This is a genomic window from Streptomyces sp. NPDC025793 (assembly GCF_055558375.1).
Genome location: NZ_JBVHMR010000006.1, coordinates 125,975 through 181,636 on the forward strand (window position 1 = coordinate 125,975; position 55,662 = coordinate 181,636).

The following is a 55,662-nucleotide window of genomic DNA, read 5'->3' on the forward strand; positions in this document are numbered from 1 at the left end:
TCGGCAACCATCCGCTGGTCGGGCTCGACGACCATCTGCTCGCCCCGGGGGACGCGGCAGGCAAGGTGCTGCTCGCCTGGCTGAGCGTGCTGGCCCCGACCCTGGCGCTGGCCGGCATCGGACTGCTCGGGTCGGTCGTGCTGGGCCGCTCCCCGATGGGACTGCTGCTGCCCGCGGTCGTCGCCCTCGTGATGCAGCTCGCCCAGATGCTGCCGCTGCCCGTCGCCGTCCGGCTCGCCCTGCCCAGCTGGGCGTTCATCTCCTGGAACGGCCTGTTCGCCGACCCGGGCCAGCTCGGCCCGCTGGTCATCGGCATCGCCGTCAGCCTGGTGTGGGCGGTGACGGCGACGGCTATCGCCTATCTGCTGTTCCTGCGGCGCGACTTCACCAACTCCGCCGACGACCGGTCGGCGCGCCGCGCGGTCACCGCCGGACTCCTGCCGATCGCCGGGCTCATCGCCGTCACCGTCGCGGTCGTCGCCGCGGCGACCGGCGCGACCACCGGCTCCGGGATCCGGCAGGACAAGGTGCAGCGCTCACTGGCCACGGCCTTCGCGCACCTCTACCGGATGCAGACCGCGCAGCTCAACCGGCCCGCCGTCACCGAGGCACAACTGAAGTCCTCGGCCGCCTGCACCAAGGGCGACGTCGCGGACGACGCACAAGGGGCCGGCAACGACTGGCGCTGCGTCGTCTCCTGGCACCTGCCCGGCACCCGGACCGTGGGGCAGGCCGTCTACCAGCTCGACATCACCGCCGACGGGCGGTTCGTGGCCGACGGCGACGGACCGAAGGAAGTGAACGGCTACTTCCTGGTGCGCACCTCGACCGGAGACGCGCCCAACCCGCTCTGGCAGTTCGACGGCACTGTCGACCTGCTCTCCACCTCCCCGAAGGGATGACGTCATGCAGATAACGCGCCGACGCCGGCAAGCCGAGAAGGAGTACTTCGTCCTGCTCGGCAGACAAGTCGGCCGCCGGGCGACGCTGCTCACGGCATGCATCACCACGGCGGCCCTGGCCACCGGCACCGCCGTGGCCTCGACACAGCAGTTCGGCAAAGAGCAGGTCGGCCAGGTCACCGACAAGGGCCAGGTCATCTCCAGCGACCAGTACCTCAACCCGTACGGCAGCCGCCTCGTCATCAACGACGGCAAGATCATGTCGTCGACGGTCAGCCCGGACGGCAGCCACCTCGCCGCCGCGGTCACCGACGGGGACGCGGCACTGGTCCTCGTGGACCTCAAGACCGGACAGGTGAAGCAGAAGGTCGGCACCAACGCGGCCGACGACCTGCGCATCAAGAGCGCCGCCGTCGGCCAGGAGGGCCCGACGTACTCGCCCGACGGCAAGCAGCTGTGGCTGGGCCAGACCGACGGCTACACCAAGTTCACCGTGAACGCCGACGGCACCCTCGCCAACCCGGTGACCGTCTCGATCCCGGCCGACGGCGACAAGCACGCCCTGGCGAGCGCGGCGGTGTTCTCCGCCGACGGCTCCACCGTGTACTCCGCGGTCAACGGCCAGAACCGGGTGGTCGCCATCGACGCGGCGACCGGCGCCGTCAAGCAGACCTGGTCCGTGGGCAACGCCCCGCGCGGCCTGGTCCAGGTCGGCGACAAGCTCTACGTCGGCAACGAGGGCGGCCGCCCGGCGAAGGCCGGCGACACCACGATCAACTCCTACGGCACCCAGGTGCCCGCCAACCCCAGGACCGGTGCCACCACCACCGGCACGGTCAGCGTCATCGACCTGAAGAACGCCTCCGCCGCCGTCGGCACCATCGACGTCGGCCTGCACCCGACGGCCGTGTACGCCAAGAACGGCGCGGTGTTCGTCACCAACACCGCCGACAACAACGTGTCGGTCATCAGCACCAAGAACGACAAGGTCGTCCAGACCATCTCCACCCAGCCCTGGCCGGAGGCCTCGGTCGGCTACGAGCCCGACGCGGTCACCCTCACCGACGACGGGCACCTGCTCGTGACGCTCGGCCGCGCCAACGCGGTCGCCGTCTACCGCTACACCTCCGCGCAGGAGCCGGTCTCCTACGTCGGCCTGCTCCCGACGGACTACTTCCCCTCCGAGATCACCACCGTGGGCAAGACGGTGGTCGTCTCCAACACCCGTGGCATCGACGCCCGCCGCCCCGACAGCGCCGGCCACGCCACCCACGACACGACGTCCAGCCTGACGCGGTTCGCGCTGCCCAGCGACCGGACCATCCGCTCCGAGACCCGCAAGGTCTTCCAGCAGAACGGCTGGACCGCGGGCGCGGTGCGGACGGCGAACAAGCACAGCAAGGCCAGGGCGGTGCCGGTCCCGGCGCGCCTCGGCGACCCCTCGACGATCAAGCACGTCTTCCTCATCGTCAAGGAGAACCGGACCTACGACCAGGTCTACGGCGACATCGCGAAGGGCAACGGCGACCCGTCGCTGACCCAGTTCGGCGAGAATGTGACGCCCAACCAGCACGCGCTGGCCGAGCAGTTCGGGCTCTACGACAACACGTACGACATCGGCACGAACTCGGCCGAGGGCCACAACTGGCTGATGCAGGCCGACAACCCCGAGTACACCGAGTCCTCGGCCGGTGAGTACCAGCGCAGCTACGACACCGAGGACGACGCGCTCGGCCACCAGAAGTCGGGCTTCCTGTGGTCCGGTGCGCAGGCGGCCGGCAAGTCCGTGCGGGACTTCGGCGAGTTCCAGCAGTTCCTGACCAAGCCGTCGGGCGCGAGCTGGCAGAACCTGTACTGCGACGCCAAGAACATGGCCGCGACCGGGCAGGGCACCGCCTACCCGCTGAACTCGTCCTCGCCGATCCCCTCGCTCAACAGCGTGTCGGTGCCCGGCTTCCCGAAGTTCGACACCAGCGTCCCGGACGTCTACCGGGAGCAGATCTGGAAGCAGGACTTCGCGAAGAACGGTCCGGCGAACCTGAACATGTTCTGGCTCTCCAGCGACCACACCGGCGGTCCGGCGAGCCCCGCGGCCCAGGTCGCGGACAACGACCTCGCGACCGGCAAGATCGTCGACGAGATCTCGCACAGCAAGTACTGGAAGGACTCGGCGATCTTCGTCGTCGAGGACGACTCCCAGGCCGGCCTCGACCACGTCGACGGCCACCGTGCGCCCATCCAGATCATCAGCCCCTGGGCCCAGCACGACACGGTCGACAGCCACTACTACTCGCAGATCACCATGATCCGCACCATCGAGCAGATCCTCGGGATCCACCCGATGAACCAGAAGGACAGCGCGGCCACCCCGATGCGCGGCGCCTTCACCAGCCACCCGGACGACACGCCGTTCACGGCGCTGCCCAACCGGACCTCGCTGACCGACGGTCTGAGCACCCCGCCGTCCTGCGGCGTGGACACCCCGGCGAAGCAGAACACCAAGGCGGCGCTCGTCCCGGCGACGAAGGTCCCGGCGGACGAGAAGTCGCTCGTGTCCGAGTGGAACGACTGGAGGTCGACGCAGCGGCTGACCGGCCCGAACGCCGTGCCCGACTACGCCAACCCCGAGCAGATGAACCACCTCACCTGGTACGAGACCCACAACTGGAGCACGCCGTACCCCGGCGAGAAGAAGATCTTCGCTCCGAACGACGTACCGGGCGCGTACATCCCGTCCGCGGAGAACGACGGCTGACCCAGCCCCGGACCACGAAAACGTGCGGCGCATCTCTTGTGGGGGGAGAGGTGCGCCGCACGCGTGCAGGGGTGGCGGTGGTCAGCTCAGGGTGAAGTCGTCGGCGTAGACGTCGGACTGGCCGTACCAGCCGTGGACGTAGACGGTGACGGTCGCGCTGCTGCCGGTGGTGAAGGTGACCGACTGCTGGTTCCACGTCGAGCTGTTCGACCACGTGCTGGCGGTGGCGCCGCCGCTGACCCCGATGTAGGCGTACGGGCCCTGGGTCCAACCGCTCAGCGTGTAGCTGTGGTTGGGGGACAGGGTGACGGTCTGGTCGCACTCGCCCGTGCTGCTCGCGCCCGGTGTGACCTGGAGGCCGTGGCTGCCGGAGTGGACCGGGGTCGAGACCACCGCGCTGCCGCCCGTGCAGGTCCAGGGGCCGAGACCGCCGGTCTCGAAGCCGGCGTTGGTCAGCGAGCCGCCACCGCCCCCGCCCCCGCTGGAGGTGACGGTGAGCGTGTACGTCGCGCTGTGGCTGCCACTGGCGGCCGTACCGGTGACGGTGATGGGGTAACTGCCCGCCGCCACCGATGAGTTGACCGCCGCCGTCAGGGTCGACGCGCTGCCGGAGCTGACCGACGCCGGGCTGAAGGAGACGCTGACACCGGAGGGCGCGCCGGTGGCGGAGAGGCTGACCGACTCGGCGCTGCCGGAGGTGACGGCCGTGTTCACGGTCGCGCCGGCCGAGCCGCCCGGGGCGGCCGAGGCGGAGCCGGGTGACAGGGAGAGCGAGAAGTCGCTGCCCGTGGTGCCGCCTCCACCGCCCGAGCTGCCCTCGTACGGTACGAACGCGTCCGTGAAGGCGAGGCTGTTCTGGCTGATCTCGCTGCACGTGGGCAGGGAGTTGGCGCTTCCGCCGCACGGCTGGTCGCGGGTGACCGCCCAGAACGCGAGGCGTCCGACGCCGTTCTGCGCGGCGAAGTTCTCCACCGTCTGCGCGTCCGCCGGGGTGAACGTGGAGCCGTCGTCGTTCTTGCCGATCATCGGGGTGATGCCGAGGTTGGCGTACGTGTAGCCGGAGTCGACGGACTGCATCTGCGCCAGCGTGGCCTTGGCGGCGTCGACGGCGCCCTGGCCCATCTCGGTGCCGGTGCCCGCGTAGTAGTCCATGGCCATGATGTTGACCACGTCGATCTTGATGCCGGCGTTCTTGGCGGCCTTGAGGATGTTGACGCCGTCACCCGTGAGCCCGCTGGTCAGCACCGGCAGGGTCATGGAGAACCGGAGGTTCGGGTTGGCCGCCTTGAGGTCCTTCATCGCCTGCATCTGCCGGGCCGCCGCCGCGGTGTCCGCGACCGCGGCACCCTCGACGTCGAAGTCCAGCTGGGTGACGCCGTAGTCGTCGATGAGGGCCTGGTATCCGGCGTCGATGCTGCTCTGTGTGGAGCAGGTCCAGGCGAGCGGCTCACCGCTCGCCCCGCCGGAGGAGATGATGACCGACGCGCCCTCGGACTTGGCCTTGGCGATCTCGGGGTCGGTGTAGGAGTCGTTGCCGATGGGGAGCGTGTCGCCCCAGATCTGGTTGCAGCCCGTGCCGAGCACGAAGGCCGCGGTGTAGGCCTTGAGGCCGTGTCCGGTGACGGCCGTGTCGAGCAGGCCCTCCTGACCGTTCGACATGTCGACATAGGGAGCCACGGAATAGACGCTGCCCGCCGCGGACGCGGCACTGCCGGCGGGCGCCAGGGCCGTGGCCGCGCCGGTAGCTGCCAGTGCGAGCGCGCAGGCGGAAGCCGCGAATCTTGCCAGGTGCATGACATTGCCCCTTTCGGGGATGCCCCTCGGGCGTTCGAGTGATGGGGAGTTGGTACATACCAAACCGCCCGAGAGTGCACCCGTCAAGAGGACTAGACCAAATCAAAACCATCCAGGGTTCTGATACCCGTTCAGGCGGTGACCCCCGATCGGCCTACGCGCCGGCCGGCAGCACGTGGTCGCCCGCCTTGTCCGTGCTCAGGCACAGCGAGCACACGACCGCGCCGTGCGCGGTGCACGCCGTCAGGTCCGGGCGCTCGTACGGCTGGTGGCACACGTGGCAGTCGAGGGTGACCGCACTCGGGTTGCCGTCCGCGTCGAGCAGCGGCTCGGTGATGCCGTCGTCGGTGCGGCGCAGGTAGTACCTCCCCTTGGTGACGACGGCCATCACAGGGGTGAGGACGAAGGCGAGCACGGCCGCGGCGACCGGGGAGTACGGCTGGAGGGTGTCGCCCAGCAGATGGAAGTACATCGCGATCGACAGGCCGGAGGCCGCGACGAAGGCCACGACGCCCACCGGGTTGACGGCGTACAGCATGCCGCGCCGGAACTCGGGGGTCAGCGGGGACAGCTTCAGCACGTACTTGTTGACGCCGATGTCGGTCGCGACCGTGACCACCCAGGCGATCGCGCAGTTCGAGTAGAAGCCCAGGATGCTGTTGAGGAAGCTGAACATGTCCGCCTCCATCAGCGCCAGGGCGAAGCCCAGGTTGACCAGCACGAAGATCATCCGGCCGGGGTAGTGCCGGGTGACCCGGGTGAAGGAGTTCGTCCACGCCAGCGAACCGGAGTACGCGTTCGTCACGTTGATCTTGATCTGGCTGATCACCACCAGCGCCACGGCCAGCGGGACGACCATCCAGGACGGCATCATCGCGTCGAAGGCGCCGCGGAACTGCTGGATCGGCTCGGTCGCGGCGGCCGGGCCGACCTTCGCGAGGATGTAGACGGCGAGGAAGACGCCGATGGCCTGCTTCAGCGCACCCAGCACCACCCAGCCCGGGCCCGCCATGACGACGGCGGTCCACCACGTGCGCTTGTTCGCCTCGGTCCTCGGCGGCATGAAGCGCAGGTAGTCGATCTGCTCGCCGATCTGCGCGATCAGGGACAGACACACACCGGCGCCGAGCAGCACGGACGCGGTGTCGACCCCGCCGCCGCCGTCGGTGCCGGCGTAGGAGAGGAAGCGGTCGACCGTGCCGGGGTCGGTGGCGATCAGGTAGGCCAGCGGGCCGACCATCAGCAGCAGCCAGATCGGGGTCGTCCACACCTGGAGCTTGCTGAGCGCCTTCATGCCGTAGATCACCAGCGGGATGACCATCAGCGTGGCGGCCAAGTAGCCCAGCCACAACGGCAGTCCGAGGCCCAGCTTCAGGCCCTGGGCCATGATCGAGCCTTCGAGGGCGAAGAAGATGAAGGTGAAGCTGGCGAAGATGACGCTGGTGAGGACCGAGCCGTAGTAGCCGAAGCCGGAGCCGCGGGTGATCAGGTCGAGGTCGATGTTGTAGCGGGCGCCGTAGTAGGCGAGCGGGAGCCCGGTGACGAAGATGACGACTGCGGCCACCGCGATGGCCACGAGCGCGTTGCCGGTGCCGTGGGCCAGGCCGATGCCGGCGCCGATGGAGAAGTCGGCCATGTAGGCGATGCCGCCGAGCGCGGTCGTCGCCACGACCATGGGGGTCCAGCGCCGGTAACTGCGCGGAGCGAAACGGAGGGTGTAGTCCTCCAATGTCTCCTGGGCGGCCTGCCCGGCGGCATCCTGCGGCGTGGCCGCTGCCGGCGGCCGTGACTCCGTGGTGCTCATGTCGCGCCTCCCGGTGCTGCGTGCGTACGGTCGTGTATACGACCCTGGTCCCACGGCCGGTCACGCTAGAAAGCCGTTGTTACCCCCGCTCCCCGCCCTCGTGAACGCGGCGTTTCCGAGAACTCACCCGCCGCCCGGGGGACTTGTCGCCTGCCGCGCCGCCAGCAGCGGGTTCCGGTACGGGTGCGTCGCGTCGAGCCGGGACGTCAGGTACTCGCCGGCCACCTGGGGGGCGTAGCGGGGTTCGGCACCGGGGGCGAGGCAGCTGGGAAGACACGCGATGCGGGCCCGGTAGGGCGGGGTGACGAACAGCGGGATCGAGTACCGGTCGGTGTCCGGCGGGTTGACCACCCGGTGCGGATTCGAGACCCAGCGGTCGTTGGTCCAGATCGCCATCAGATCACCGAGGTTCACCACCAACAGGCCTTCCGGCACCGCCACGTGGATCCAGGTGCCGTCGCGCCGCATGACCTCCAGTCCGCCCACCCCGTCGTCGGCCAGCAGGGTCACCGTGCCGTAGTCGGTGTGCTCCCCGCAGCCGAGCCGGCCGGGGGCGGGCCGCGCGTGCCGCCGCGGCGGATAGTGCAGCAGCCTGAGGTGGTACATCACCTCGCCGCCCTCCATCGTGAGCAGGTGGTCCGCCGGCAGCCCCAGGGCACGGGCGAGGGTGCGCTGGACCCGTTCGGCGGCCTCGACCGCCTCGGCCCAGTAGGCGCTCCAGGCCTGTCGGAAGCCGGGCAGATCCGGCAGCTGGTTCGGGCCGAAGGTCGGGGTGCCCGCCAGCACTTCGGGGTGGTCGGGGCCGTGCTCGCCACCGGTGTCCAACCCCTCCTTCAGATCGCCGGTGGTCCCTTCGTCCAGGGCCTCGGCACCGATGCCGAAGTACCCGCGATGGCAGGTCGACCGGCTGATCGCGAGCGCGTGCTTCGCGGCGTCGGGCAGCGCGAAGAACTCCCGGGCGGCCGCGAACATCGCCGCGCGGGTCTCGGGCCGCACCCCGTGACCGGCGGCGAGGAAGAATCCGGTCTCCCGGCAGATGCGGTCCACCCCGGCCGCCACCGCGTCCCGCTCGGGACCCGGCGCCGCCCCGGTGGCGAAACCGCTGATGTCGACAACTGGCAGGCCGGCCATGGGATCTCCAGGAAGTTGAGGGTGGGACGGTCTCACGGTCCTCATGTCACTCGGGCAGGTGCGGGCGCCGCAGTACCCGGCGCAGGACCTTGCCCGTCGGGCCGCGTGGAAGGCTGCTGACGATCCACGCCTCATGGATCCGTTTGGGCGCGGACACCCGGGCCGCCACGAACGAGACGAGCTCCTGCGGGCTCACCGGCGCGCGCAGGGTGACGAAGGCGACCGGCACCTCACCGGCGCGGGCGTCCGGCCGTGCGACGACGGCGGCCTCGGCCACGGCGGGATGCCTGCCGAGCACCGCCTCCACCTCCGCCGGCGACACCTGGTGCCCCTTGCACTTGATGAGGTCCTTGAGCCGGTCGGTGATCCAGAGATAGCCCTCGTCGTCCACATGGCCGACGTCGCCGGTGCGCAGCCAGCCGTCCGCGCCGAGGACCCGCCGCGTGGCCTCCGGATCGCCGAGGTAGCCGGCCATCAGCCCCGGCCCGGCGATGTGCACCTCGCCCGACGCGCCGGCGGCCGCCTCCCGGCCGTCCCGCACGATCCGGATCCGCACACCGGGCAGGGGCAGTCCGGCCGAGCCGGGCCGGGCACGGCCGTCCACCGGGTTCACCGTGATCATCGGCCCGCCCTCCGTCATGCCGTACCCCTGCGCGACCACGCAGCCGAGCCGCTGCGCACAGGCGCGTTCGAGCTCGGCACCGGCGCCGGCACCGCCCACGTACACGACGCGCAGCGCGCTCAGGTCGTACCGGTCCACCAGCGCGCTGGTGGCGAGCAGGTCGACGAGCGGCGGCGGGACGATCGTCTGCGTCACCCGGTGGCGGCTGAGCGCGCCGAGGAACGCGGCCGGGGTGAAACGGTCCATCGTGACCACGGTGGCCCCGGCCGCGAGCCCTCGCAGCAGCACTCCGCAGACTCCCATCACATGCGCGAACGGGGCCAGCGCCAGCACGACGTCGTCGGTGCCGAGCGGCAGTGGACCCGCCGCCTGACGCAGGTTGGCGACCAGGCCGCCATGGGTAAGCACGGCGCACTTCGGCAGGCCCGTCGTGCCGCTGGACAGGACGAGCAGCGCCGGATCACCGGCGCGGACCGTGACGGGTGCCGCGGCGGATTCCGCGGCCCGGCGGTCCGGCAGGCGGTCGAGCACCGGTCCGGCGCCCGCCCGTGCGGCCGCGGCGCGGGCCGACGCCCGCAGCGCGGGCGTCGTGACGACCACGGCGGCACGGCTGAGCGCGAGCTGGTCGGCGAGTTCGTCCTCGGTCGCCCGCGTGCCGCACAGCACCGCGGCGGCGCCCGCCCGCAGCACGGCGAACAGCGCGGGCGCGAAGTCCGGGACATTGGGCAGGTGCAGTGCGACCACGTCACCGCGCCCGACCCCCAGGGCGGAGAGCCCGGCCGCCCCGCGCCGAGCGCGGTCCGCGAGCGCGCGGCAGGTGAGCGATCCGGTTCCGTCGTCGGCGACGATCGCGGTCCGCCCGTGCGGCGCGGCGCCGAGCACGTGCTGCGCCAGCCCGCCGTCGCCGCTCACGAGGGATCGGTGAAGTGCTTGGCGAGGAAGCCCCGCACCGCCGCCAGGAACGGCTCCCTCTCCTCGACGAAGGCGAAGTGACCGCTGTGTTCGCACACGACCAGTTCCGCCTGCGGCACACCGGCGGCGATCGCCTCCGCCGCCGCGACCGAGCAGACCCGGTCGTCCCGGCCGGCGAACAGCAGCATCGGGCCTTTGACCTGGTCGAGACGGTCCCGCACGTCGATGCCGCCGTAGCCGTTCGCCGCGAAGTGCCGCAGCACGGCAGGTGCGTACCGGGTGTCCTTCGTGCGCTCCAGGTACTCCGCGATGCGCGGGTCGGCGGGGTCGGCGAACAGGAAGGGCAGTTGTGCGTCCAGGGCGTCCCGCGCCTGCGCGGGGGTGCGCACCCGGGTGGAGCGTTCCATCGCCGCGCCCACCTTGTCGCGCAGTTCGGCCGGCCGGAACGTCTCCAGCGCCGCGTCGGCGTGCGCGAAGTACGTGACGGACGGCACGGCGGCGCACAGGATGCTCGCGACGTCCGAGGTCGGCTCGTCGACGGCGTGCTGGAGCGCGACGAACGCCCCCAACGAGTGGCCGAGCACGGCGTACTCACCCAGGTCCAGGGCGCGCGCGACCGCGCCCACGTCCGCCGCCAGGCGTTCGAGCGTCCAGCTGTCCTCGGCGGACGAGACCGAACGGCCGTGGCCGCGCTGGTCGATGAACAGCAGGCGGTGGCTGTCGGCGAGCGGGTCCAGGTAGTCACCGAAGGACCCGTGGTCGAGGCCCGCGCCGTGCAGCACGAGCACCGCCGGTCCGCTGCCCCGTGCCACGACATGCAGTGCGGTGTCCCCGATGTCGACCATCGCACCGTCAACGGTCATGGTGTGCCTCCTGGTTCAGACGCGCTCGACGGTGAGCCACATGTGCTCCTTGGTACGGAAGGTGCTGTCCCAGGCGGACCGGCCGACCTTCCGCAGCGCGTCGATGTCGGCGGCGACGACCCGGCCGAGCACCGGAGCGCGCAGCGTCTCGGTGGTGGACCCGTACTGGACGACGAGCTTGTTGCCGGTGGCCTGGGAGAAGCGCAGCCTGCCCACGGGGGCGTCGCGGATGCGTTCCGTCACCGGTGTCGGGGCCACACTCACCAGCGGTGTCCAGGCGTACATGGACGCACCGGTCACGACCGCGTGGTCCTGCAGCACCGTGAACGGCAGAGCGCCGAGGAAGTCGTCGCACAGGCGGTCGTTGAGGTCGCGGCAGACCTCCGCGACGACCTCGACGCCCAGGGGCTCCCAGCGGAGCCGGACCGGCGCGCGCACCGAGGAGCCCTCGTCGCACGCGGCCGGCGCCGCCTGCGGCACGGCGGCGGACGGGGCCCCGTCGTAGCGGTACGCCTCGCCGACGTGCCACGGGAAGTAGTGATGGGACCAGGCCGTGAGGCGGTTGACGTACGCGACGAACGCGGACAGCGCCGCGACGAGCCGACGGTGGTCGCGGACACCGGACTCGACCATGAGCCGGGCGTGATCGGCCAGCCGCTCGAAACCGTTGTACCGCAGGAATTCGCCGTACATGGGAACCCAGCTGCGCAGTACCGCCAGCGCGCTGTCCACGCCGATCTCCCGGTGGGTCACCATGCGCAGCGCCTGGTAGAGGTTCATGGAGTAGTCGCGCAGGATCCCGTTCGCCAGATCCCAGGTGGTGAAGTACTGGCCGTACGAACCTGGTCGGTGGGGGAGTGCGCCGGTGCGCAGGGCGTGGATCTCCTCGGGTTCCCGGGCCAGCAGGTGTGCGGTCAGGGACCGCAGTTCGGACCAGGCCCGGGCCTCGGTCGTCTCGGTCGGCGTGGGGGTCATGGAGCCTTTCCTGTGTCGTGCGTGACCGGTCGGCCCGCGCGGGTCCGTGGGGGCGGGGTGTAGCGGCCGGCGATGACGTCGTCCGGATCCAGAGCTCGCTTGAGCGCGGAGACGGTGCGCCAGAAGCCGTCGTCGGTGCGCTCGATGAACGGGCCCGCCGAGTCAACGTCCAGACGCATCGGGTAGATGCCGCGGACTTCCAGCCGTCGGTGCAGTTCGTCTCGCAGGGCATGGGCGCGGGACACCGCGCCGGGGCTGCGTCGGTCGAAGTAGAAGGGGAAGAAGCCGGACAGGGCGGTGGGGCCGATCATGCCGAACAGGCACGCGGCCGTGATGCCGGCCTCGTCGGCGGCGGCCCGGACCTCCGCGACGCAGGCGGCCACGTGGGCTCCGGAGAACGGCAGCGTCACGTTGGCGCACAGGAAGCCGGGCAGCTCGCGGTCGTGGTCCAGGCCGGCCGTCCCGGGCGGGAAGGACTTTCCGGCGGACCGGGCGATGTTCTCCAGCGAACGGTCCGAGGGGGCGCCGTGGGCGAGACGCAGCCGGGCTTCCAGCAGGGCGCGGTCCTCGCCGTCGCGGGCCCGGAGATCGTCGTGCTCGGTGTCGAAGCAGTCCGTGCGGTGCACCAGGGCGCTCATGCGGCGCCGCATCTCGCGGCCGGCCTCGGCCCGCAGCGCGCTGGTGCCGTAGAGCGTGATCTGTGCCTTCCAGGTGGCCCCTGTGCCGCGTCGGAAGAACCGGATGTGGGGGTCCATGCCGTCGGTGATGCGGACGTACCCGTTGATGACGCTGTCCTCGCGGGCCTGGCGCAGCGCGTCGACGACGGCGGGCAGCCTGGCCTCGGCGGCTTCGAGCGTCAGCTCCCGGAAGGGCCGGGCCGGGTGCAGGCGCAGCACCATCTTCGTGACGATGCCGAAGCTGGACTGCACGAACAGGCCGCGCAGATCCGGTCCGAGACCCGGCGGATAGTGCTGGATCATGTCGCCGGACTGCCGCAGGTGCCACAGTCCGGTGCGCACCACCTCGCCGTTTCCCAGGGCCACTTCGACGCCGAGCAGGTCGTCGAAGCGCGCGCCGAGATGGCCGCCGCCGTGGTCGAGGACGTTGCCCACGATGCTGGTCTCCCGGCCGGCTCCGGTCACATTGAGTTTCAGGGCGCAGCCCAGACCCGTGAGGTGGTCGGCGAGCTGTCCTTGGGTCGTGCCGGGTTCGAAGACGGCGTAGCGGTACTGCGTGTTGACCTCGATGACGCGATTCATCCGCCCGAGGTCGACCAGGGCCACCGGCCCGCGGGGCGGCAGCGCCGATCCGAATCCCCAGTTGCGGCCGGTGCTGAGGGGGTACAGCGGCACTCCGGTCGAGCGGGCCACGTCGATGATGTGCCGTACGTCATCCGGTGCCGAAGGACGCAGCAGAGCAATCAGCTCACGGGGACGGTACTCCGACGTATTCATCTGATAGGCGGCGAGGACCTGCGTATCGGTCGAGACCGCCGTGGTGCCGAGTACGGCCCGCCAGTCGGCCACCGCACGGTCGATTTGTTGCATGCTTTTCGTAATCGGCCCTGCCCCCCTTTATATGACGGATTCCATGATCAGGGACGGGGTGGTGGCTTGTCAAAGAAGCGAAATGGGGCGCACATGATAACGAGAGATTTTTATATGATGAGAGATGGTCGAAGGCGTGTGTCGTGGCCGGTGTTCGGTGCTGCTATATTCGGCGCGCGATGCGCGCGCGACGGCTTCAATATTATTTACGGGCCGGTCGGTGATGTGCCCGACGTGGTACCCGGAATTAATTTCGCAATCTATTTCCGTGGGCGCAACCGGATTCAATATTCCGGAAAATGCGAGAGAATTCGGCAGGAGGCGACATGCCGATGAACCCGATTTCGGCAATACGTTTGAGGACTGTTCCGTTCCTCGATGTCACTGATCCCGAATTCGACTTCCGCGGGCCGAGGCGGCCGCGGCGCAGGCGAGCAACTGGTGCGCCGAAGGCCCGATCGGGCTCGTGGTCCTGCGCTACGCCGAGGCGCAGGAACTGCTGCGCGACCCTCGCTCAACGCAATCCGGTGAGACCCATCTGGCGATGAACGCAGTGCTCGACGGGCCGCTGTACGACTGGTACCTGCCGATGATCATCAATCAGGACGGCGAGAACCACCGTCGCCTGCGCGGGGCGGGGTCTGGCACGCACTCCCTCAGAGGGGGCACCCCCAGCGGCGTTGTCGTCACTCGCCGGCTCCCCCACGCTCGGCTTCGCTCGCGCGGGAGGGACCCCATCGCGTCGACTCCCTCTCCGCCTTGCAGCTGCACGCACCAGACCCCGCTCGGGTCCGCCGGTCCGCACTGTTCATCACGGCCGGCGTGATCCAAACGACACCCCTAGCCGTGTCAGGCGTTCTGGAGGAGCGCCCGCAGTCCGGCGGTGTCGATGACACGGGCCGGGACGGGAACACGTCGTGGACGAGCCTGGTCCAGGTGCGCGGCGTGGCCCTGCCGGTTGCCGGTCGGCCGGTGACGTCCTGCGCGGTCCGCTCGCCCGCCGCCATGTCCCGGACGGCGAGGGCTTTGCTTCGAAAGGGATTCGCGCCCGCGGCCCTGGCCGAGGCCGCACCCCCGGGCGTACGCGTCCTCCCTGCGCGCGGCGGTCCCCAGGAACGACGGCGATACGCCCGGCACGGAGATTCCGTGCCGGGCGTATCGGCAGGCCGCCGGGCCGGACGTGACCGCTGCGCGTCAGGAACCGTCCGCCGACTTGGTCGCCGTCTTCGAGTAGGCGTCGTGCCAGGCGGCCTTCGCGCCGGAGTCGCCGATCCGGTAGACGTCGACGACCGCGCCCACCGCCACGGCCAGCGAGAGCACGCCCACCGCGATCCGCACGGGCAGGGCCGACCAGCGCAGGGCGCCCCCGCCCTGGCCGGACTCCGCCTCGGTGCGCCGCCCGGCCCACCACACGAGCGCCGCCAGCACGAACAGGCCCAGGGCCCATGGCAGCAGCCCGTCGCCCAGCTCGGTGTGCCGGCGCACGAGGGGGTCGGAGTCCACGTGCCGTTCGAGCCACTCCCCGGCATGCGTCGTCAGCGGCACGCTCACCAGGGCGACGAAGGCCACCAGCGGCAGCACCAGCCCCAGCCGGCGGGCGGCGCGCGGCCACAACGCGGCCGTGACCAGGGCCAGCGCGGTGAGGGGGATCAGCACGACGACCACGTGCACGAACAGGACATGTGCGGGCAGACCGTTGATCAGAGTCATCCAGGGGCTCCTGAGGGGGGGATGGGCGCGTCAGCCTGCCACAGCAGACTCTCAGTCACCTCTGAGCCCGCTCAGCCGTACGCACGACGGTGCGCGCGGGTGTCATGCCCGCGCGCGCCGGTACGGATCGCCCTCGGGCAGCCAGGCACCCGGGCCGTGGATGCCGAGGTCGCCCACGCCGTCGCGGAGGGCGTCGACCACGGCGAGCACCGCGGACCGGGCCTCGTCGGCACGCCACACCACCGACCAGGTCCAGTGGACCTCCGGTCCCACCACGGGGCGCCGGACCAGGTCGGGCGGGAGCGGATTCGTCTGGCCCTTGGGGCAGTTGACGACCGGACGGTCACTGCGGCGCACGTGGTCGAAGAAGGCGGGGCCGGTGACGCCGCCGTCGCCGATGTGCACCGCACGCGCGCCCGTGTCCCTGGCCAGCTGCTCGGCGTAGACGTTCCAGGACGACCAGGACGTCACGTCGGCGTCGATGAGGACGGCGGTGTCCCGGGCCGCGACATCACCGGTGTCGGCACCGGCGGCGACGGCGTAGAGCCGGTCGGCGCCGATGAGCGCGGCCCGCAGTCCGCGTCTCTCCAGGTCCTCGGTGCGCACCCAGCACACCGCCACGTCCAGGCCCCCCTCGGCGACCCGGGCCGCCTGGGTGTGGGAAGGGGCGACCCAGGCGTCCACATGGACCTGGGCCACCGGCGACGTGCGGGCGGTCAGGTCCGCCGGCAGCCAGTTGACGTATCCCAGCCGTACCGGTTCCGAGCCGGACAGGGCACCCGCGTGGCGCTCCAGGTCCGCGGCCCGGGCCAGCAGGTCGCGCACCCGGGGGAGCAGCGCGGAGCCCGCCGGAGTGAGGGAGACCGAGCGGCGGTCGCGGTCGAAGAGGCGCACGCCGAGGTCGCGTTCGAGAACCTTGATCTGCTGGGAGAGGGAGGGGCCGGCGATCAGGAGCCGTGCGGCGGCCCGGCCGAAGTTCAGCTCTTCGGCGACCGCCACGAAGTACCGCAGTTGGCGCAGCTCCACGGCGCTCATGCTACGGCCGGTAGGAGGCTCTGCCTATCAGAAGGGAGGAACCCGGTCGTGGCGCCCGGCCGGCGGCGGACGGACGATGAGGGAACGGCGGCCCGGTGCCGGAGACCCGCGCACCTGGGCGCCGCAGCACCCGTGGCGCACCGGTCCTTGCCGGACGCCCCAGTGAACGGAGGAGCCGGGCCATGCGAGAGTTCCTGGTCGAGATCACCACGACCGTCCCCGAGGGCACGAGCCAGGACGAGGTCGACCGCCGACGCGCGGCCGAGGCGGTCCGCGCCCGGGAACTGGCCGCCGCCGGCCGTCTGGCACGGCTGTGGCGCCCGGTCGGCGAGCTGCGCAGCATCGGCATCTGGCGCGCCGCCGACGAGGACGAGCTGCACGAGAAGGTGCTCGGCACCCTGCCGCTGCGTCCGTGGATGACCCTCGCCGTCACCGCGCTGGAGCCGCATCCCAACGACCCCGGCCGCGGCGTCGGCACCGAGTGACGCGTACGACACCCAGGACACGTACGCCTTCCGATTCCCGTGTGGCCCATGCGGCCCCGTATCGCCGGACGAGGACCCCTTCATGACCGTACGTCCCCTGCGCGCGGCCTCGCACCGAGGAAGCGGCTCCCTCCCCTCGCCCTGGGGGCATGTCGCCCGGGTCGCGGCGGCGCTCGCCGCGGGGATGGGGGTCGGCCGGTTCGTCTACACGCCGATCCTTCCCCTGATGCAGGCTCGGGCGGGGCTCTCCGCGGGCGCCGGAGCCGACCTGGCCACCGCCAACTACGCCGGCTATCTCGTGGGCGCGGTCGCGGGCATCCTGTGTCCCGCGCTGGTGCGCTCACCCACCGTCCTGCGCGTCTGCCTGACCGCCCTGGCCGGCAGCCTGGCCGCCATGCCCGCCACCCACAGCACCGCGGTGTGGACGGCGCTGCGGCTGTCGGCCGGGGTGGCGAGCGCGCTGGTCTTCGTCATCGCGGTCAGCTCCCTCCTGGGTCACCTGCGCGAGCACCCGGCCCACCTGCCCGGCTGGGGCTTCGGCGGTGTCGGAGCCGGCATCGCGCTGTCCGGCCTGCTCGTCCTCGCGGTGCATTCCGTCGCCGACTGGCGGGCCGCCTGGTACGCGGCGGCCGCGCTCGCCGCGCTTCTGGGCGCGGCGTCCTGGAACCTGCGCCCCGAGGCCCCCGCGCAGGCGGCCGAGCACCCGGGCGGGGACCCGGCCGGTGCGGCACGGATGCGCACCCACCGCTGGTTCACGGCGCTGTTCGTCTCGTACACGCTGGAAGGCGTCGGCTACATCGTGGCCGGCACCTTCCTGGTGTCCGCGATCGAGCAGAGCACGCCGGGCCCGGTCGGCAGCGGAGCCTGGGTCCTGGTCGGGCTGGCGGCCGTACCGTCCTCGGCGCTGTGGGCCTGGCTCGGCCGCCGCCGGTCCCGGCCCGGCCTGTTGCTGGCCGCGCTCGTCGTCCAGGCGGTCGGCATCGCCCTGCCCGCCCTGACGACGTCGGCGGCGGCCGCTCTGCTCTGCGCCACCCTGTTCGGCGGGACCTTCATCGGCATCAGCACCCTGGCCCTCGCCATCGGGTCCCACCTGCGCTTCCCCCGTTCCGTCGCCCTGCTGACCGCCGGATACTCCGTCGGTCAGATCCTCGGTCCACTGGCCGTGGCACCCCTGCTCCGGCACGGCTACCACCAGGCACTGATGCTGGCCGCGGCCGTGGTCCTGGCCGCGGCCGCGGCAGCCGCCGTCCTGCGCATCGGATTCCCGCAGCAGGCGACGCCGGCCCGGCGCACCCCCGCGGTCCGGGCGGGTGACACGGCGCGGTGACCCCAGTCGCACGGCCTCTCCCCGTCGGAAAATGTCCCGCAGCAACAGCGGGGGCTGCCGCCGTCCTAGGGTGGAGGTATGGGCGGCGGCACGGTGACCCTGTTCCTGTGCGGTGACGTGATGCTCGGGCGCGGCGTCGACCAGATCCTCCCGCACCCCGGAGACCCGGAGCTGCGCGAGGACTACGTCACGGACGCCCGGTCGTACGTCGAGCTGGCCGAGGCCGTCGGCGGACCGATCCCCGCGCCGGTCGATCCGGCCTGGCCGTGGGGCGAGGCGCTGCCGCTGCTGGAGCGGGCCGCCCCGCACGTCCGGATCGTGAACCTGGAGACGGCCGTCACGCGCAGCGACGCGTTCGCCCCCGGCAAGGCGATCCACTACCGGATGCACCCGGACAACCTCCCCGCGCTGACCGTGGCCCGGCCCGACGTGTGCGTCCTGGCCAACAACCATGTGCTGGACTTCGGCCGGCCCGGGCTGGAAGAGACGCTGGACTCCCTGACCGGTGCGGGCCTGCGCGCCGCGGGCGCCGGGCGCGACGCCGAGGAGGCCCGCGCGCCCGCCGCGGTCCCCGCCGGGCCCGGCCGCCGCGTACTGGTCTTCGCCCTCGGCGCGCAGTCCAGCGGCATCCCGTCCGGCTGGGCCGCGACCACCGACCGGCCGGGCGTCGCCCATGTCCGCGAGCTGTCGGCCGCGGCCGCCGGGACCCTCGTACAGCGGGTGCGGGCCGCGCGGCGACCGGGCGACATCGTCGTCGTGTCGGTGCACTGGGGCGCCAACTGGGGCTACCCCGTCCCTCCTGAGCAGGAGCGCTTCGCGCATGCCCTGATCGACGGCGGTGTCGACCTCGTCCACGGGCACTCCTCGCACCACCCCCGCCCGGTCGAGGTGTACCGGGACCGGCTGATCCTCTACGGCTGCGGCGACTTCATCGACGACTACGAGGGCATCTCCGGCTACGAGCGGTACCGCGACGACCTCCGCCTCGGCCACCTCGTCTCGGTGGACGCGGACACCGGTGCCCTCGCCGGGGCGCGGATGATCCCTCTGCAGGCGCGACGGATGCGGCTGGAGCACGCCGGAGCCGAGGACCGCGCATGGCTGCGCGCGACCCTCGCCCGGATCAGCCACGGCGTACAGGTCGACACACGGCCCGACGGCACACTCGGCCTCGTATTCCGGCCGGCCGCCCGGTGACCCTCACTCCGGCGGCGCCGCGCGCAGGCGCTCCGCGCACCACTCGCGGACCGTGTCGGCGACCTGTTCCAGCGCGCCGGGTTCCTCGAACAGGTGGGTCGCGCCCGGGATGACGCGCACGGCGTACGGGACCCGGAGCCGGCGCGCGGCCTCCTCGTTGAGCCGCAGCACCTCGTGGTCCTGGCCGCCGACGACGAGCAGGACGGGCGCGCGTACGGCGGGCAGCGCGGAGCCCGCCAGATCGGGGCGCCCGCCCCGCGAGACGACGGTCAGGACGCCCGCGGGGCGCTCGGCGGCGGCCTGGAGGGCGGCGGCCGCGCCCGTGCTGGCGCCGAAGAGGACGACGGGCAGGTCACGGGTGCCGGGCCGGGCGCCGAGCCACTCCATCGCGGCCACCAGGCGACGCCCCAGCAGCGCGATGTCGAAGCGGTGCTCGCCGGTCACGAGGTCCCGCTGTTCCTCCTCGGCGGTGAGCAGATCGATCAGCAAAGTGCCCAGCCCGGACTCGCGCAGCGCGGCGGCCACGGCCTGGTTGCGCGGACTGTGCCGCGAACTGCCGCTGCCGTGCGCGAACAGCACCACGGCCGGCGCGTCGTCCGGCACCACCAGATCACCAGGGAGCGCGGCGCCGTCGGCGGGCACCACGACCGTCTCGGACATCATGGTCATTGGTCATCGACTTCCCCAGGGGACTGCGACGGTTCTCGGCCGTCTCCTGCGACTTCCTGCACCTCTCAGGTACCCCGGCGCACGTCCGGCTACCGATTGAAAGCCCAACAGGACATCACGACGCACGCGGGTGCACGCTGGCTGGGGATGGAGGGAACAGCGATGACTACTGCGAAGGACATCATGCACCCGGGTGCCCAGTGGGTACCCCGGTACGAGACGCTGGACCGCGCGGCACAGCTGATGCGGGACCACGGCGTGGGCGCGCTTCCGGTCAGCGACCCCGAGAACGGTGACCGCATGTGTGGCATCATCACCGACCGTGACATCGTGGTGAAGTGCGTGGCCGCGGGGCATGACCCCGCGAAGGTGACGTGCGCGGAGATCTGCGAGGGCACACCCCGCTGGATCGACGCCGCCTCCGACATCAAGGACGCCCTGCGGGAGATGGAAGGCCGCCAGATCAAGCGTCTGCCGGTGGTCGAGAACAAGCGCGTGGTCGGCATGATCAGCGAGGCCGACATCGCCCGGAACCTGAGCGAGGGACAGCGCGCGGAGTTCGTGCAGCGGGTCTACGCCTAGAGCGACCACGTGGTCGTCGATGGTGTCCGTGCCCGGCACCGACGGGCCGGTCCCGTCGTTGGGCCTGGTGACCGTGTGTCACCGAGGAGGCCTGATGAGGGATCGTACGGAAGCCATCGAATCCATGGAGCAACTCACGCTGGTCTGGCGCGCGATGGTGCTGGACCGGGACCCGCACGCCGATGTGCGGGACCTTCCGGGCATCGCCGTGCGCTGGGCCGACTCCCGGTTCGCGTTCTGGAACTGCGTCACACTCACCGAGGTCGACGCGGACCCGGCGCTGCTCGGCCGACGCCTGGTCCAGGCGGCGGACATCATGCGCGCCAAGGAGCAGCCCGGGTTCCTGTGGCTGTTCGACGACCTCCTCGACGACGAGGCGCGCGCGGGAGTGCGGGCGGCGGCCGAGAAGGCGGGCCTCGCGTACGGCTTCCCCGGTACCGGCATGGCCGGAGATCTCCTGCCCGTCCCCGAGCCGTCCCACCCCGACCTGACCTTCGCACGCGTCACCACGGAGGAACAGCTCCGGGCGTACGCGGACCTGAACTCACGCGCCTACGGCTTCCCGCTGGAGCACGGCCGTGACGGGCTCCTCGGCTCCACGCTGTGGAAGAGCCGGGTGCACGCCTACCTCGGTCTGCGCGACGGCGTCCCGGTGACCTGCGCCGGCACCGTGGAGGCCGACGGCCGACTCTTCGTCGCACTCGTCGCCACCGCCCCGGAATGCGAGCGGCGCGGATACGGCGAGGCGGTGACCCGCAAGGCCCTGTACGAGGGCGCCAGGGCGACCGGGCTGACCCGGGCCACCCTGCACGCGACGGCGGCCGGTGCGCCCGTCTACCCCCGCATCGGCTTCCGGCCGAACTCGCCTGTGGGCTTCTACGGCCTGAAGGCGTGACGGCACCCCCCAACCCCCCTTGCCGGTGAGCACGGCCTCGGCCCGGTCGCCGCGCACCGTGTCGACGAACACCCCGGGGTCGTCGGTAAGTTCGTCGCCGCGCCAGGCCACGTGACCGTCCGGGCGGACCAGCACGAAGGACCGTTCGTAGAGCGTGGCGGCCGCTCCGCCCGCCCCGGCGTGGATCGTCAGCGGAACGCCTCGGCCGGCGAACGCACGCTCCACGTCCGGGAGTCGGCCCGCCCCGGCGAAGCACAGCAGGGCGAAGCCCCGCAACGAGGCGATGTCGGCGGCGAGTTCGGCCGGCAGCGGAACGGCGAGGCGCGCCGCCTCGTCGATCGTGTCCTTGGCCAGGGCGATGGCCCGGTCCAGGCTGCCCGCCCTGGTGAACGCGTCGACCGCGGTCTTCGCTAGGCGGACGCGCCCAGGCTGGCCGGGAGACAGCGACTCCATGCCGCGGGTCGCGAGCGATGCGGCGAGCGAGGGATCGGTGGCCAGCAGCCGCTGGGGCCCCTCGGTGATGACGCGCAGCGCCTCCGCGTTGCCGGGCTGGGGGACGTGCACCAACTGGAGTGCGGCGCGCTCGATGCCACCTGGTCGCGACAGCAGCATCTCCGCCGCCTGCCGGCGCAGCAGCGCGCACACGGGTGGCGGCACGGAGTCGAGCAGGACCCGCCAGACGTGCTCGCTGCGGAACGCCAGATCGCGCTGGCCGCAGACGAGGAGCCCCCGGTCGACCGCTTCGTCCACCGCCGCCAGCAGGCCCACCGGCGCCTCACCGAGCAGGGCCGACAGATCCTCCGGAGCGAACGGCGAACCGAGCACGGCCGCCGGCCTGAGCGCCCTCGTCGTGGCCTCGGAGAGCGAGCGGAGATCCTTCTGGACCAGCACGGAGAAGCGCCTGGGCACCGGTGCCGGCAGGCGCACGTCGGACCCGCCGCGGGCGCCGCCCGTCGCGGCGGGCTGCAATCGTGAAGTGCCGTCGACCACACATGAGTCACCGTCCTCCACGAGGCCGCGCACCAGCTCGATCACCGCCCGGGGAGTGTCGTTGACACTCTCCGCCAGGGCGAGCAGCCCCGCGTCGGGGGCGGCTCCGACGCAGTCGGCGACCAGCAGGCTCAGCGCGTCGCCCGAGAGCGGGCCCAGCTGCCGCAGGTGCTCCACCGGGAGCCTGCCGCGCAGCCTGCCGAGGCAGCCCAGCACGACTCGTAGGGCGTGGCGCGGCTGTCCGGGGTGAAGGTGAGCAGCCAGAGGATCGGCCGGCCGCCGAGGCCCGCGATGAGGTCGCACAGCTCCGCCAGGTCGGGGAGGTTCGCCAGATGCGGATCGTCGAGCGTGACGACGGTACGGACCGACTCCGCCTTGTTGTGCAGCAGCGCCCGTGCGGCCTCGATGGCGATGGAGGCCCGCCGGGTGCGGAATCCGTCCTCGCCGGTACGGGACAGGGGCGGCGCGTGCGGAGCCGCCCTGGAGACGGTGTCGCAAGCGCGGGGGACGCCGTCGACGACCGAGAAGCCCATCGCACCGGCCAGCGCGGCGGCCTCGACGAGCAGCCGGGTCTTGCCCGCGCCCGGCGCCCCCTCCACCAGCAGGATCCTGCTCCGCCGGGTGTCCGTCACCGTGTGCAGACGGGCACCGATCTGTGCCAGCTGTGCTTCCCGCCCGGGCACCTGCGGCAGTGGTTGTGCAGTGGGCCCCATGACGCTCCATGTCCGATTTTGAAGGGACGCAGACTAGTACGTACCCGGCTGCCCGCGCGGTGCACACGGGCGCGAGGACCGGAGGGGAGGTGCGGAGGGCTCACTGGTACACAGGTGGTGAACGCGTGGCGCGCGGTCGCTCCGTCAGCGCCGCCCCGGGAGGACGTCCCGCGCGGCCCAGTGGCCCACAAGGTGACGAATCATCAGATAGGGCGCGGCACCCGGTTAGCATGGCCGCCTGCCGGACACCTGACAACGCCGAAGGAGCGAGCGGCATGGAGATCGCGTCGTCGCAGAAGATCACCACGTTCTTGATGTTCGAGGGTGACGCCGAGGAGGCGATGACCTTCTACGTCTCGCTCTTCGACGACGCCGAGGTCGTGCACCTCACCCGCTACGGTTCCGGCGGTCCCGGCAAGGAGGGGAGCGTGCAGCACGCGACGTTCTCGCTCGCCGGTCAGCAGTTCATGTGCATCGACAGCCCCGCACGGCACGACTTCAACTTCACCCCCTCGGTGTCGCTCTTCGTGCAGTGCGACAACGAGGCCGAGATCGACCGTCTCTTCGCGGCCCTCGCCGAGAACGGCACGGAGCTGATGCCGCTGGGCGAGTACGGCTTCAGCCCCAAGTTCGGCTGGGTGAACGACCGGTTCGGCGTCTCCTGGCAGCTCAACCTGCCCGCCTGAGCGGGGAGCAGTCCGCTCCCGAGGCAGGCGGACGTCGAACGCCCCACGGATTCCCGCCCCTTGACGACCTTCTGGTCCGTACCTATGGTCGTCGGTCAGCGCAACGTTCATGCTGTCAGATGCTGTTCACATATGAGGACGGGTCTCATGCAGGACACCGCCATACCCGCTCGACGTCGCCACACCTCCAGGCGCCCCACCCTCGCGCTCGCCGCAGCCGCCGCCCTGCTGACCACCGGACTGCTCTCCTGGCCCGGCGCCCAGCGGGCACAGGCCGCTCCCACCGCCTTCGCGCACCCCGGCGTCACCGTCTCGCGTGCCCAACTCGACTTCGCGCGGGCCAAGGTGCTCGCCGGCGCCCAGCCCTGGAAGGGCGCGTACGACCGGATGACGGCGAGCCCCTACGCCAGCCTCAGCCGCACGGCCAAGCCCCGCGCCGTCGTCGAGTGCGGTCCCTACTCCAACCCCGACTACGGCTGCACGGACGAGCGCGAGGACGCCATCGCCGCGTACACCGACGCGCTCGCCTGGTACGTCACCCGGGACGACCGGTACGCGAGGAAGGCGATCGAGCTGATGGACGCCTGGTCCGCCACGCTCACGGACCACACCGACAGCAACGCGCCCCTGCAGACTGCCTGGGCCGGCGCCTCCTGGGCCAAGGCCGCCGAGCTGATCAAGTACACGTACACCGGGACCTGGGCCGACTCCGGCCGCTTCGCCACCCTGCTGCGCACCGTCTACCTGCCCAAGGTCATCAACGGCTCCCATTCCAACGGCAATTGGGAGCTGACGATGATGGAGGCCGCCGTCGGCATCTCGGTCTTCCTGGAGGACAAGGCGTCCTACGACTCGGCCATGGCCCGGTTCCGCGCCCGCACCGCGGCCTATGTGTACCTCTCCTCCGACGGCGCCCTGCCGAAGACCGTGTCGAGCCAGAACCTGAACACCCGCGACAAGATCGTCTCGTACTGGCAGGGCCAGTCCACCTTCGTGACGGGACTGACCCAGGAGACCTGCCGCGACTTCACCCACACCGGATACGGCATCTCGGCCATCTCGCACGTCGCCGAGACCAGCCGCATCCAGGGGCAGGACCTCTACGGCACCGACGTCGGCGAACGGCTGCGGCAGGCGCTCGGCTTCCAGTCCGGATACGAGCTCGGCGCCGCCGTCCCGAGCTGGCTGTGCGGCGGATCCCTCAAGCTCGGCCTCGGTCCCGTCACCGAGGTCGGCTACAACGCCCTGCACAACCGCCTGGGCATCGCCATGACCAACACCCAGACGCTGACCGAGCGGAACCGTCCCGCCGGCACCGACAACCTCTTCGTGGCCTGGGAGACCCTCACCGACGGCGACAACCCCAACTGACGTGGCAGGGCGGCCGGTTCTCGAACCCGCACCTTCGACGAGTCAGGCCACGGCGGCCAGCTCGACCAGATGGCGGGCCGTGCCGGCGGGATCGACGATCTGGTGCAGGTGCGCGCCGGGCAAGCGGGCCACGCGCCAGCCACGGGCGCCCGCCTCGGCGGCGAGATCGTCGTACGGAGGGCCGAACAGCAGGTAGGAACAGGGGTGGTCGTCCCAGCCGGCGGGGACCGGGATCCGCTGCTCGTAGTAGGACAGCGGCAGGGTGGGCTGCTCCTCGACGACGGTCCGCCGCACCACCGGATCGGCGAACATGGGGGCGACGTCCGCCTCCTCCCACCAGTCGGTCCAGCGCGGCAGCCTGCCGTGCACGGCCAGGGGGCGGAGGAAGTCCAGCAGTTCCGGTGCGGCGACCGGGGTCGCTCCGGTGCGGGCCGGCAGCGCCGCGTCCACGAAGACCGACGCGGCCACCGGACGGTCGAGCGCCGCGCGGATCGCGGGGAGGAACAGGCCCGCGTTGCTGTGCGCCACCAGCACGAGCGGGCTGTCGGCCGGCACGTGCCGTACGTCGTCCAGGACCGCCTCGGCGACGCGTGGCCAGAACGGCGGCTCACCGGTGCCGATGTGCAGCAGGGACGGCACGTGCACCCGGTGTCCCGCGGCCAGCAGGTGCTCGGCCACGGGACGCCAGGTCGACGGGCCCACGGACGGGCTGTGCACGAGAACGAAGGTCGTCTGCATGGGACGATCCTGCCGCCGGCGGAGGTGAGGAGGCGAGCGTCTCGGCCCACGGCAGAACGCGGCGCCGTACCTGCGCGCCCCGCACGCATGCGCGCCGGCCCGAAGCCGTCGGCCGACGGTGCTGGTCAGCGGTCCGCCGTGACGAGCCAGGCGGTGCTGCGCAGCCGGACCGTGCCGTCGGCGGCCTCGTGGGTGCGCAACTGGGCGACGAGCGTGTCGCGGGCGCGGGCCCGGGTCGGTGTGTCGGCCTGGGACGTGAGGTGGCGGCCGGGGCCGGTGCCGAGGAGGAAGTCCGCCGCGTCCTCGGCTCCTTGTCCCCAGTCGCCGTACGCCTGCGCCTGGTCGACGGTGACGGCGGTGAAACCGGCCGCGGTGAGCACGGCGCGGATGTGATCGGGGTCGGCCAGGGAGAACATGCCGGGCAGCCCCGGCCGGCCGAAGTCGCCGACCGGCAGGATGCCCCGGAGCGCGGCCACGGCCACCACCCAGTCGTTGCGTCCGGCATCGGCCGGGCAGACGAACGCCAGCCTGCCACCGGGGGTCAGGGCCCGGCCGACGGTGGTGAACGCGGCGACCGGGTCGGCGAAGAACATCACCCCGTAGCGGCTGATCGCCACGTCGAAAGAGCCCGCCTCGAAGCCGTGGACCTGCGCGTCGCCCTGGACGAAGGAGACGTTGGCGACGCCCTCCCGCTCCGCGCGGACCCGCGCCTCGGCCAGCATGGGGCCGGACAGGTCGAGGCCCGTCGCATGCCCCTCCGGTGCCCTGAGCGCGGCGAGGCGTGTGGTCCGCCCGGCGCCGCAGCCGACGTCCAGGACGCGATGGGACGCGGTGGGGGCCGCGGCGTCGAGGAGGAGGTCGTCGAAGCCGCCGTTCACGGCGTTCCAGCGGTCCTGGTTGCGGGCCCAGTGGATGCCTTCCGGGCCGTTCCATGCCTGTGCCTGCTCCGTGTTGACGATGTCGGACACGGGTCCCTCCTGCGGTGGACAGCGGATGATGGGCGTACGCCCAAACAGTATGGGCATACGCCCAAACCCGCAATGTCCGTTACGATCAAGGCAGTTGCGTGTCGCGTGAGCGGCGGATTCCGGAGAAAGAGAGGCCCATGGCACCGCGGGGAGTGGCGACGCCGGACGTGCGCGAGCAGTTGTTCGCCGCCGCCGAGCGCGTCGTGGAGAGGGACGGCCCCGGAGCCCTCACCAGCCGGGCCGTCACCACCGAGGCCGGCTGTGCCAAAGGGCTGCTGCACACGCATTTCGCGGGCATGGACGAGTTCGTCGCCGAGCTGTGTGTCGACCGCTTCGCCCGTACGGCCGCCAAGGCGCGGTCGCTGTCGGACCGGGTGGGGCAGGGTGCCGTGGCTCAAAACCTCGAAGCCGTCGCCCTCGCCCTGTTCGACTCCGGAGGCCCCGCGATCTCCGGCCTCGCCATGACCCGGCCCGGTGCCGCGCTGCGCATCCGTGACGCGCTGGAGGGCGGGGCGCCCGGCTTCGACGCCATCCAGAAGGCGGTCACCGGCTATCTGGAGGCCGAACGGCGGCTGGGCCGTGTGGCACGGACCGTCGACCCCGACTCGGCCGCCCTCGCCCTCGTCGGCGCCGCCCACCATCTGCTGATGACCGGCCGACCGGGCACACCCGATCCCCGTCCCGCCATGACGCGCCTGGTCGGCGCGCTGGTGGGCGGCTAGCGGCGCGACGCCGGGATGATCCCGACGACACCCCCTGGGCGGTGTCCTTCCCCTAGAGGGTGTCGTCGCCCCGTGGCGCGATGTGGAAGTCGAATGCCAGCGTGCCCGGATCCAGGGCAGTCGTGCCGCCGTCCACCGTGAGCACCGAGCCGTTGACGTACGACGCCGCCGGGGACAGCAGCCAGTCGATCGCCTCCGCGACTTCCCGCGGCTCACCCGGTCGCCCGAGCGGCATCAGCCGGGTCGCCTCCGCGTAGGCGGCCTCCGCTCCCGCGTCCCCCAGGCCCGCCTCCTGTGCGAACCGGGCCATGCGGCGGTCGGCCATCTCGGTACGGACCCAGCTGGGGCACACGATGTTGGCGCGCACCCCCGCACGCCCGTAGTCCACGGCAACGGAGCGGCACAGCTGGAGCAGGGCCGCCTTGGACGTGGCGTAGGCGGCGTTGCGGGTGCCGTTGCGCAGGGCGGACACCGAAGCGACGGCGACCACCGCGCCCTTGGACTCCAGCAGGTGCGGAATCGCGGCGCGCAGCAGGAGCATGGGCCCGGTGACGTTGGTGCGCATCACCTCGTCCCAGTCGCCGAGGTCCAGGTCGCCCACGGCTCCGCCGCGCCCGATCCCCGCGTTCAGGACCACCCCGTCGAGCCGTCCATGTGCCTCCAGGGCCGCCCGGACGAGACCGTCGGCCGTGTCGGGCGCACCGATGTCGGACGGGTACGCCAGCGCCCCGGTCTCCCGCGCCAGGCGGTGCAGGGGCTCGGCGCGGCGGCCGGAGGCGACCACCTGGTGCCCGCCCTCGCACAGCAGCCGGGCCGTGGCCTCCCCGATGCCCGAGCCCCCGCCGGTCACGATGACAACTCGCTTGTCCGCCACTGTAGTCAGGCCCTTCCGACGAGATCACCCGGACACCGTCCGACTCTAGGCCCGACGGCGGCACCGGTGATGACTTCCGGCCAGAGCGCGGCTGTCGGGCGCTGCTCAGTCGCCGACGGGCCGCGTGCGCAGGCCCGCCATGACCAGGTCGAGGAGGCGGGCGGCGCGGGGCGCCCAGTCGTCGTGCGGGTCGAGTTGCCACAGGCCCGCGATGGCGAGGAGGAAGTCGTCCGCGGTGATGCCGGGGCGGACGGTGCCGGCGTCCTGCCCGGTGCGGAGCAGGAGGCCCGCCGCCCTCGCCACCGGAGTGGGCGGCGGCTTCACCGGCCCTCCCGGGGTGCTGGTGGCCTGGCGGATCGCGTCGGCCAGCCCGGCCTTGGTCATGGCGAACTCGGCGAGCCGGTCCATCCACGCGCGCAGGGCCTCGTCGGGGGGCCGGGTCTCCAGCAGCTGGATCGCGCTGTCGGCGACCTGCTGCATCTCGTGGCGGTAGATCTCCAGCACGAGCGACTCGCGGTTGGGGAAGTTGCGGTAGAACGTGCCCTGTCCGACGCCGGCCTTCTTGGCGATCACGCTCAGCGGTGCGTCCGCGCACCGCGACAGTTCGACGAGTGCGACTTCGAGTATGCGCTCGCGGTTGCGCTGCGCGTCCGAGCGCCGGGGTGAGCCCTGCTGCTGCGGCACTCGTCCTCCTCATGGGTTCGTGGCGCGAACCCACCCTTGCTAAGCGGACAACTGTCCGGTACGTTCTCAGGTAACGGACAGTTGTCCGGTTGTGTCCACCATAGCGGCGGACGCGCCCCAGCGGCAGTCGACGGCCGCCCCTGTCCGGCCCCAGCACTCGGCACCTTCGTTTCGCCCCGCGGCACAGGCCCGCACGGCGCACTCCCCGCGCCGCACGTATCCCGGCTGCCGGACCCTTCGTACGCACTGTCCATGCGAAAGAAGCAGCTCATGACCTCATCGACGTCCAGTGTCATCACCCTGAGGATCAACGGCGAGAAACACACACTGCCCGTCGACCACCGCACCACCCTGCTCGACGCACTCCGCGAGCGCCTCGACCTCACCGGCACCAAGAAGGGCTGCGACCAGGGACAGTGCGGGGCCTGTACCGTCCTGCTGGACGGGCGCCGGGCGGTCGCCTGTCTACAGCTGGCCGTGGCGGCCGAGAACCGCGAGATCACCACCATCGAGGGCGTGGCCGACGGCGACCGCCTGCACCCCGTGCAGCAGGCGTTTCTCGACCTGGACGGATTCCAGTGCGGCTACTGCACCCCGGGCCAGATCTGCTCGGCGATCGGGGTGATCGAGGAACACGCGGCGGGCTGGCCGAGCGCCGCCACCGCCGACGTACGGCCCGAGGCGGGGCCGCCGTCCCTGAGCGCCGAGGAGATCCGGGAGCGGATGAGCGGCAACCTGTGCCGCTGCGGCGCGTACGTGTCGATCGTCGAGGCGGTGGCCCGCGCGGCCCAGGTCCGGGCGGACGAGCGCCGTGACGAGGACGTCCCGGCGGGCAAGGGAGCGGCGGCATGAGGGAGTTCGACTATCAGCGGGCGTCCGACGTGGCCGGCGCCGTCGCGCTGCTCGGCGCCGATCCGGACACCCGCTTCCTCGGTGGCGGCACCAACCTCGTCGACCTGATGAAGTCCGGGGTCGAGCGTCCCGCCCGGCTCGTCGACATCCGTGAACTCCCGCTCGACGAGATCGAGTCGACGCCCGACGGCGGACTGCGCATCGGTGCCACGGTCACCAACGGCGACCTCGCCGCCCATCCCGGGATCCGGCGCCGCTACCCGGCCCTCGCGCAGGCGGTGCTGGCGGGCGCGTCCGGGCAGCTGCGCAACATGGCCACGGTCGGCGGGAACCTGCTCCAGCGCACCCGCTGCGGCTACTTCACCGACGTCACCAAACCCTGCAACAAGCGGGTGCCCGGCAGCGGTTGCCCCGCCGTCGAGGGCGAACACCACAACCACGCGATCCTCGCCGCCTCCGGTCACTGCGTGGCCGTACACCCCTCGGACATGGCCGTGGCCCTCGCCGCCTTCGACGCCGTCGTCCACTTCCACACGGCGGACGGGCCGGGGGAGTTGCCGCTCGCCGACTTCTACCTGCCCGTCGGCGACACCCCGCACCGTGAGACGGCCCTGCCGCCGGGCGCGCTGATCACCCACGTCACGCTCCCGCCCGCCCCGGTCGCCGCCCGCTCCCGCTACCGCAAGGTGCGCGAGCGTGCCTCGTACGCCTTCGCCATCGGCTCGCTCGCCGCCGCGCTCGACGTCCGCGACGGCGTCGTACGGGACGCCCGCCTGGCCTTCGGCGCCGTCGCCTCCCGGCCGTGGCGGGCCCGCGCGGCCGAGCGGATCCTCATCGGTGCGCCGGCCGACGCCGGGACCTACGCCGCCGCGGCGGACGCCGAGCTGGCCGCGGCCCGGCCGCTGCCGCACAACGGCTACAAGGTGGAGCTGATCCGCAACCTCGTGGTGGCCGTCCTGTCCGAACTCGCCGAGGAGGCGGCCCGATGACCACCCTCACCACCGCGACCACCCTGCACACACCCGCCGTCGGCACCGCGCACACCCGGGTCGAGGGCCGGGACAAGGTCACCGGAGCCGCCCGCTACGCCGGGGAGGTGCCCTTCGCGGACCTCGCGTACGGCTGGCTGGTGCTGTCCACGGTCGCCCGCGGCCGCGTCCGTGACCTCGACACCGAGTCCGTCCTCGCCATGCCCGGTGTCCTCGCCGTCCTGGAGCACCGCAACGCCCCGCGCCTCACCACCGACTACACCGGCCTGATGGGCATGCGGCCGGACCCGACCTGTGCCGTCTTCCAGCATGACCGGGTGCCCCATCTGGGCTGGCCGGTGGCGCTGGTCGTGGCCGAGACGTCGGAGCAGGCCAGAGAGGCCGCCGAGGCGCTCGTGGTGCACTACGAACAGGAGCCGCACGACGTCGGGTTCAGCGCCGGGCACCCCGACGCGTACCCGGTGGAAGGACACATGCCGGCGGTGACGGAGAAGGGCGACCTCGACGCCGAACTGGCCGCGGCGGCGGTCATCGTGGACGCCGAGTACACCACTCCCGAAGAGCATCACCACCCGATGGAACCCCATGCCGCGACCGCCCGCTGGGACGGTGGCCGGCTGGAGGTGACCGACTCCAACCAGGGCGCCACCTGGGTCGTCGGGGAGCTGGCGAACCTCTTCTCGCTCGACCCGGCCGCGGTGCGCGTACGCTCCGAGCACGTCGGCGGCGGCTTCGGCAGCAAGGGCGTGCGCGCCCACCAGGTGGCCGCCGTGATGGCCGCGACCGTCCTCCAGCGCCCGGTGCGCGTCGTCCTGACCCGACGTCAGATGTTCTCGCTGGCCGGCTACCGCAGCCCCACCGTGCAGCACGTGCGGCTCGGCGCCGACACCGACGGACGTCTGCGTGCCCTGGCGCACCGCTCCCTCAGCCAGACCGCCACCGGGTACGAGTTCGTGGAACCGAGCGCCGGGGTGGCCCGGGTGATGTACGACGCCGACGCCCACCACACCGCCAACCGCGTCGTACGGCTCGACGTGCCGTCCCCGACGTTCATGCGCGCCCCGGGCGAGGCGCCGGGCTCGTTCGCGCTGGAGGCCGCCCTCGACGAACTCGCCGAGAAGTGCGGGATCGACCCGATCGAACTGCGCCTGCGCAACGAACCCGACAGGGGGCCGGTGTCCGGCCTGCCGTTCGCCGGCCGCAATCTGGCCGTCTGCCTCAGGGAAGGCGCCCGCAGGTTCGGCTGGGCCGAGCGGGACCCACGCCCCGGGCTGCGCCGGGAGGGCCGCCTGCTGCTCGGCACGGGTATGGCGGCCGCCTCCTTCCCGGCGGGCGCGATGCCGTCCACCGCGAGCGCGACCGCGCACCCGGACGGCAGCTTCACCGTCCGGATCTCGGCGGCCGACATCGGCACCGGGGCCCGAACCGCACTCACCCTGGTCGCCGCCGACGCGCTGCGGACGTCTCCCGAGCGCGTCCATGTGCGCATCGGGGACAGCGACTTCGGTCCGGCGATGATCGCCGGCGGCTCCATGGGCACCCGCTCCTGGTCCTGGGCGATCCGGGTGGCGGCCGGGGAACTGTGCGAGCGGCTGGCCCTCGGCACCGGCATCCCGCCCGAGGGGATCACCGTACGGTCGGACACCACCGAGGCCGTCGGCGCCCTCGCCGCCGCCGAACGGCACTCCTACGGCGCGCAGTTCGCGGAGGTCGCCGTGGACGCCGGCACCGGCGAGGTGCGGGTGCGGCGCATGCTCGGCATCTTCGCGGCGGGCCGGATCATCAACCCGCTCACCGCACGCAACCAGTTGCGGGGCGGCATGATCTGGGGCATCTCCATGGCCCTGCACGAAGAGGCCGTCCGCGACCGCGTCTCGGGCGGGCACGTCGGCGCCGACCTCGCGGGCTACCACGTCGCGACACACGCCGATGTGCCCCGCATCGAGGCCGACTGGATCGAGGACACCGATCCCGACGACCCGGTCGGCATCAAGGGCATCGGTGAGATCGGCATCGTCGGCGCCGCGGCCGCCGTCGCCAACGCGGTCTGGCACGCGACCGGCGTACGCCACCGCAGCCTGCCCGTCCGCCCGGACCGGATCCTCGCGGCCGCCGCGGAGGCGCCGGATGCTTGACCTGGCCGGGGAACTGCACCAATGGGCCGAGGAGGGCCGGGAGTTCGCCGTCGCGACCGTGGTGGCGGTCGGCGGCAGCGCACCGCGCGGCCCCGGCGCCGCCCTCGCCGTCGACAGCGCGGGCACCGTCATCGGCTCGGTCTCCGGAGGCTGCGTGGAGGGCGCGGTGTACGACCTGTGCCGCGAGGCACTGCGGACCGGCGAGAGCGTGCTCGAACGGTTCGGCTACAGCGACGAGGACGCCTTCGCCGTGGGGCTGACCTGCGGCGGGACGATCGAGGTGCTGGTCACCCCGGTGACCGGCCGGGCCGGGACGCTGCCGGCCGCGGCCCTGTCGGCCGCCGTCCGCCGCGAACCCGTGGCCCTCGTCCGGGTCGCCCGCGGCCCGGACGGACTGCGCGGAGGCGCCCTGCTGGTCCGGCCCGACGGCACCGGTGAGGGCGGCCTCGGCGGTCACCCGGACCTGGACCGGGTGGCGACGGCCGAGGCCCGGGCCCTGCTGGAGGCGGGCCGCACCGGCACGGTGGAACTGTCCGCGGACGGGTCCCACTGCCCCGGCGGTCTCACGCTGCTGGTCGAGTCGAACGTGCCGCCCCCGCGCATGATCGTGTTCGGTGCGATCGACTTCGCGGCGGCGCTCGCGAGGGCCGGAAAGTTCCTCGGGTACCACGTGACCGTCTGCGACGCCCGCCCGGTCTTCGCCACCCGGGCCCGCTTCCCGGAGGCCGACGAGGTCGTCGTGGACTGGCCCCACCGGTATCTGCGGCGCACCGGCACCGACGCCCGCACGGTGCTGTGCGTGCTCACCCACGACGCCAAGTTCGACGTGCCCCTGCTGACGGCCGCCCTGCGGATGCCGGCGGCGTTCATCGGCGCGCTGGGCTCGCGCCGTACCCACGAGGACCGCGCCCGGCGGCTGCGCGCGGAGGGCGTGAGCGCGGCGGAACTGGCCCGGCTGCGCTCGCCGATCGGCCTCGACCTGGGCGCCCGGACGCCCGAGGAGACCGCGCTGTCGATCGCGGCGGAGATCGTCGCCGTCCGGCGGGGCGGGACGGGTGTCCCGCTGACCGGCTCGACGACGCCGATCCACCACGACGACGAGGAACACGGTAGGCGGGCGGCCGCCTGAAGGAGTAGAATATTCATCGTCCGATGAATTAATGCTGTTGAATCAGCGCTGCCGAATCTGCTGCTGAATCACTGCTCCGCCGAAGGGCAGGACTGCCATGGAACAGACCACGTGCTGCGTCGTGGGCGGCGGCCCCGCGGGCATGGTGCTCGCCCTGCTGCTGGCCCGCTCCGGCGTCGACGTGACGGTGCTGGAGAAGCACGGCGACTTCCTGCGCGACTTCCGCGGCGACACCGTCCACCCCTCCACCCTGGCGCTGCTGGACGACCTCGGCCTGGCCGAGCGCTTCGCCCGGCTGCCGCAGCGCCGGGTGCGCACCGTCCAGCTGCCGGTCGGCCCCGGCCGCGCGAACGTCACGGTCGGCGACCTCTCCGTACTGCCCGGCCCGTACAACTACGTCGCGATGGTGCCGCAGTGGGACCTGCTGGACCTGCTCGCGGACGAGGCCCGCCGCGAGCCGTCCTTCCACCTGCGGATGAACACGGAGGTGACCTCCTTCCTGGTCGGGTCCGGCCGCGTGCGGGGCGTGCGCTACCGCACCGCCGACGGCCGCACCGGCGAACTGCGCGCCCACCTCACCGTCGCCTGCGACGGCCGCGGCTCGCTGGCCCGCATCCGGCCGGAGCTGGGCCTGCGCGAGTTCACCTGCCCGATGGACGCGTGGTGGTTCCGGCTGCCGCGCCGCGAAGGCGACCCGCAGGGACTCGTCGGCGCCGCCGGTGACCGCTTCCTGGCCGCGCTGATCGACCGCGGCGACTACTGGCAGTGCGCCGGACTCATCCCCAAGGGCACGGACGCACAGCGCCGGGCCGCCGGACTCGACCGCTTCCGGGCCCAGTTCGCGGCCGCCGCCCCCTGGATGGCCGACCGGGTGCACGCCCTGCGCTCGTGGGACGAGGTCAAACTGCTCGACGTACGCATGGACCGGCTGCGCCGCTGGCACCGCCCCGGGCTGCTGTGCATCGGCGACGCCGCGCACGCGATGTCCCCGGTCTTCGGCATCGGGATCAACCTCGCCGTGCAGGACGCGGTGGCCGCGGCCCGGTATCTCACCGAGCCGCTGCGCCGAGGGACCGTGGGCCTGCGCGACGTACGCCGCGTGCAGCGCCGCCGCCGGCCCACCACGGTCGTCACCCAGGCCCTCCAGCGGACGGCCCACGCCCGCTTCGTCGCCCCCGTCCTCCAGGGCCGGCCCCCGCTCGGCGGCGCGGACCGGGCCAAGGCCGTGGCGCATGTGCTCGCCGGATCGCGCTGGGTCCGCCGGCTCCCCGCGTACTTCGTCGGGTACGGCGCCCTGCGGGAGCGGCCACCGGCCTCGGCGGTCCGCAGACCGCCCGCGGACACCCTCCCTCCGCCCGGCGCGACGAACCGCACGGCCAAGGCATCTCCCTGAAACCGCCCGGGCGTTGATGCCTGCGGCGGTGGGCGGACGTACACCGGAGGCGGGGCCGGTTCCGGGCCCCGTCGGGGGCACGCTATTGTGATCCGCGGCTGTGACCTCCGGTCATGGCGCGGCGGTGGGGCTCGCCGTACCCGAACCGCGGCATCGGCGCCGCCAACAGTCCCTGCTTGCGGTGGAGTGTGCCCGCGTGCGTGCGATGTGTGCGGGTCCCGGCGAGTAGGAGACGCACGTTCATGACAGCCCCGAACCCCCAGGTGGACGAGTCCACGGACCCCGGTGTCGATCTGCGTGCGCCCGCCCTGCCGCGCGAGCCGGACTGGCGGGGGCAGGCGCCGGTGGTGGCGGTGGTGGCATTCGGCGGGGCGATCGGCGCCTCGGCGCGTTACGGTGCGGGGCTGCTGTGGCCGGCGGCGGGTGTCTTCCCGTGGACGACCCTGTGGGTCAACACGGTCGGCTGCGCGGTCATCGGCGTGTTCATGGTGCTGATCACCGAGGTGTGGCAGGTGCACCGGCTGCTGCGGCCGTTCTTCGGTACCGGTGTCCTGGGCGGTTTCACGACGTTCTCGACCTACGCGGTGGACATCCGGAAGCTGGTCGACGGCGGGCATCCCCGCACGGCGCTGGCGTATCTGGCCGTGACGCTGTGCGCGGCGCTGGCGGCGGTGTGGCTCGCGGCGACGGCGACGCGCCGCATGGTGACGAGGGCCGGCCGGGAGGAGAAGGCGTGAACTGGCTGCTGGTGGTGGTCGGGGCGGTGGTCGGGGCGCCCTTGCGGTATCTGACGGACCGCGCGGTGCAGAAGCGGCACGACACCGTGTTTCCGTGGGGGACGTTCACCGTGAACGTGGTCGGCTGTCTGATCCTGGGCCTGCTCTCCGGTGCGGCGGCGGCAGGTGCCGCCTCGCCCCGCGTCCAGTTGCTGTTCGGCACCGGGCTGTGCGGGGCGCTGACGACCTACTCGACCTTCTCGTACGAGACGCTGAGGCTGGCGGAGAGCGGGGCCCGGTTCCACGCCGTCGCCAACGTCGTCGCCAGTGTGGTGGCCGGCCTCGGGGCGGTGTTCGTCGGGGTGTCGTTCGCGGACGCGCTGTGGGCGTGACGGGGCCGGCCGGCGGCATCACCGACTTCGGCCAATGAGGCGTGGCGCTCAGGCAGTTGCTCCAAGGCGCGCATGAGCGAGAGCCGCGCCGGCGCCTTCAGGTCCCGGTGCGCGAGAGGGTCGGCCGGCGGCGGAAGAGCTCGGCGACGGCCGTGTTCGCGGTCACGACCACGGCCATGGCGACGGCTCCGACGGGATGCCCGACGCCGTACAGGGCCGCCGCTCCGCCGCCCAGCACGAGAGCCTTCACCGCGAGCACGAGAGGGAGCCCCGGCCGCAGCCGGGCCCTCGGTGCGGCGAACAGCGCCCACAGCGTCACCGCCGCCATAGGTGTGCCCAGGCCGAGCAGGACATGAAGGAACGCGTCGTCGCCGACGGTGAACCCCCACCAGCTCAGGCATGCGAGCGCGGCGAGTTCGAGCAGGAACGCCAGGAGTTCGTTGGCGGCGTACCAGTGCCGTTCGTCCGGAACGGCCGTGGCGTCAGGGACTGATGACATGGAGTCCTCTCGGTGCACCGCGGGAGCCCAGCATGACAGCGCGGCGCCGTGCGGAGAATCCCCCTGACGGACGCCGTGGACATCGGTGGACATCGGGCGAGGGTGCTCGGACTCAGCGCTGGGTCTGGCCGAAGCGCGCCGCGATCCACGCGGCGCCGCGCTCGGCCATGGCCCGCCTGCGCCCCCACCGGGACCGACGCCGGGCGACGGGCAGGGACGGGCGCTCCGGCGGGGTGGCCGCCAGGGCGGCGAGCCGGCCGGCGGCGCGTGCGAGGTCCGCCTGTAAGCCCCGGCGCCGCTCCGAGGTCCCGGCACGCAGGAGCGCCGAATAGAGCCCCTCGACCTCGGCCACAGCAGCGCCCAGCCGCAGATTCGCGTCGCGTACTCGTCGCATGTCCCCGCGTGGCATGAACGCCCTGCCTTCCCCCGATGCCGGTACGAACTCCGTTGACTTCAATTATTGCGCAAGGCGGCAAGTTCTTGTTGCTCTGCTGCCCCACCCCGCCGCAACCGTGCTCTCCCTCAGCGCTGTTACAAGACAGTGGCATGGCGTCAGTGAACGCCCGCCTTCCCCGTGTCGTCACTTCTCATGACCACGCCAATCGGCATGTAACTGGCCTTCGGCGCGAAAAACTCTTCTCTCCACGGAAAAGGACATATCAGTGATGGTCTCGAAGCGTCGCTCCCTGCGCATAGCCGTCGTCGGTACCCTCGGCGCGGCCTCCCTCGCTCTCGCCGGCACCGCGATGGCGGCCACCCCCGCCACGCACACCGCCTCGGCCGTCGCCTCCGCGCAGAAGGCGCAGCCCGCCAAGGCGAGCATCACCGCCAAGCCGTCGGTGTCCTCGGTCCGCGCCTGGCAGCTGTTCCGGGTCACGGGCAAGACCACCGGCATCAGGGCGGGCGGCAAGGTGACCCTGCAGCAGAGGCGGCACGGCACGTGGGTCGGCCTGCCCGCCTCCGCGCCGGTCCTGCACAACGGCTCCTACTCGCTCGGCGTCAAGCTCGGCCTGAAGGGCAAGAACGACCTGCGCATCGTCAACGGCACCACGGCCTCGCCGGTCTTCGATGTGACCGTGCGCTGAGCCGGTCCGACCCGGCCGCGGGGTCCCGTTCACCGTCTGCGACCGCCGCCCCCGGCCGCGCCGCCCTGCAACTGGGCCGCATGGTCGGGGACGTAGGTCCGCAGATCGCGCGGGGGCCGCTCGTAGCCGGTGGACGGGGGCCGCTTCGGCAGGTTCAGCACCGGCGGCGGGACCTCGTGGTACGGGACGGACTCCAGCAGGTGGGCCATCATGTTCAGCCGGGCGCGCCGCTTGTCGTCGCTCTCGACGATGTACCAGGGCGCTTCGGTGATGTCGGTGTGCACCATCATCTCGTCCTTCGCCCGGGAGTACGCCTCCCAGTGGGTGATCGACTCCAGATCCATCGGTGACAGCTTCCAGCGCCGCAACGGGTCCTCCAGCCGGCGCCGGAACCGCTCCTGCTGGGCCGTGTCGCTCACCGAGAACCAGTACTTGCGCAGCAGGATCCCGTCCTCGACCAGCATCCGCTCGAAGGCCGGGCACTGGCGCAGGAACCGTTCGTGTTCCTCGGGGGTGCAGAACCCCATGACGTGCTCGACCCCGGCCCGGTTGTACCAGGACCGGTCGAAGAGCACGATCTCTCCGGCGGCCGGCAGATGCTCGACGTACCGCTGGAAGTACCACTGGGTGCGCTCGCGCTCCGTCGGCTTGGGCAATGCGGCGATCCGGGCCCCGCGAGGGTTGAGGTACTCGGTGACCCGCCGGATGGCGCCGCCCTTGCCGGCCGCGTCCCGCCCCTCGAACACGACCACCAGCCGGGCGCCCTCGGCTCGCACCCACTCCTGGAGCTTGACCAACTCGGTCTGGAGGCGCAGCAGTTCGGCTTCGTAGACCTTGCGGGAGAGCGTCGGCGCTCTGTTGCCCTTCATGTGTGTATTTTCCCCTCGTTCCCGCTGTTCGGCCCGGAGGGTGAGCCGATGTCCGAGGGCGCTCCTCCCGCTCCCTTCGATGGCGGTCGTACCATGGCCTGACCGTACCGAAGCCGCCCCGAGGAGTCACCGTGGCCCGCCCTCGCACCGCCCGGACAGTGGAGCACCCCGAACTGTCGGAGGTCTCCCTTCAGCAGGTGCTGGAGGCGCTGGTGGATCCCGTGCGGCGGCTCGTGGTGACCCAGCTCGCCGCGGCGGACGAGGACATGAGCTGCGGCACGTTCGAGGCGCCGGTGTCGGTCTCGACGCTGACCCACCACTTCAACGTGCTGCGCGAGGCAGGCGTGATCCGGCAGTACTACGTGGGGACGACGAAGCTGAACGCGCTCCGCGCGGACGAGATGGAGCAGCGCTTTCCCGGTCTGCTCACCGCCGTGCTGGCGGCCGCTGCGGCGGAGGGTGCTGCGGCGGAGGGTGTGGCGGGGCCGGCCTGAGGCGGACGGGCGGGGGCAAGGCGCTTATTTCGATGGTGCTCAAAATTTGACGGTCATCGAACCTTGGTGCATGGTGGATGCCGGCACCGCCGCTGCGGTGCGTTCCCCCATCCCTGCTCCCAGGACGGATGCGTCATGGCACGTCACGTACAGTTCGACCGGATCGGCGGCCCCGAGGTCCTCACTCTGCGCGAGGTGGAGGTGGGTGCTCCGGGAGCCGGAGAGGTGCGGCTCCGCGTCGAAGCGATCGGCCTGAACCGGGCCGAGATCATGTACCGCGAGGGCGCCTACTTCTACCAGCCGGTCTTCCCGTCCACGCTCGGTTACGAGGCCGCGGGTGTGGTGGAGGCCGTCGGCGAGGGCGTGACCGGCCTCGCCGAGGGCGACCCGGTCGCCGTGGTGCCGTCGTTCCACCAGGCCGAGTACGGCACCTACGGCGACCACGTCCTCCTTCCGGCCTCGGCGGTCGTGCCGCGCCCCGCGAACGTCGACCCGGTCCGGGCGGCGGCGGTGTGGATGGCCTACGTCACCGCCTACGGCCCCCTCGCCGAGAGCGGCCGTGTCCGGCCCGGCGACCATGTGCTGATCACCGCGGCCTCCAGCAGCGTGGGGCTGGCCGCCATCCAGATCGCCCGCCACATCGGTGCGATCCCGATCGCCACGACGCGCGGCGCGAGCAAGAAGCGGCGCCTCCTGGACGCCGGCGCGGCCCACGTCATCGTCACCGACGAGGAGGACCTGCCCGCCCGGATCAAGGAGATCACCGCCGGCGAAGGCGTCCGCCTGGCCTTCGATCCGGTAGCCGGTCCCGGCGTCGAGACCCTCGCCCGGGGCATCGCACCCGGTGGCTTCCTGGTGGTCTACGGCGCCCTCGACCCGCGCCCCACCCCGCTGCCCAACGCGAGCTCCTACCCGGCGCTGAACAGCAGCACGTACACCCTCTTCGAGATCACCTCGGACCCCGAACGGCTGCGCCGCGCCGTGGCGTTCGTCAACGCCGGCCTCGCGTCGGGAGCCTTCGCGCCGGTCGTCGACCGCACCTTCGCCCTGGAGGACATCGCCGAGGCGCACCGCTACATGGCGGCCAACGGCCAGGTCGGCAAGATCGTCGTCACCGTCGGGCCGCAGGCCTCGCGGGACCCGCAGACCCCGCAGGACTGACGCGGCCGTCACGCCCCGAACGAGGGCACCCGCGCGGCGGTGTGTTCCAGCAGCATCTCCAGCGCGGCCGGATAGGCGCTGTGCGGCATGCGCCGAGCGAGCAGTCCGGCCGTGGCGGCGATGTGGGGATGCGAGTCGGCGGGCAGCCGCGCATAGGCGGTGTGCCACATCTCCTCGTCCCGGGCGCGCGTCTCGTCCGCCAGGGCGAGGGAACCGGCGTCGAGCGCGGCGAAGGCGAGGCTCTGGTCGATGAACGCGTGATACACGCGCACCGCCACCGGGTCGGGCAGCCCGGCACCGCGCAGGATGCCGAGGATGGCCTCGTCCACCGCGATCTCGCGGGGCCTTCCGGTGACGCGGCTGGCGGTGAGCAGGGCGGCCTGCGGGTGGGCGAGGTAGGCGCCGTAGATCGCCCGGCCGAGAGCGCGCAGATCGGCGCACCAGTCCCCGGTCGCCGTCCAGTTGTCGAGGGCCCGCCCCATCAGCTCGTCCCCGATGGCCCGGGTCAGCTCGTCCATCCCGGCGAAGTAGCGGTACAGGGTGCTGGGATCGGCGCCCAGCGCCGCGCCCAGACGCCGGGCCGTCAGCCCCGTGCTGCCGTGCTCGCGCAGCACGCGCAGGGCGGTGTCGACGATGATCTCCTCGGACAGCACCGTGCCCGTGCGCGTGGGCCGTCGCCGCCGCCGCGCCGCCTCCGGCACCACTTGTTTCGCCACGCCGCCCGCCTCCGCCACCCATCCTTATGCCAACAGGGTTGACCTTATCTTCCTCCGTCCCGTTCCATCGGTCCCCTCCGGAAGAAAGGTGTGTGTCATGCGCGTACTCCTCGTGGGCGCGGGTGGAGTCGGAACGGCCGTCACCCGGATCGCGGCCCGTCGTGACTTCCTCACCCGCATGGTCGTCGCCGACTACGACCTCGCCCGTGCCGAGGCCGCCGTCGCGGCGCTGGGGGAGCGGGGCGCCCGGTTCGCCGCGCGTCGGCTGGACGCCTCGGACCAGGACGCGGTGCGCCGGCTGCTCATCGACGAGCGCTGCGACGTCCTGCTCAACGCCACCGACCCCAGGTTCGTGATGCCGCTCTTCCGAGCCGCCCTGGAGGCCGGTGCGCACTACCTGGACATGGCGATGTCACTGTCCGCGCCGCACGGCTCGCGTCCGTACGAGGAGTGCGGCGTGAAGCTCGGCGACGAGCAGTTCGCGCTGGCCGCGCGCTGGGCGGAGGCGGGACGGCTGGCGCTGGTGGGCATGGGTGTCGAGCCCGGCCTGTCGGACGTCTTCGCCCGCTACGCGGCCGACGAACTCTTCGACGACATCGAGGAGATCGGCGTCCGGGACGGCGCGAACCTGACCGTCGAGGGTTACGACTTCGCACCGTCCTTCAGCATCTGGACGACCATCGAGGAGTGCCTGAACCCGCCGGTGGTCTACGAGAAGGACCGCGGCTGGTTCACCACCGTCCCGTTCAGCGAGCCCGAGGTCTTCGACTTCCCCGCGGGCATCGGTCCCGTCGAGTGCGTCAACGTCGAGCACGAAGAGGTGCTGCTGATCCCGCGATGGGTGGACGCGCGCCGGGTCACCTTCAAGTACGGGCTCGGCGCCGACTTCATCGCCAAGCTGAAGACCCTGCACGAACTGAGCCTGGACGCCACGGCCAAGGTGACCGTGCGCGGGGACGACGGACCGGTGCGGGTGTCCCCGCGGGACGTCGTCGCCGCCTGCCTGCCCGACCCGGCCGGCCTGGGCGACCGTATGACGGGCAAGACCTGCGCCGGCACCTGGGTGAAGGGCACCAGGGGCGGGGCGCCGCGCGAGGTGTACCTGTACCACGTGGTCGACAACGAGTGGTCGATGCGCGAGTACGGCTCCCAGGCCGTCGTCTGGCAGACGGCGGTCAACCCGGTCGTCGCCCTGGAACTGCTGGCCACCGGCGCCTGGTCCGGCAAGGGCGTCCTCGGCCCGGAAGCCCTGCCCCCACGCCCCTTCCTGGACCTGCTCACCGAGTACGGCTCCCCCTGGGGCCTGCGCGAGGAGAACTGACCGGCCCAGCCGGCGGACAGCTGATGCGGAGCACCGCCGCCGCGTCCGAGGGCTGGTCCCGGGGCCGGGTTGAGGTCATGTCAATCGGTCGACCAGCCCGTCGACGTAGTCGGGGGTGAGCGGGCCCGTGCCGAACAGGACGCGGATGTGCATCGGGGCCAGGACACGGTCCAGCACGCCGGACGCGTCGGGTACGTGCTCGCCGCGTTCGCGGGCGCGATCGAGCATGGACTGCAGTTGCCGGGTGCGTTCGGCGAGGGGGTCGTCACGCGCCTGCAGGCCCTGGTGACCGTTGCCCGACAGGGCGACGGCCAGGCGCACCAACGCCAGACCGTCGGGTCCGGTGAGCAGCACCACCCGGCAGATCCTCTTCGGATTCGGACGCACGGGTACCCCTGACAGCGGACGCGTCACGTCGGCGTCAGGCCCGCGTACCGCCGATCGACGGGCCGGCCGTGCTCCTGCCGTGCCTGCGGTGCGCACCCGTGCCGCGCCGGTGGTGTGCCGCGCCGCCGAAGGTCATGGCCATGCCCAGGCAGAAGATCAGGGCCAGGGCCAGGCCCGAGCAGAAGAGGGCGAGCGGGCCGAGGCTGGCGATGTCGTGACCGAGCACCGACACCGTGTGGTCCGGACCGCCGGACATGTTGTCGCTGATCGCCAGTGCCGTGAAGGCACCCGCTCCCACGATGAGGAGCAGTCCGAGGAACAGCATCCGATTCATCTCCCCTCGTCTCCTTGCGGAGTCGTCGTTGTGGAGTCGTCGTTGCGAAGTTGTCGTCGCGGAGTCGTGGTTGCGGAGTCGTCGTGCCCTTCCTAGGCGACCCGGTACTCGTCCGCCGTGTCCCTGCGCAGGGTCAGACCGAGCCCGTGGCCCTGCTCCGGCCGGACCGTCCCGCCGGTGGGGTCGAGCGCGCCGTCGAAGAACATCGACTCGATCCGTACATGGTCGTGGAACCACTCGAGGTGGCGGAAGTTGGGGATCGAGGCGGCCGCCGCGGCATGCACGTGCGGGGCACGGTGCGCGGAGACCTCCAGTCCGTGGGCCTGGGCGAGCGCGGCGGCCCGGAGGAACTCGGTGATGCCGCCGCAGCGGGTCGCGTCGACCTGGAGGCAGTCCACCGCGTTCGCCGCGATCAGCCGGGCGAAGTAGGGCAGGTCGTAGCCGTACTCACCGGCCGTCACCTCGCACGGCAGGGTGTCGCGCAGCAGCCGCAGACCGGTCAGGTCGTCCGCGGACACGGGCTCCTCGAACCAGGTCACGCCGTACTCGGCGAGCCCGTCTCCGACACGCAGCGCCTGCTTGCGGGTGTAGGCGCCGTCGGCGTCGACGTACAGGTCGGCCTCGGGGCCGACGGCCCGGCGGGCCGTACGGACACGGGCGAGGTCCCACCGGGGCGCGCGGCCCCAGTCCTCACCGATCCTGATCTTGACGCGGGGGATGTGCTGCGCGTGCACCCAGTCGCCGAGCTGCTCGGCGAGACGCCGGTCGTCATACGTCGTGAACCCGCCGCTGCCGTACACCGGGACGTGTGTGCGGGCCGCGCCGAGGAGGCTGACCAGAGGGAGGCCCAGCAGGCGCGCCTTGAGGTCCCACAGGGCGATGTCGAGGGCCGAGATGGCGCACGCGGTCACCCCGGGCCGGCCGGCGTTCCGGACCGATCGGCACATCGCATCGTGCAGGGCCGGTATGTCGAGCGGGTCGTGCCCCTCCACCAGGGGAGCGAGGTGCTCGCCGAGCATCAGCCCGACCGCCGCCGGACCGTACGTCCAGCCCGTGCCGGTCATGTCCCCGGCCGAGGCCTCGGTGATCACCATGGTCGTCGAGGCCCAGGCCAGCGTGCCGTCGGCTTCGGGGGCGTCGGTCGGCACCGTGTAGACGGACACCTCGGGTCGGCGGAGTTTCATCGTTTTCCTGCCGGGGTCGACATCTTGAAGCCTCCCGATCGGCCGGTGTCACCACCGGTACCAGCGAGCCCTGCCGCCGCCCTCCGCGCCCCGGACCAGGAAGCCCAGCAGCCATACGACAAGAACCGCCAGGGCGATCCACCAGAGAACCTTCACGGCGAAACCGAGGCCGAAGAGAACCACTGCCAGAAGCAGTACGAGAAGGATGGGAATCATGACGTGAACCTCCTGACCGTCTGCGAGTTCCCCGGGATGCGGAGATCACGCGCCGGCGGCCGGCACCACGGGTGCCTCGTGCGCGACGGCGAGGGGCGTGCCGTGTCGCCGCCGTGGATAGGGTTTGGCCACCCGCTTCGGGGGAAGGGGGCAAACAGAGTGTTTCGGACAGGAGGCACATCCGTGGGAGCGACGTTCCCGTCGCCCGGATGCGGCCGTTCCGGAACGCGGTCGCTCGTCCACGGTGATCGTTCATCCCTCGCGCACGAGAGGTGCGATGCACCATGCGAACCCGAACGAGCGCGCAACACCATCCGCACGACGACGCCCCGGACACCGAGCGGGCGTTCCGGCGGCTCGCCGCACTGCCCCCGGGGCACGAACGCGACACACTCCGTGAGGAACTGGTCGAGGCCTGGCTGCCGATGGCCGAGAGAATCGCGAGCCGGTTCCGCAGCCGTGGCGAGAACTACGAGGACCTGTGCCAGGTCGCGGCCCTCGGGCTGGTCAAGGCGGTCGACCGTTACGACCCGGGGCGCGGGCACGCCTTCGAGAGCTACGCCGTTCCGACGGTGACGGGAGAGATCAAGCGGCACTTCCGCGACCACATGTGGACGCTGCACGTGCCTCGCCGGGTCCAGGACCTGCGCAACCGGGTGCGGACGGCCTGCCGGGACCTGTCGCAGAACGTCTCGGACCGCTGGCCCAGCGTCAGCGAGATCGCCGAGTACACCGAGCTCAGCGAGCACGACGTCCAGGTCGGGCTGGAGGCGCTGGAGAGCTTCAGCGCGCTGTCCCTCGACGCCGAGACCCCGGGCAGTGACGACGGCTACTCGCTCGGCGACGCGCTGGGCGCGTGCGACCCCGCCCTCGACGTCGTCGTGGACCGCGAGGCCGTCAAACCACGCCTGGAGGCCCTGCCCGAGCGCGAACGCACCATCCTGTACTTGAGGTTCTTCAAGGACATGACCCAGAGCCGCATCGCCGAACAGCTCGGCATCTCACAGATGCACGTCTCACGCCTGATCAACCGCTGCTGTCACCAGCTGCGCGACGAGGTGCTGCACGACGTCGCCTAGTGCCGTGCCCGGGAGCCCTCAGCGGGCTGGTGGCGTCCGGGAGGCATCGTCCACCTGGGCGAACGCCGACGCCACGCGGCAGGCGGTGTCCGACGCCGCGCAAGGGTGGCACAGCTCTTCCGGGAAGCGCAGGATGGATGGGCCGGGAGAGTACGTGAGAAGCGCACTGCGCGTCGGACTCCGGAGGGGTTGATGACCACGGACGGCGGCCCGGCCAGGGCCGACGGTGAGCGCATCCATGAGCTGGAGGAAGAGGTCGACCACCTGAGGCAGGCCGTCAGCTCGCACGCGGTCGTCGACCAGGCGATCGGGATGATGGTCGCGCTGGGCCGGGTCGGACCGGACCAGGGGTGGGCCGTACTGAAGGACGTGTCCCAGCACACGAACATCAAACTGCGCCACGTCGCCGAGATGATCCTCATCTGGGGACGGCAGGGGGACATCTCCCCGGAGATCCGGGTCGAACTCGAAGAGGCCCTCGACCGGCACGGGCCCGCGCAGATTCCGGGCGCTCCGCTGACGGACTGAGCCGGCGCGGACCGCCTCGGCGACGCGTATCGCGCGGTTTTCGGCGTATCTCCATCCTCGGTCTGACTCCGTGCCGCCGCGTTCTCTGTCACGCTGTCGCTGCGACGACATGACCGGGCCGGGTCCTGTCGACGGGGGAGTGCACCACGACGGGGGAAGTGCGGAGGGGGAGCATGGCCATGGCACAGCGCATCCCGAGGTTCTCGCTCGACGGCGTGCCGGACGCCGAGACGGCGCATCATCCGTTCACCACCGAGGACGGCCTGGGCCTGGGCCTGACGCGGTTCCGCCGGGGCGAGGGCGCCGATCCGGTGCTGCTGGTGCACGGACTGACCTCCGGCAGTGACCTCTTCACCATGCCCGAGCACCGCAATCTCACGAGTTATCTGCTCGACCACGGCTTCACCGACGTCTGGGTGCTGGACTCCCGGATGAGCAACCGCTTCCCGTACAACACCGAGCCGGGCCGCCGTACGCTCGACGACCTCGCCCGGTTCGACTACCCGGCGGCGCTCGCCGAACTCCGCCGGCACGCGGGCCCGCGGCCCGTGCACGTCGTCGCGCACTGTCTCGGCTCGGTGGCCTTCGCCATGAGCCTGTCCGCGGGCACCGTGGACGGCATCGCCGGACTCGTGGCGAACAGCGTGGCCCTGACCCCACGGCTGACGTCCTGGTCCCGCCGGAAACTGGAGTACGGGCCCGAGCTGCTGCAACACGCTCTGGGACTCTCCGTCCTGGATCCCCGCGCGCGCAGCGCACGCCCGTTCACTCCCGGCTGGGCGCTGTCCCGGCTCGTCTCGCTGGCGCACCAGGAATGCGACAACCCCGCCTGCCACATGATCAGCTTCATGTGGGGGAGCGGCTGGCCCGCCCTCTACAGCCACGAGAACCTCCACCCGGTCACCCACGACCGCATCGCCGACCTGCTGGGCCCCAGCGGACTGGACTACCTGCGGCACGTGCGGAAGATGGTCCGGGCCGGGCACGCGGTGAAGTACGACCCCCGCGACCCGCACCACGCCACGCTGCCCGACGACTACCTGATGGACGCCGCCGGGATCGACACACCGATCCTCTTCCTGGCCGGTGACCGCAACCATGTCTTCGGCGACTCCAACGTGATCTGCCACCGTGAGCTGTCCCGGCGCGCCCCCGACCGGCACGAACTGGCCGTCCTGCCCGGCTACGGACACCTCGACCCGATCATCGGCAAGAACGCCGACCGCGACGTCTTCCCGCAGATCCTCGACTTCCTGCGGCGCCGGGCGGCGGCATGAGCGCCGGCACGCGGCCCGGCCGGCCGGTGCGAGGGGCGGGTCCGGGCACCGAGCATGTGGACGTCGTGGTGGTCGGCTCCGGATTCGGCGGCTCGGTGGCGGCCTGCCGGCTGGCCGAGGCCGGGCTGTCGGTGGTCGTGCTGGAGCGCGGCCGCGCCTGGCCGCCGGGCAGCTTCGCCCGGACGCCCGCCGAGTTCGGCCGCGCCTTCTGGGACCCGGACGCGGGCCTGCACGGGCTGTTCGACGTCTGGTCGTTCCGCGGCTGTGACGCGGTGGTGGCCAGCGGCCTCGGCGGCGGCTCGCTGATCTTCGCCAACGTGCTGCTGCGCAAGGACGAGCGCTGGTTCGTCCAGGAACAGCCGCTGCCCGGCGGCGGCCACGAGTCCTGGCCGGTCGGCCGCGCCGATCTGGAGCCGCACTACGACGCCGTGGAACGGATGATGGGCGCCGTACCGTACCCACTGCACCGCCCCGGCTACGCGGACACCCCCAAGACCCGGGCGATGCGGGACGCCGCGGCCGCGCTGGGGCTGGAGTTCCAACTCCCGCCGCTCGCCGTCGGGTTCGCCCCCGCACCCGGTGCCGTTCCGCAACCGGGACTGCCGCTCGACGACCCGGCGCACGCCAATCTGCACGGTGCCGCCCGCCGTACCTGCCGGCTGTGCGGCGAGTGCAACATCGGCTGCAACGACGGCGCGAAGAACAGCCTCGACTTCACGTATCTCTCGGCCGCCCGGACCCACGGCGCCGACCTGCGCACCGGGCACGACGTCCAGGCCGTACGCCCCGGCCCGCGCGGCGGATACCAGGTCGACTACGTCCGGTACGACGAGTACGACGACACCGCGCCGCAGACCGGCGAGCCCGGTCGCCCGCCGACGACCGGGACGCTCGCCTGCGACCGGCTGGTCCTGGCCGCCGGGACACTGGGCACCACACAACTCCTGCTGCGCTCGCGCAACCGGCTGCCCGGACTCGGCCCGGCGCTCGGCACCCGCTTCTCCAGCAACGGCGACATGCTGTCCTTCCTGATCAGGGCCAAGGACGGACATCCGGGCAGGGGCAGGCCGCTGCACCCGAGCAAGGGACCGGTGATCACCGCAGCCGTCCGCCTGCCCGACGAACTCGACGGCACACCCGGTGCCGGGCGCGGCGGCTACATCGAGGACGGCGGCTACCCCCAGTTCGTCCAGTGGCTGGCCGAGGGCGCCCGGGGTCCCCAGCACCTCTCCCGCACGGCCCGGTTCCTCACCCGCCAACTGGCCCGTCGGATCGGCCTCTTCCCGGAGCGCCGCCTCTCCCGGGACATCGCGGAACTGCTGGGCGACGGCCTGCTCACCAGCACCTCCCTGCCCCTCCTCGGCATGGGCCGGGACATCCCCGACGGCGAGCTGAGTCTGCGCGGCGGCCGGCTCCACGTCAGCTGGGCGACGGGCCACAGCGCGGCCACGCTCCGGCGGATCCGCTCGACGATGCGGCAGCTGGCGGACGCGCTCGACGCCGGTTACGCCGACAACCCGCTGTGGCACCTCGGGCGGACCGTCACCGTCCATCCGCTGGGCGGCGCCCCGATGGGCCGGCGGCCGGAGACGGGGGTGTGCGACGCGTTCGGCGAGGTGTACGGGCACCGGGGCCTGTACATCGCGGACGGCTCGGCGCTCCCCGGCCCGGTGGGCACCAACCCGGCCCTCACGATCGCCGCGCTCTCCGACCGCATGTGCGCCCGGCTGCTGGAGAACCCCGCCGGCGGGGGAGCGGCGGCCGTGCCCCGGCCGGCCTACACCCGGCGCACCTCGCTGCTCTTCACCGAGACGATGCGCGGTCACTACGTCCCCGGGGCGCCCGGCGCGAAGGCCGCCGAGCGGGACGGCGGCGGGCGTGAACCCTTCGCCTTCCGGCTCACCATCACGGCCGACGACCTGGACGCCTTCCTGGACGACCCCGGCCACGAGGCCCGCGCCGACGGCTGGGTGGAGTCCCCCGCCTGCGGAGGCCGACGGCCGGTCCTGCACGGCAGGTTCAACCTCTTCGCACCGGCCGAGGGCAGCGGCGACGCACCGGGCCGGGGCGGGGGCGTCCGGCGCGTGCTGCGCTACCGCCTCCACTTCACCGACGCGCAGGAACGCCCTCGCACCTTCGCCGGACACAAGCAGATCACGCACGGCACCCCGCTGCGCCTGTGGCCGGACACCACCGCGTTGCCCTTCCACCTCCTCGCGGGACACCTCACCGACGAGGCAGCGGACACCGGGGCCCTGCTCCTCGGCACCGGCCGCCTCCACCTGGGGCTGCGCGACCTGGCCCAGCAGCTCACCACCTTCCGCACCACGGGCCCGGGCGGACCGGCCGCGCTGGCCCGCTTCGGCGAGTTCTTCCTCGGCCGGCTGTGGGAGAGCTACGGCCCGCGAGGACACTGATACGTGACCGGTGTGGCGTGCCGCGCCGATGCGGACGGCGCTCACGGCGTCGAAGATAGGACGCTGGCAAAATATTTCGGTGGCCGATGTAATCTGGGTGCATGGCCACCGACACGAAGCCCCCCGCGTCCAGGCGACGCTGGCCTGCCCTGCTCACCGTCGAGCGCGCCCGGCCGGAGGGGATAAGGTCGCGGCCGGGCGGCTGGTGGCTGGCCGTGGGTGCGGTGTGCTTCGGCGCGTTCATGGGCCAGCTGGACGCCAGCATCGTGACGCTGACGTACGGCAGCCTGCGCGACGAGTTCCGCACGTCGCTGGCGGCGGTGGAGTGGGTGTCGCTGGCCTATCTGCTGACCCTGGTGGCGCTCCTGGTGCCGGCCGGGAGGCTGGCGGACGCGCACGGCCGCAAGCTCCTGTACCTGTACGGGTTCGCCGTCTTCACCCTGGCCTCCGCCGCCTGCGGCCTTGCCCCCTGCCTGCTCGCGCTCGTCGCGTTCCGGGTGGTCCAGGCGGCCGGAGCGGCCATGATGCAGGCCAACAGCGTGGCCCTGGTGACGACCAGCGCACCGCGCGAGCGGATGCGCAGCGCCCTCGGCGTCCAGGCCGCCGCCCAGGCGCTGGGGCTGGCGCTGGGCCCCACGGTGGGCGGGGCACTGGTGTCGACGCTGGGCTGGCGGTGGGTGTTCTGGGTCAACGTCCCCGTCGGCGTGATCGCGCTGGTCGGGGGCCACTATCTGCTGCCCCGCACACGGGCGCGTACCCGTGTCACATGCTTCGACTGGCGGGGGCTCGTCCTGCTGGCCTCGGCGACCACCGGCGCGCTGATGGGTGTCTCGGCGGCCTCCGGGCTGCCGGTGCCCGGCTGGGGCGTGGCCGTGCTGTTCGTGGTGGCGGCCGCGACGGGCTGGGGATTCGTCCGCCGCCAGCGAGGGACGACCGCGCCCTTGCTCGACCTGGCCCTGCTCCGGGTGCGAGCGGTGACGTTCGGGCTGGTGGGCGCGTTCAGCGGCTATCTCGTGCTGTTCGGCCCGCTGGTGCTGGTGCCCGTGGTGCTCACCGCGCGGGGCACTTCTGAGCTGACCGCCGGGCTGGTGCTGACGGCCCTGCCGACCGGGTTCGCGCTGGCCGCGACCGGCGGTGACCGGCTGCTGCCGCACGGCCTTCCGGACCGCGGTCGCTGCCTGGCCGGGGCCACGCTGTTCCTGGCCGCGTCGGCCGCCCTGCTGGTCGTCCCCATGACGGCTGCCTGGCTGGTGCCCGTGCTGGCGCTGACGGGACTGGGCCTCGGGACGTTCACCCCGGCCAACAACGCCATGGTCATGGGCGCGATACCGGCCGGTTCCTCCGGCACGGGCGGCGGTCTCGTCAACATGACCCGCGGCCTGGGCACGGCACTCGGCGTCGCCCTGGTGACCCTCGCCCTGCACCTGGCGGGCGGCGCGGGCACGCAGACCGGAGCGCGCTGGGCGGCCGTCGTCCTCGTCGCGGCCTCGGCGACCGCGGTCGCCTCGGCGTGGCTGAGCCCTCGTACGGGACGGAAGGCGTGATCAGGGGAGAGGGAGCCCCGCGCGGCCGCCCCCGGGGCCGGCGCCCGGGGCGGTGCTGACGGTCCGGGCCGCTCGCTGTCGCCGTGCGGTCCCGCGCTTCGCCGTCAGGCCTGCTTCCGGCCCGGCGTACCGGCCTCGATCGTCTGCGCGCTGCCCTTGTCGTCGCCGGGCGGGTACGGGGCGTCGTCGTCGCCGTGCGGGCGGCGGCTCACGATCAGGTAGACCAGCGCGCCGGTGAACAGGACGATCGAGACGTAGTCGTTCAGGCGCAGGCCGAGGAAGTGGTTGGCGTGGTCGATGCGCAGGGCCTCGATCCAGGCCCGGCCGGTGGTGTAGGCGAGCACGTAGCAGGCGAACAGCCGCCCCCGGCGCAGCCGCCCGTGGTGCCGGCGGTCCAGCCACAGCAGCAGCGCCATGACGCCGAGGTCCCACAGCGACTCGTAGAGGAACGTCGGGTGGTACAGGGCCACGTTCGGGCTGTCGACGGGCCGGTGCGCCGGGTCGATGTACAGCGCCCACGGCAGGTGGGTGGGGCGGCCGTACAGCTCCTGGTTGAAGTAGTTGCCCCAGCGGCCGATCGCCTGGGCCAGCACCAGCCCGGGCGCGACCGCGTCGGCGAAGTCGGACAGCTTGATGCCGCGGCGTCGGCAGCCGAGCCAGGCGCCGACCGCGCCGAGGGCCACCGCGCCCGGGATGCCCAGGCCGCCGTCCCAGATGTAGAGGGCGCGGACGGGCTGCTGCCCGGCGGTGAAGTACAGCTCAGGGTCGGTCATCACGTGGTAGAGCCGGCCGCCGAGGACGCCGAACGGCACGGCCCAGATGGCGATGTCGGCGATGTCCTCGCGGCGCCCGCCCCTGGCCTCCCAGCGGCGGCCGGTGAGCCATACGGCGGTGAAGACACCGGCCAGGATGCACAGTGCGTACGCGCGGATCGGCAGCGGTCCGAGGTGCCAGACCCCCTGCGAGGGGCTGGGGAGGTACGCCAGGTTCAAGAGATCGACCGTTTCTCGCACGTACGGAACCCGGCTCACGTGCCGGGGGCGGATCCCATCGACGATACATCGGACACCGAAGCTTTCGGTAAGGACAAACGGGGACCGCGGCGGCGGACCGGGTGTCCGGCCGGCGGACGGCTGAACCGCACCTGTGTGCCGCCCCGTTACCCTTGCCCCATGCCCGCGCAGCCCCGTACCGAGGTCTCCTCACCTCCCACCGGCCCCCTCGGCCGGGAGCCGGAGGCCCGCCAGCTCACCGAGGCCGTCACCCGGCTCCGGCGCGCGCTGCGCTCCTCGATCCGCACCGACTACCCGTGGGAGACGCTCCCCATGGCGCAGGTCGAGCTGTTGCAGGTGCTCGGCGAGCACTCGCCCGCGCGGATCAGCGACCTCGCCGCCCGCCGCAGGCTGGCGCCGAGCACGGTCAGCGGACTGATCGGGCAGATGATCGCCGCCGGCCTGGTCACTCGGGACGTCGACGCCGCCGACCGCCGCGCCTCCGTCGTCGCCCTCACCGACGCCGGCCGCGAGAAGCTCGCCGCCTGGACCACGGCCCACGAACGCCGCATCGACGCCGCCCTCGCCGCCCTCGACGACCATGCCCGGGCGGCCATCAAGGACGCGCTGCCCGCCCTGTTCCAGCTGGCCGAGCATCTCGGCGAACCGGCCGACGGCGCGGCGGAGGACTGACGGAAGCCGGGAGACACGCGTCCGCCCCCTCGCCGCGTACGGGCGAGGGGGCGGACGGGCTCAGACCTGTGCGGCGTCCGCGCGTGGACGCGGCAGGTGCGGGAGCCGCTTGTCGTAGAGCCAGGCGCGCAGCAGGGGCTCCAGCTCCGCGGGCCGGGACCGTCCGGCGTGGGCGATGAAGGCGGCGGTCCCGGCGCTCCTGCCGCGGTGCGTCTCGTGCCAGCCGCGCAGCATCGCGAAGAACCGCTCGTCACCCAGCGTCAGGCGCAGCGCGTGCAGTGCGCACGCGCCCCGGTTGTAGACGCGTTCGTCGAAGATGCGGTGCGGTCCCGGATCGGCCGTCCGCAGGTTCTGCACGCCCTTCGCCATCGTGTGCCAGGCCTGCCGGGCGATGTCGTCCGCGGAGTCCTCGCCGAGGTGCTCCGACCACAGCCACTCGCCGTACGTGGCGAAGCCCTCGTTGAGCCAGATGTCGCGCCAGTCCCGCAGGCTCACGCTGTTGCCGTACCACTGGTGGACGAGTTCGTGGGCCACGAGGGTCTCCCAGGTCCGGTGGCCGTCGACGTGGTTGCGCCCGAAGACGGAGACCGTCTGGTTCTCCACGGGCTCGTCCAGCTCCGCGTCCACGACGACCGCGCCGTACGTCTCGAACGGATACGGCCCGAACCAGTCGGTGAACGCGCTGAGCATGGCGGGCTGGCGGCCCAGATCGTGCCGGGCAGCGGCTGCCAGCCGGGCGGGGAAGGCGTTGCGTCCGGCGATCCGGCGGCCGGTCGAGGAGTCGCGTGCCTCCCAGGTGTCGTAGGCGAAGCGGCCCGTGTACAGCGAGGCGAGATAGGGGGCCATCGGACCCGGGTGGTGGTAGGTCCAGCACGCGGTCGACTCCGTCTCGCTCCGCTCCAGCAGCGTCCCGTTGGCGAGCACCTGGTGACTGCGCGGCACGGTCACCCGGAAGGTGAACTCGGCCTTGTCGTCCGGGCGGTCGTTGCACGGGAACCACGACGGGGCGCCGAGCGGCTGCGAGGCGACCAGCGTCCCGTCGTGCGCGTCGCCGGTGCGGTCCCAGCCGATCTGCCCGAACGGTGTGCGGAGCGGACCCGGCCGGCCGCCGTAGCCGATCTCCACGCTGAACGGGGTACCGGGGCGGAGCGTGCGCGGGGCCGGCAGGACCAGCTTGTCCCGCCGCCTGCCGGGGCGTACGGCGGTCCCGTCGATCCGTGCGTCGTACACGGCCAGCCGGGCGAGGTCGAGCTCGACCTGGGGCAGAGTACGGTCCGCCACCGCCCGGATGTGCGCCCGTCCGTCGAGCCTGCCGGCGGCCGGGTCGTACGCCAGGTGCAGGTCGTAGGAGAGGGTGCGATGACCGTCCGTGCCATGGCTCGCGAAGTAGCGTTCGGCCTGGCGCGGCAGCTGGTCCGCGGCCGTCGCCGCGAGCGGGGCGAGCGCCGCGCCGCGCAGCAGCGCCCGCCGGGTGCACCACCTCATGCCGCCTCCCCACCGGCGAGCGGGGCGGCGGGCGCGGTCGCGTCGGCGCCCGCGATGGGGTTGCCCGCCCAGCGGGTGCCCTCCGGCACGGTCTCGCCGCGCATCACGAGCGAGGCGGCGGCGATGGAGGCACCGGCGCCGATCGTGGTGCCGGGCAGGGCGATGCTGTGCGGGCCCAGGGAGGCGCCGGCCGCCAGCTCCACGGTGTCCATCCGCATGATGCGGTCGTGGAAGAGATGGGTCTGGAGCACACATCCGCGGTTGACGCTGGCGCCGTCGCCGAGGGTGACCAGATCGGTCTCCGGCAGCCAGTAGGTGTCGCACCACACACCGCGTCCGATGCGTGCGCCGAGGCTGCGCAGCCACCAGTTCAGCACCGGGGTGCCCACGTGTGCGCCCGCCGCCCATGGCACGGCCAGCACCTCGACGAACGTGTCGAACAACTCGTTGCGCCACACGAACGGCGACCACAGCGGGCGCTCGCCGACCCGGAACCGGCCCACCAGCAGCCACTTGGCGCCGGTCGTGACGAGACAGGCCACCAGGCCCGCGGCCATGAGCAGCGGGGCGGCGGTGAGCGCGGCCAGGGGCAGCCCGCCGAGGTCGAAGAACCGCTGCTCGCCGAGGAACAGGGTCTCCGCCAGCACCGTGCCGAGGACCATCGGCAGCAGGCGGCACAGCTCCACGGCCGCGCGGGCCGCCACCAGCCGCCGGGGCGGGGCGAACGTGCGCGCCGGGTCGCCGGTCTCCGGCAGCCGGGGCAGCGGCATCGCGGGCCGGCCGATCCAGGACATGCCGGGCTCGCCCTGCTGCGGCGCGTCGGA

At 72.3% G+C, this 55,662-nt stretch carries 52 protein-coding genes and 2 pseudogenes (2 of these 54 only partly in view); 27 read left to right on the forward strand and 27 right to left on the reverse strand.

Annotated features, from left to right (window positions below; all coding sequences use genetic code 11):
- Both ACZ4MF_RS14875 and ACZ4MF_RS14880 read left to right on the forward strand, forming a co-directional pair.
- Positions 1–902, forward strand: partial view of an ABC transporter permease gene (locus ACZ4MF_RS14875; RefSeq protein ID WP_467492401.1) — the 3' portion only. Its footprint begins 463 nt before the window's first position; the window shows 902 of its 1,365 coding nt (coding positions 464–1,365); the start codon falls outside the window, past its left edge; it ends in the stop codon at positions 900–902.
- 4 nt (positions 903–906) lie between these two features.
- Positions 907–3,657 carry a phosphoesterase gene (locus tag ACZ4MF_RS14880; protein WP_467492402.1) on the forward strand — a complete coding sequence of 917 codons (2,751 nt, stop codon included), beginning with the start codon at positions 907–909 and terminating at the stop codon, positions 3,655–3,657.
- Between the two features lie 81 nt (positions 3,658–3,738).
- On the opposite strand, the gene ACZ4MF_RS14885 is transcribed toward ACZ4MF_RS14880, so the two are convergent.
- The 9 genes from ACZ4MF_RS14885 to ACZ4MF_RS14925 form a co-directional block, all read right to left on the reverse strand.
- Positions 3,739–5,451: a carbohydrate binding domain-containing protein gene (locus ACZ4MF_RS14885; RefSeq protein WP_467492403.1), complete on the reverse strand. Its 1,713-nt coding sequence runs from the start codon at positions 5,449–5,451 to the stop codon at positions 3,739–3,741.
- A gap of 154 nt (positions 5,452–5,605) precedes the next feature.
- Positions 5,606–7,255: an allantoin permease gene (locus tag ACZ4MF_RS14890; protein WP_467492404.1), complete on the reverse strand. Its 1,650-nt coding sequence runs from the start codon at positions 7,253–7,255 to the stop codon at positions 5,606–5,608.
- A 123-nt stretch (positions 7,256–7,378) separates the two neighbouring features.
- Entirely contained in the window at positions 7,379–8,386 is a 1,008-nt protein-coding gene (locus ACZ4MF_RS14895; protein ID WP_467492405.1) for an isopenicillin N synthase family dioxygenase, read from the reverse strand.
- A gap of 46 nt (positions 8,387–8,432) precedes the next feature.
- Entirely contained in the window at positions 8,433–9,920 is a 1,488-nt protein-coding gene (locus tag ACZ4MF_RS14900) for a class I adenylate-forming enzyme family protein (protein ID WP_467492406.1), read from the reverse strand.
- A complete protein-coding gene (locus ACZ4MF_RS14905; protein ID WP_467492407.1) occupies positions 9,917–10,783 on the reverse strand; it encodes an alpha/beta fold hydrolase in 867 nt (288 codons plus the stop codon). Before ACZ4MF_RS14905 ends, ACZ4MF_RS14900 begins: the two co-directional genes overlap by 4 nt.
- Positions 10,784–10,798: 15 nt before the next feature.
- Positions 10,799–11,758 carry a cucumopine synthase-related protein gene (locus ACZ4MF_RS14910; protein WP_467492408.1) on the reverse strand — a complete coding sequence of 320 codons (960 nt, stop codon included), beginning with the start codon at positions 11,756–11,758 and terminating at the stop codon, positions 10,799–10,801.
- Positions 11,755–13,305 (reverse strand): FAD-binding oxidoreductase, encoded by a 1,551-nt coding sequence (locus ACZ4MF_RS14915; protein ID WP_467492409.1) that lies wholly within the window; start codon positions 13,303–13,305, stop codon positions 11,755–11,757. The genes ACZ4MF_RS14910 and ACZ4MF_RS14915 overlap by 4 nt, the downstream gene beginning before the upstream one ends.
- 1,194 nt (positions 13,306–14,499) lie before the next feature.
- Positions 14,500–15,015, reverse strand: coding sequence for a DUF2231 domain-containing protein (locus ACZ4MF_RS14920; RefSeq protein ID WP_467492410.1), 516 nt, complete (start codon positions 15,013–15,015; stop codon positions 14,500–14,502).
- Between the two features lie 102 nt (positions 15,016–15,117).
- The gene (locus ACZ4MF_RS14925) at positions 15,118–16,050 is read right to left on the reverse strand and encodes a LysR family transcriptional regulator (RefSeq protein WP_467492411.1); all 933 of its coding nucleotides are present in this window, start codon (positions 16,048–16,050) and stop codon (positions 15,118–15,120) included.
- Positions 16,051–16,232: 182 nt separating this feature from the next.
- Between ACZ4MF_RS14925 and ACZ4MF_RS14930 the strand changes: the two genes are divergently transcribed.
- The 3 genes from ACZ4MF_RS14930 (at position 16,233) to ACZ4MF_RS14940 (ending at position 19,059) form a co-directional block, all read left to right on the forward strand.
- On the forward strand, positions 16,233–16,535 hold the full coding sequence (locus ACZ4MF_RS14930) for a muconolactone Delta-isomerase family protein (RefSeq protein WP_362820065.1): 303 nt from the start codon (positions 16,233–16,235) through the stop codon (positions 16,533–16,535).
- 184 nt (positions 16,536–16,719) lie between these two features.
- Positions 16,720–17,862, forward strand: a complete 1,143-nt coding sequence (locus tag ACZ4MF_RS14935; RefSeq protein ID WP_467492574.1) for a YbfB/YjiJ family MFS transporter — start codon at positions 16,720–16,722, stop codon at positions 17,860–17,862.
- Positions 17,863–17,940: 78 nt separating this feature from the next.
- Complete coding sequence (locus ACZ4MF_RS14940; protein WP_467492412.1) at positions 17,941–19,059, forward strand: CapA family protein; 1,119 nt, start codon at positions 17,941–17,943, stop codon at positions 19,057–19,059.
- A gap of 3 nt (positions 19,060–19,062) precedes the next feature.
- Here the strand turns inward: ACZ4MF_RS14940 and ACZ4MF_RS14945 are convergent, their stop codons facing one another.
- Complete coding sequence (locus tag ACZ4MF_RS14945; RefSeq protein ID WP_467492575.1) at positions 19,063–19,722, reverse strand: dienelactone hydrolase family protein; 660 nt, start codon at positions 19,720–19,722, stop codon at positions 19,063–19,065.
- Between the two features lie 168 nt (positions 19,723–19,890).
- Here ACZ4MF_RS14945 and ACZ4MF_RS14950 point away from each other — a divergent pair, with 168 nt between their 5' ends.
- Together ACZ4MF_RS14950 and ACZ4MF_RS14955 are read left to right on the forward strand one after the other, a co-directional pair.
- A complete protein-coding gene (locus tag ACZ4MF_RS14950) occupies positions 19,891–20,310 on the forward strand; it encodes a CBS domain-containing protein (RefSeq protein WP_467492413.1) in 420 nt (139 codons plus the stop codon).
- Between the two features lie 94 nt (positions 20,311–20,404).
- Positions 20,405–21,205 (forward strand): GNAT family N-acetyltransferase, encoded by an 801-nt coding sequence (locus ACZ4MF_RS14955; RefSeq protein ID WP_467492414.1) that lies wholly within the window; start codon positions 20,405–20,407, stop codon positions 21,203–21,205.
- Positions 21,206–21,349: 144 nt separating this feature from the next.
- On the opposite strand, the pseudogene ACZ4MF_RS14960 reads toward ACZ4MF_RS14955, so the two are convergent.
- Positions 21,350–21,817, reverse strand: a pseudogene (locus ACZ4MF_RS14960) (hypothetical protein); the annotation flags it as partial.
- A 509-nt stretch (positions 21,818–22,326) separates the two neighbouring features.
- Positions 22,327–22,908, reverse strand: a complete 582-nt coding sequence (locus ACZ4MF_RS14965; RefSeq protein WP_467492415.1) for an ATP-binding protein — start codon at positions 22,906–22,908, stop codon at positions 22,327–22,329.
- Between the two features lie 275 nt (positions 22,909–23,183).
- On the opposite strand from ACZ4MF_RS14965, the gene ACZ4MF_RS14970 reads away from it, so the two are divergent.
- Together ACZ4MF_RS14970 and ACZ4MF_RS14975 are read left to right on the forward strand one after the other, a co-directional pair.
- Positions 23,184–23,594 (forward strand): VOC family protein, encoded by a 411-nt coding sequence (locus ACZ4MF_RS14970; protein WP_467492416.1) that lies wholly within the window; start codon positions 23,184–23,186, stop codon positions 23,592–23,594.
- Between the two features lie 147 nt (positions 23,595–23,741).
- A complete protein-coding gene (locus ACZ4MF_RS14975) occupies positions 23,742–24,965 on the forward strand; it encodes an alginate lyase family protein (protein ID WP_467492417.1) in 1,224 nt (407 codons plus the stop codon).
- 42 nt (positions 24,966–25,007) lie between these two features.
- Here the strand turns inward: ACZ4MF_RS14975 and ACZ4MF_RS14980 are convergent, their stop codons facing one another.
- Together ACZ4MF_RS14980 and ACZ4MF_RS14985 are read right to left on the reverse strand one after the other, a co-directional pair.
- Positions 25,008–25,703: an alpha/beta fold hydrolase gene (locus ACZ4MF_RS14980; RefSeq protein ID WP_467492418.1), complete on the reverse strand. Its 696-nt coding sequence runs from the start codon at positions 25,701–25,703 to the stop codon at positions 25,008–25,010.
- Between the two features lie 125 nt (positions 25,704–25,828).
- Positions 25,829–26,671: a class I SAM-dependent methyltransferase gene (locus tag ACZ4MF_RS14985; protein WP_467492419.1), complete on the reverse strand. Its 843-nt coding sequence runs from the start codon at positions 26,669–26,671 to the stop codon at positions 25,829–25,831.
- Positions 26,672–26,808: 137 nt separating this feature from the next.
- On the opposite strand from ACZ4MF_RS14985, the gene ACZ4MF_RS14990 reads away from it, so the two are divergent.
- Positions 26,809–27,393 (forward strand): TetR/AcrR family transcriptional regulator, encoded by a 585-nt coding sequence (locus ACZ4MF_RS14990; RefSeq protein WP_467492420.1) that lies wholly within the window; start codon positions 26,809–26,811, stop codon positions 27,391–27,393.
- Between the two features lie 52 nt (positions 27,394–27,445).
- On the opposite strand, the gene ACZ4MF_RS14995 is transcribed toward ACZ4MF_RS14990, so the two are convergent.
- Together ACZ4MF_RS14995 and ACZ4MF_RS15000 are read right to left on the reverse strand one after the other, a co-directional pair.
- On the reverse strand, positions 27,446–28,267 hold the full coding sequence (locus tag ACZ4MF_RS14995; RefSeq protein WP_467492421.1) for an SDR family NAD(P)-dependent oxidoreductase: 822 nt from the start codon (positions 28,265–28,267) through the stop codon (positions 27,446–27,448).
- A 105-nt stretch (positions 28,268–28,372) separates the two neighbouring features.
- Positions 28,373–28,951: a TetR/AcrR family transcriptional regulator gene (locus tag ACZ4MF_RS15000; RefSeq protein ID WP_467492422.1), complete on the reverse strand. Its 579-nt coding sequence runs from the start codon at positions 28,949–28,951 to the stop codon at positions 28,373–28,375.
- Positions 28,952–29,221: 270 nt separating this feature from the next.
- Here ACZ4MF_RS15000 and ACZ4MF_RS15005 point away from each other — a divergent pair, with 270 nt between their 5' ends.
- From ACZ4MF_RS15005 to crcB (ACZ4MF_RS15035), 7 genes are all read left to right on the forward strand, one after another.
- Complete coding sequence (locus ACZ4MF_RS15005; RefSeq protein WP_467492423.1) at positions 29,222–29,803, forward strand: (2Fe-2S)-binding protein; 582 nt, start codon at positions 29,222–29,224, stop codon at positions 29,801–29,803.
- Positions 29,800–30,792 (forward strand): FAD binding domain-containing protein, encoded by a 993-nt coding sequence (locus ACZ4MF_RS15010; protein ID WP_467492424.1) that lies wholly within the window; start codon positions 29,800–29,802, stop codon positions 30,790–30,792. Before ACZ4MF_RS15005 ends, ACZ4MF_RS15010 begins: the two co-directional genes overlap by 4 nt.
- The gene (locus ACZ4MF_RS15015; RefSeq protein ID WP_467492425.1) at positions 30,789–32,927 is read left to right on the forward strand and encodes a xanthine dehydrogenase family protein molybdopterin-binding subunit; all 2,139 of its coding nucleotides are present in this window, start codon (positions 30,789–30,791) and stop codon (positions 32,925–32,927) included. The genes ACZ4MF_RS15010 and ACZ4MF_RS15015 overlap by 4 nt, the downstream gene beginning before the upstream one ends.
- The gene (locus ACZ4MF_RS15020) at positions 32,920–34,056 is read left to right on the forward strand and encodes an XdhC family protein (RefSeq protein WP_467492426.1); all 1,137 of its coding nucleotides are present in this window, start codon (positions 32,920–32,922) and stop codon (positions 34,054–34,056) included. Before ACZ4MF_RS15015 ends, ACZ4MF_RS15020 begins: the two co-directional genes overlap by 8 nt.
- Positions 34,057–34,153: 97 nt before the next feature.
- Positions 34,154–35,449, forward strand: coding sequence for an FAD-dependent oxidoreductase (locus ACZ4MF_RS15025; RefSeq protein ID WP_467492427.1), 1,296 nt, complete (start codon positions 34,154–34,156; stop codon positions 35,447–35,449).
- Positions 35,450–35,691: 242 nt separating this feature from the next.
- On the forward strand, positions 35,692–36,186 hold the full coding sequence (crcB, locus tag ACZ4MF_RS15030) for a fluoride efflux transporter CrcB (RefSeq protein ID WP_467492428.1): 495 nt from the start codon (positions 35,692–35,694) through the stop codon (positions 36,184–36,186).
- Positions 36,183–36,557, forward strand: a complete 375-nt coding sequence (gene crcB / locus ACZ4MF_RS15035) for a fluoride efflux transporter CrcB (protein WP_467492429.1) — start codon at positions 36,183–36,185, stop codon at positions 36,555–36,557. Before crcB (ACZ4MF_RS15030) ends, crcB (ACZ4MF_RS15035) begins: the two co-directional genes overlap by 4 nt.
- 97 nt (positions 36,558–36,654) lie before the next feature.
- Here the strand turns inward: crcB (ACZ4MF_RS15035) and ACZ4MF_RS15040 are convergent, their stop codons facing one another.
- Positions 36,655–37,056: a YrdB family protein gene (locus ACZ4MF_RS15040; RefSeq protein ID WP_467492430.1), complete on the reverse strand. Its 402-nt coding sequence runs from the start codon at positions 37,054–37,056 to the stop codon at positions 36,655–36,657.
- A 112-nt stretch (positions 37,057–37,168) separates the two neighbouring features.
- Positions 37,169–37,450 carry a hypothetical protein gene (locus ACZ4MF_RS15045; RefSeq protein WP_467492431.1) on the reverse strand — a complete coding sequence of 94 codons (282 nt, stop codon included), beginning with the start codon at positions 37,448–37,450 and terminating at the stop codon, positions 37,169–37,171.
- A 271-nt stretch (positions 37,451–37,721) separates the two neighbouring features.
- On the opposite strand from ACZ4MF_RS15045, the gene ACZ4MF_RS15050 reads away from it, so the two are divergent.
- Entirely contained in the window at positions 37,722–38,141 is a 420-nt protein-coding gene (locus ACZ4MF_RS15050; RefSeq protein ID WP_467492432.1) for a hypothetical protein, read from the forward strand.
- Between the two features lie 29 nt (positions 38,142–38,170).
- Here ACZ4MF_RS15050 and ppk2 read toward each other — a convergent pair whose 3' ends face one another.
- Complete coding sequence (gene ppk2 / locus ACZ4MF_RS15055; RefSeq protein WP_467492433.1) at positions 38,171–39,010, reverse strand: polyphosphate kinase 2; 840 nt, start codon at positions 39,008–39,010, stop codon at positions 38,171–38,173.
- Between the two features lie 131 nt (positions 39,011–39,141).
- On the opposite strand from ppk2, the gene ACZ4MF_RS15060 reads away from it, so the two are divergent.
- On the forward strand, positions 39,142–39,504 hold the full coding sequence (locus tag ACZ4MF_RS15060) for an ArsR/SmtB family transcription factor (RefSeq protein ID WP_467492434.1): 363 nt from the start codon (positions 39,142–39,144) through the stop codon (positions 39,502–39,504).
- 135 nt (positions 39,505–39,639) lie between these two features.
- Positions 39,640–40,665, forward strand: coding sequence for a zinc-dependent alcohol dehydrogenase family protein (locus tag ACZ4MF_RS15065; protein ID WP_467492435.1), 1,026 nt, complete (start codon positions 39,640–39,642; stop codon positions 40,663–40,665).
- Positions 40,666–40,673: 8 nt separating this feature from the next.
- On the opposite strand, the gene ACZ4MF_RS15070 is transcribed toward ACZ4MF_RS15065, so the two are convergent.
- Entirely contained in the window at positions 40,674–41,381 is a 708-nt protein-coding gene (locus tag ACZ4MF_RS15070; RefSeq protein WP_467492436.1) for a TetR/AcrR family transcriptional regulator, read from the reverse strand.
- 97 nt (positions 41,382–41,478) lie between these two features.
- Between ACZ4MF_RS15070 and ACZ4MF_RS15075 the strand changes: the two genes are divergently transcribed.
- Complete coding sequence (locus tag ACZ4MF_RS15075) at positions 41,479–42,702, forward strand: saccharopine dehydrogenase family protein (RefSeq protein ID WP_467492437.1); 1,224 nt, start codon at positions 41,479–41,481, stop codon at positions 42,700–42,702.
- 75 nt (positions 42,703–42,777) lie between these two features.
- Here the strand turns inward: ACZ4MF_RS15075 and ACZ4MF_RS15080 are convergent.
- From ACZ4MF_RS15080 to ACZ4MF_RS15095, 4 genes and pseudogenes are all read right to left on the reverse strand, one after another.
- Positions 42,778–43,050: pseudogene (locus tag ACZ4MF_RS15080) on the reverse strand (TetR-like C-terminal domain-containing protein); the annotation flags it as partial.
- A 73-nt stretch (positions 43,051–43,123) separates the two neighbouring features.
- On the reverse strand, positions 43,124–43,423 hold the full coding sequence (locus ACZ4MF_RS15085) for a hypothetical protein (RefSeq protein WP_467492438.1): 300 nt from the start codon (positions 43,421–43,423) through the stop codon (positions 43,124–43,126).
- 92 nt (positions 43,424–43,515) lie between these two features.
- Positions 43,516–44,607 carry an enolase C-terminal domain-like protein gene (locus ACZ4MF_RS15090; protein ID WP_467492439.1) on the reverse strand — a complete coding sequence of 364 codons (1,092 nt, stop codon included), beginning with the start codon at positions 44,605–44,607 and terminating at the stop codon, positions 43,516–43,518.
- Between the two features lie 48 nt (positions 44,608–44,655).
- Positions 44,656–44,823 carry a hydrophobic protein gene (locus ACZ4MF_RS15095; RefSeq protein ID WP_467492440.1) on the reverse strand — a complete coding sequence of 56 codons (168 nt, stop codon included), beginning with the start codon at positions 44,821–44,823 and terminating at the stop codon, positions 44,656–44,658.
- A gap of 284 nt (positions 44,824–45,107) precedes the next feature.
- Here ACZ4MF_RS15095 and ACZ4MF_RS15100 point away from each other — a divergent pair, with 284 nt between their 5' ends.
- The 5 genes from ACZ4MF_RS15100 (at position 45,108) to ACZ4MF_RS15120 (ending at position 51,668) form a co-directional block, all read left to right on the forward strand.
- Complete coding sequence (locus tag ACZ4MF_RS15100) at positions 45,108–45,902, forward strand: RNA polymerase sigma factor SigF (RefSeq protein WP_467492441.1); 795 nt, start codon at positions 45,108–45,110, stop codon at positions 45,900–45,902.
- A 192-nt stretch (positions 45,903–46,094) separates the two neighbouring features.
- Complete coding sequence (locus tag ACZ4MF_RS15105; RefSeq protein WP_467492442.1) at positions 46,095–46,430, forward strand: ANTAR domain-containing protein; 336 nt, start codon at positions 46,095–46,097, stop codon at positions 46,428–46,430.
- Between the two features lie 179 nt (positions 46,431–46,609).
- Positions 46,610–47,707, forward strand: coding sequence for an alpha/beta fold hydrolase (locus tag ACZ4MF_RS15110; RefSeq protein WP_467492443.1), 1,098 nt, complete (start codon positions 46,610–46,612; stop codon positions 47,705–47,707).
- A complete protein-coding gene (locus tag ACZ4MF_RS15115) occupies positions 47,704–50,124 on the forward strand; it encodes a GMC oxidoreductase (RefSeq protein ID WP_467492444.1) in 2,421 nt (806 codons plus the stop codon). The genes ACZ4MF_RS15110 and ACZ4MF_RS15115 overlap by 4 nt, the downstream gene beginning before the upstream one ends.
- Before the next feature lie 101 nt (positions 50,125–50,225).
- Positions 50,226–51,668, forward strand: coding sequence for an MFS transporter (locus ACZ4MF_RS15120; RefSeq protein WP_467492445.1), 1,443 nt, complete (start codon positions 50,226–50,228; stop codon positions 51,666–51,668).
- A 104-nt stretch (positions 51,669–51,772) separates the two neighbouring features.
- Here the strand turns inward: ACZ4MF_RS15120 and lgt are convergent, their stop codons facing one another.
- Complete coding sequence (lgt, locus tag ACZ4MF_RS15125) at positions 51,773–52,660, reverse strand: prolipoprotein diacylglyceryl transferase (protein WP_467492446.1); 888 nt, start codon at positions 52,658–52,660, stop codon at positions 51,773–51,775.
- Between the two features lie 180 nt (positions 52,661–52,840).
- Here lgt and ACZ4MF_RS15130 point away from each other — a divergent pair, with 180 nt between their 5' ends.
- On the forward strand, positions 52,841–53,353 hold the full coding sequence (locus ACZ4MF_RS15130) for a MarR family winged helix-turn-helix transcriptional regulator (RefSeq protein WP_467492447.1): 513 nt from the start codon (positions 52,841–52,843) through the stop codon (positions 53,351–53,353).
- A gap of 60 nt (positions 53,354–53,413) precedes the next feature.
- On the opposite strand, the gene ACZ4MF_RS15135 is transcribed toward ACZ4MF_RS15130, so the two are convergent.
- Positions 53,414–54,838: a M1 family metallopeptidase gene (locus ACZ4MF_RS15135; RefSeq protein ID WP_467492449.1), complete on the reverse strand. Its 1,425-nt coding sequence runs from the start codon at positions 54,836–54,838 to the stop codon at positions 53,414–53,416.
- Positions 54,835–55,662: the 3' portion of a Pls/PosA family non-ribosomal peptide synthetase gene (locus ACZ4MF_RS15140; protein WP_467492450.1), read on the reverse strand. The gene runs 3,138 nt beyond the window's last position; only the last 828 of its 3,966 coding nucleotides appear in the window; the start codon falls outside the window, past its right edge — the gene reads right to left on this strand; its stop codon occupies positions 54,835–54,837. The genes ACZ4MF_RS15135 and ACZ4MF_RS15140 overlap by 4 nt, the downstream gene beginning before the upstream one ends.

Coding starts and splice junctions, on each gene's coding strand:
- ACZ4MF_RS14880 (WP_467492402.1), top strand. CDS start 907: ATGCAGATAACGCGCCGACGCCGGCAAGCCGAGAAGGAGTACTTCGTC.
- ACZ4MF_RS14885 (WP_467492403.1), bottom strand. CDS start 5,451: ATGCACCTGGCAAGATTCGCGGCTTCCGCCTGCGCGCTCGCACTGGCA.
- ACZ4MF_RS14890 (WP_467492404.1), bottom strand. CDS start 7,255: ATGAGCACCACGGAGTCACGGCCGCCGGCAGCGGCCACGCCGCAGGAT.
- ACZ4MF_RS14895 (WP_467492405.1), bottom strand. CDS start 8,386: ATGGCCGGCCTGCCAGTTGTCGACATCAGCGGTTTCGCCACCGGGGCG.
- ACZ4MF_RS14905 (WP_467492407.1), bottom strand. CDS start 10,783: ATGACCGTTGACGGTGCGATGGTCGACATCGGGGACACCGCACTGCAT.
- ACZ4MF_RS14910 (WP_467492408.1), bottom strand. CDS start 11,758: ATGACCCCCACGCCGACCGAGACGACCGAGGCCCGGGCCTGGTCCGAA.
- ACZ4MF_RS14915 (WP_467492409.1), bottom strand. CDS start 13,305: ATGCAACAAATCGACCGTGCGGTGGCCGACTGGCGGGCCGTACTCGGC.
- ACZ4MF_RS14920 (WP_467492410.1), bottom strand. CDS start 15,015: ATGACTCTGATCAACGGTCTGCCCGCACATGTCCTGTTCGTGCACGTG.
- ACZ4MF_RS14925 (WP_467492411.1), bottom strand. CDS start 16,050: ATGAGCGCCGTGGAGCTGCGCCAACTGCGGTACTTCGTGGCGGTCGCC.
- ACZ4MF_RS14930 (WP_362820065.1), top strand. CDS start 16,233: ATGCGAGAGTTCCTGGTCGAGATCACCACGACCGTCCCCGAGGGCACG.
- ACZ4MF_RS14935 (WP_467492574.1), top strand. CDS start 16,720: ATGGGGGTCGGCCGGTTCGTCTACACGCCGATCCTTCCCCTGATGCAG.
- ACZ4MF_RS14940 (WP_467492412.1), top strand. CDS start 17,941: ATGGGCGGCGGCACGGTGACCCTGTTCCTGTGCGGTGACGTGATGCTC.
- ACZ4MF_RS14945 (WP_467492575.1), bottom strand. CDS start 19,722: ATGATGTCCGAGACGGTCGTGGTGCCCGCCGACGGCGCCGCGCTCCCT.
- ACZ4MF_RS14950 (WP_467492413.1), top strand. CDS start 19,891: ATGACTACTGCGAAGGACATCATGCACCCGGGTGCCCAGTGGGTACCC.
- ACZ4MF_RS14955 (WP_467492414.1), top strand. CDS start 20,405: ATGAGGGATCGTACGGAAGCCATCGAATCCATGGAGCAACTCACGCTG.
- ACZ4MF_RS14965 (WP_467492415.1), bottom strand. CDS start 22,908: ATGGGGCCCACTGCACAACCACTGCCGCAGGTGCCCGGGCGGGAAGCA.
- ACZ4MF_RS14970 (WP_467492416.1), top strand. CDS start 23,184: ATGGAGATCGCGTCGTCGCAGAAGATCACCACGTTCTTGATGTTCGAG.
- ACZ4MF_RS14975 (WP_467492417.1), top strand. CDS start 23,742: ATGCAGGACACCGCCATACCCGCTCGACGTCGCCACACCTCCAGGCGC.
- ACZ4MF_RS14980 (WP_467492418.1), bottom strand. CDS start 25,703: ATGCAGACGACCTTCGTTCTCGTGCACAGCCCGTCCGTGGGCCCGTCG.
- ACZ4MF_RS14990 (WP_467492420.1), top strand. CDS start 26,809: ATGGCACCGCGGGGAGTGGCGACGCCGGACGTGCGCGAGCAGTTGTTC.
- ACZ4MF_RS15005 (WP_467492423.1), top strand. CDS start 29,222: ATGACCTCATCGACGTCCAGTGTCATCACCCTGAGGATCAACGGCGAG.
- ACZ4MF_RS15010 (WP_467492424.1), top strand. CDS start 29,800: ATGAGGGAGTTCGACTATCAGCGGGCGTCCGACGTGGCCGGCGCCGTC.
- ACZ4MF_RS15015 (WP_467492425.1), top strand. CDS start 30,789: ATGACCACCCTCACCACCGCGACCACCCTGCACACACCCGCCGTCGGC.
- ACZ4MF_RS15020 (WP_467492426.1), top strand. CDS start 32,920: ATGCTTGACCTGGCCGGGGAACTGCACCAATGGGCCGAGGAGGGCCGG.
- ACZ4MF_RS15025 (WP_467492427.1), top strand. CDS start 34,154: ATGGAACAGACCACGTGCTGCGTCGTGGGCGGCGGCCCCGCGGGCATG.
- crcB (WP_467492428.1), top strand. CDS start 35,692: ATGACAGCCCCGAACCCCCAGGTGGACGAGTCCACGGACCCCGGTGTC.
- ACZ4MF_RS15040 (WP_467492430.1), bottom strand. CDS start 37,056: ATGTCATCAGTCCCTGACGCCACGGCCGTTCCGGACGAACGGCACTGG.
- ACZ4MF_RS15045 (WP_467492431.1), bottom strand. CDS start 37,450: ATGCGACGAGTACGCGACGCGAATCTGCGGCTGGGCGCTGCTGTGGCC.
- ACZ4MF_RS15050 (WP_467492432.1), top strand. CDS start 37,722: ATGGTCTCGAAGCGTCGCTCCCTGCGCATAGCCGTCGTCGGTACCCTC.
- ppk2 (WP_467492433.1), bottom strand. CDS start 39,010: ATGAAGGGCAACAGAGCGCCGACGCTCTCCCGCAAGGTCTACGAAGCC.
- ACZ4MF_RS15065 (WP_467492435.1), top strand. CDS start 39,640: ATGGCACGTCACGTACAGTTCGACCGGATCGGCGGCCCCGAGGTCCTC.
- ACZ4MF_RS15075 (WP_467492437.1), top strand. CDS start 41,479: ATGCGCGTACTCCTCGTGGGCGCGGGTGGAGTCGGAACGGCCGTCACC.
- ACZ4MF_RS15085 (WP_467492438.1), bottom strand. CDS start 43,423: ATGAATCGGATGCTGTTCCTCGGACTGCTCCTCATCGTGGGAGCGGGT.
- ACZ4MF_RS15090 (WP_467492439.1), bottom strand. CDS start 44,607: ATGAAACTCCGCCGACCCGAGGTGTCCGTCTACACGGTGCCGACCGAC.
- ACZ4MF_RS15095 (WP_467492440.1), bottom strand. CDS start 44,823: ATGATTCCCATCCTTCTCGTACTGCTTCTGGCAGTGGTTCTCTTCGGC.
- ACZ4MF_RS15100 (WP_467492441.1), top strand. CDS start 45,108: ATGCGAACCCGAACGAGCGCGCAACACCATCCGCACGACGACGCCCCG.
- ACZ4MF_RS15105 (WP_467492442.1), top strand. CDS start 46,095: ATGACCACGGACGGCGGCCCGGCCAGGGCCGACGGTGAGCGCATCCAT.
- ACZ4MF_RS15110 (WP_467492443.1), top strand. CDS start 46,610: ATGGCACAGCGCATCCCGAGGTTCTCGCTCGACGGCGTGCCGGACGCC.
- ACZ4MF_RS15115 (WP_467492444.1), top strand. CDS start 47,704: ATGAGCGCCGGCACGCGGCCCGGCCGGCCGGTGCGAGGGGCGGGTCCG.
- ACZ4MF_RS15120 (WP_467492445.1), top strand. CDS start 50,226: ATGGCCACCGACACGAAGCCCCCCGCGTCCAGGCGACGCTGGCCTGCC.
- ACZ4MF_RS15130 (WP_467492447.1), top strand. CDS start 52,841: ATGCCCGCGCAGCCCCGTACCGAGGTCTCCTCACCTCCCACCGGCCCC.
- ACZ4MF_RS15135 (WP_467492449.1), bottom strand. CDS start 54,838: ATGAGGTGGTGCACCCGGCGGGCGCTGCTGCGCGGCGCGGCGCTCGCC.